The sequence below is a fragment of the Bradyrhizobium sp. JR4.1 genome, from assembly GCF_040548605.1.
Taxonomy (GTDB): Bacteria; Pseudomonadota; Alphaproteobacteria; order Rhizobiales; family Xanthobacteraceae; genus Bradyrhizobium; species Bradyrhizobium canariense.
The window spans coordinates 55,992-113,662 of the sequence record NZ_JBEPRY010000022.1; the positions used below are offsets into that span (position 1 = coordinate 55,992).

The following is a 57,671-nucleotide window of genomic DNA, read 5'->3' on the forward strand; positions in this document are numbered from 1 at the left end:
TAGCACCCGATGCTACCAAGTGCGGGCTTTCGAGGAGCCCGACGCATGACTGCACACATCGATCCGCCACGCAAGGCCGTCAACGCCGATCAGGATGCGGTCGAAACCGCCGATTGGCTCGCCTCGCTTGGATCGCTCCACCACAGCGCCGGTGCCGAGCGCGTGCGATACATCCTGGCTGCGCTCGATCGGCGCGCGAAGGAGCTCGGCGTTCTGCTGGACTCTCCGCCGTTCTCGCCCTATCGAAATTCGATTCCGCTTGAGCAGCAGAAGCCCTACCCCGGCGACATCGCGATCGAGACCCGTCTGACGGCAATCATTCGCTGGAACGCGCTCGCGATGGTGGTCCGTGCCAACAAGGCCTATGGGGAACTCGGCGGGCACGTCGCCAGCTACGCCTCGGCGGCAGAGATCTTCGAAGTCGGTTTCAATCATTTCTTTCGCGCGTCAAGCTCCGAGTCGGAGGGGGACTTGGTGTATTTCCAGCCGCATTCGTCTCCTGGAGTCTATGCACGAGCGTATCTCGAAGGCCGATTGTCGGACGAAAATTTGAAGCTGTATCGCCAGGAACTGAGTGGCCCCGGTCTGTCGTCCTATCCGCATCCCTGGCTGATGCCAGAGTTCTGGCAGGTGCCGTCGGCGTCGATGGGCCTCGGCCCGATCAGCGCGATCTACCAGGCGCGGTTCATGAAGTATCTGCAGCATCGCGGCCTGGTGCAGACGGCTGGTCGTCACGTCTGGGGTGTGTTCGGCGACGGCGAGATGGACGAGCCGGAATCGATCGCCGGGCTCGCCCTGGCGGCACGGGAAAATCTCGACAACCTCACCTTCGTCGTCAATTGCAACCTGCAGCGCCTGGATGGGCCGGTCCGCGGCAACGGGCAGGTGATTCAGGAACTCGAATCACTTTTCCAGGGCGCCGGCTGGAACGTCATCAAGGTGCTGTGGGGATCGGACTGGGACGATATCTTCGCGCGCGATATCAAGCATGCGCTGCTGCGCAAATTCGCCGACACCGTCGATGGCAAATATCAGACGCTCGGCGCCAAGGATGGGGCCTACAACCTCGCCAACTTCTTCAGCGAGGATCCCGAGGTCCGGGCGCTAGTTGCGCACATGTCGGACGCGGATATCGACGGCCTGAAGCGCGGTGGCCACGACTTCAAAAAGCTGTTCGCGGCCTTTGCCGCCGCGAAGGACATTAAGGGTTGGCCGACCGTCATTCTGGCGAAGACCAAGAAGGGCTACGGCATGGGCGGCGCCGGCGAGTCGCGCATGACGTCGCACCAGGCCAAGAAGCTCGACGTCGACGCGCTGTATGCGTTCCGCGACCGGTTCGCCCTGCCGCTCAGCAACAAACAAGTCGAGGATCTGGAATTCTTCAGGCCTGCGGAAGACAGCGCGGAAATTCAGTACCTACGCGCCCGTCGCGCGGCACTCGGTGGGTACATGCCGGCGCGGCGACGCGCTTCGGCGGCGCTGCCGGTGCCGCCGCTGCAAACCTACGCGGAGTTCGCGCTGCGCGGCGACGGCAAGGAGACGTCGACCACGATGGCGATCGTGCGGCTGTTCACCAATTTGCTGAAGGACAAAACGCTCGGCCCGCGCATCGTTCCGATCGTCGCCGACGAAGCCCGCACTTTCGGAATGGCGAACCTGTTCAGACAGGTCGGCATCTACTCGCCGGCGGGACAGCTCTACGAGCCGGAAGATGCCGGTTCGATGCTGTACTACAAGGAAGCGATCGACGGTCAATTGCTGGAGGAGGGGATCACCGAGGCGGGGGCGATTTCGTCATGGACCGCGGCGGCGACCTCCTACAGCATCCATAACTTCCCGTTGCTGCCGTTCTATATCTACTATTCGATGTTCGGCTTTCAGCGGGTCGGCGATCTGATCTGGGCGGCGGCGGACCAGCGCGCGCGTGGCTTTTTGATCGGGGCGACGGCCGGCCGGACGACGCTCGGCGGCGAAGGCTTGCAGCATCAGGACGGGTCCAGCCATCTGATGGCGGCGACCGTTCCGAACTGCCGGGCCTACGATCCGGCATTCTCCTACGAGGTGGCCGTCATCGTGGATCACGGGATGCGGTCGATGCTCGAGCAGGGCAACGACGAGTTCTATTACCTCACGGCGATGAACGAGAACTATGCGCAGCCCTCGATGCCCGACGATGCACGCGACGGCATCATCAAGGGTCTCTATCGGGTTCTGCCGAGCGCTGACGGGCCGGCGAAGATCAGGCTGGTCGGCTCGGGCGCCATTCTCCCGGAGGCGCTCGCCGCCGCAGCGATGCTGCAAAGCGAATGGAAAGTGGCCTGTGAAGTCTGGTCGGCAACGAGCTTTTCCGAGCTGGCGCGGGAGGCGCGCGATGTGGAGCGAACTAATCGGCTCTCGCCGCTGTCGACCCCGGTCGAGAGCCACGTCGTACAATGCCTCGGCGGCAAGGTGCCGATCGTCGCGGCATCGGATTATGTCCGGGCGTATCCGCAACTGATCGGTTCTTACATCGAGGCGCCCTATACGGTGCTGGGCACCGACGGCTTCGGGCGCAGCGATACACGCGCCGCGCTGAGATCGTTCTTCGAGGTCGATCGCAAGCAGATCGTCGTTGCGGCGCTGTCGGCACTGGCAAAATTGGGTCAAGTGGCGCGTGAGCAGGTCGCCGAAGCCATCGCCAGCTACGAATTGCCGACCGGCGTTGCATCGCCTTGGTCGCGCTGAGAGAGGGCGAAGCGCGCATGTCTCGTTCAATTGAAGTCGTTCTGCCAGATATTGGGGACTACAAGGATGTCCCGGTAGTCGAAATCAATGTGTCGGTCGGCGACGAGGTCACGATCGACATGCCGTTGCTGTCGATCGAGTCCGACAAGGCGACGATGGAGGTGCCATCCCCAGCCGCAGGCACGGTGGCCAAACTGATGATCGACGTCGGGGTGCGGGTTTCTCAAGGTTCGGTTCTGATGGTCCTCGAAGGTCGCGGCGAATCCACCGCGCCTCCGCCGGCGACTGCGTCGGCACCGCTGGTGGAGCAACGGATCTCGCAGCAGGAGGCGCTGTCACGGCCGGCGCCCGCGGCTCCAGTCGATGACTCGCGAGCACGTGCACAGCAGCCGCAGCCTAGCGGGGCGGCGCATGCATCGCCGTCGGTCCGCACTTTGGCGCGTGAGCTCGGCGTGACGCTGGACTCTGTCGTGCCCACAGGCCCCAAGGGCCGGATTTTGCGCGAGGATGTGGCGGCCTTCGTCAACGGACTGGGGCGATCGAGACCGGCGATGGCGCCTGAGCCCGGCGCCCCGGTCGATTGGCCCAAGGTGGATTTCGAGAGGTACGGCGCGGTCGAGCGCCTGCCGCTGACACGGATCCAGAAGCTGACCGGTACGAACCTCTCGCGCAACTGGAGCGTCATTCCCCATGTAACGAATATCGACAGAGCGGATGTGACCGACGCCGAAGCCTTTCGTCAGCTCGCCAATGCCGAGGCCGCGAAGGACACGGCGAAGCTCACCATGGTGTCGCTGCTGATCAAGGCCGCGGCCTTGGCGCTGCAGAAATACCCGCGCTTCAATTCGTCGCTCGATGGCGATGAGTTGATCCTCAAGCACTACGTCCACATCGGCGTCGCTGTCGACACGCCGAGAGGTCTGGTCGTGCCGGTGATCCGGGACTGCGATAAGAAGGGCCTTCGGCAGATTGCCGCGGAGATGCGCTCGCTCGCCGACAAGGCGCACGCGGGGCAGCTCGCGTCGGGCGACATGCAGGGCGGCTGTTTCTCGGTGTCGTCTCTCGGCGGCATCGGCGGTCAGGGATTTACGCCCATTATCAACGCGCCCGAGGTGGCGATCCTCGGCGCCGGGCGGGCCGCCACCGAGGCGGTCTGGAACGGCCGCGAGTTTGAACCGCGCCTCATCCTTCCGATGAGTCTGTCGTGGGATCACCGGGTCGTCGACGGCGTGGCTGGGGCCCGGTTCCTGGGCTTCGTCGCGTCGGTGCTCTCCGATCTGCGGCGCTTCGCATTGTGAGGACGCAGATGCGGACAGAGGAAATCCGGGTCCCCGACATCGGGGATTTCCGAGACGTCGAAGTCGTCGAGGTCCACGTCAGGGCGGGCGACGTCGTCGTGCGGGAACAGGCGTTGATCACAGTGGAATCCGACAAGGCCACGCTGGAGATTCCGTCGCCGATCGCAGGGGTGATCACGAGCATGTCGCTGCGTGTTGGAGACAAGGTGTCTCAAGGCTCCATGATTGGCACGGCGTCGGCGTCGGACGAAGCGGGCGCGCAAGGCCAGACGATCTCGGCGGATCAGGATGTTGGCCAGCGCGCAACAGATTATACGCGCTACGATCTTGTCGTGATCGGAGGCGGGCCGGGCGGCTATTCAGCAGCGTTTCGGGCCGCAGACCTTGGACTGAACACCGCGATCGTCGAACGATACGGCACCTTGGGCGGAGTTTGCCTGAACGTTGGATGTATCCCGTCGAAGGCGCTGCTTCATGTTGCGGCCGTCAAGGAGGAAGCCGAACGGATCGCGGACAAGGGCATTCGCTTCGCCGCGCCGCAGATCGATCTGCAGGAGCTGCGCGCCTTCAAGCACGGCACCGTCAAGAAGCTGACGGATGGGCTGAGCCAGATGGCGGCAGCGCGCCGCGTCACGGTGATCCGCGGCATCGCGAAATTCGCCTCCGCCATGCGGCTCGAGATTGTCGGTGAGGGGGCAGGCTCGCAGCAAATTGAATTTGGTCAATGCATCATCGCCACGGGCTCGCGCGCGGTGCAGCTGGCGGTGCTTCCCAAGGACGAGCGGGTGGTGACCTCGACCGGCGCGCTCGCGCTGCGAAGCATTCCGGGCCGCATGCTCGTGATCGGAGCGGGGATCATCGGGCTGGAGATGGCGACCGTCTACAGCTCGCTCGGCGCCAAGATCAATCTTGTCGAAAGGCTTCCCGATATCCTGGCGGGCGTGGATGCCGACGCGGTGAAGATCTGGCGTTCGCGCAACGCGCATCGCTTCGAGCATATCGACGTCGCAAGCAGCGTATCAACCGCCGAAATCACGCCGGACGGCGTGAGGGTCGGTACCACAGGCGCATCGGTACGGACACGATCGTACGATTTGGTGTTGCAATCGGCCGGCCGTGTTCCCAACAGTAGCGAGCTCGGCCTCGAACGGATCGACGTTGCCATCGATTCGAACGGCTTCATTCAGGTCGACGAGCAGATGAGAACGACGGCGCGCAACGTCTTCGCCATCGGCGACGTCGTCGGCGGTTCGATGCTGGCGCACAAGGCCGTTCACGAGGGGCACGTCGCCGCGGAAGTAGCTGCCGGGAAGCCGGCGGCCTTTACCGCGAAGATCGTCCCCAATGTCGCCTACACCGATCCTGAGATCGCCTGGGTCGGCAAGTCCGAGCGTGATGTCGCCGAATCCGGACGGAAGATCCGTTCGGCAAAATTCCCATGGGCCGCGTCCGGCCGGGCCATCGCGTCGGGCGCGTCCTATGGCATGACGAAGCTGCTGTTCGACGCCGAAACCGGTCGCATCGTCGGGGGCGTGATCGTCGGACCGCATGCCGGCGATATGATCGGGGAAATCTGTCTCGCTATCGAAATGGGGGCTGACGCGATCGATATCGGAAAGACCATTCACCCGCATCCGACCCTCGGCGAGACGATCGGCATGGCTGCCGAAGTCCATGAGGGCATTTGCACCGACCTGCCTCCAATCGCCAGAAAGCGGTAGATCAGTTGGCCCAATCGATGTCCGTTATCGAGGCCCTTGAACAACGTCGCGCCGGCGCCAAGCTCGGCGGCGGCGAGAAGCGCATCGACGCGCAGCATGCGCGCGGCCGCCTCACCGCGCGGGAGCGGATCGATCTACTGCTCGACAAGCATTCGTTCGAGGAGATGGACATGTTCGTCCAGCACCGCTCGACCGAATTCGGGATGGAGAAGACCAAGATTCCGGGAGACGGCGTGGTCACCGGCTGGGGCACCGTCAACGGCCGCAAAACCTTTGTCTTCGCCAAAGACTTCACGGTGTTCGGCGGTTCGCTGTCGGAGACCCACGCTCTGAAAATTACAAAATTGCAGGACATGGCGATGAAGGCGCGCGCGCCCATCATCGGCCTCTACGACGCGGGCGGCGCCCGCATCCAGGAGGGCGTCGCCGCGCTCGCCGGCTATTCCTACGTGTTTCGCCGCAACGTGCTCGCCTCGGGCGTGATCCCGCAGATCTCCGTCATCATGGGCCCCTGCGCCGGCGGCGACGTCTATTCGCCGGCGATGACCGACTTCATCTTCATGGTGAAGAACACCAGCTACATGTTCGTCACCGGCCCCGACGTGGTGAAGACGGTGACCAACGAGGTCGTCACCGCCGAAGAGCTCGGCGGCGCTTCCGTGCATGCCACGCGCTCCTCGATTGCGGACGGCGCTTTCGAGAACGACGTCGAGACGCTGTTGCAGATGCGGCGCCTGATCGACTTCCTGCCGTCCAACAATACCGACGGCGTGCCGGAATGGCCGAGTTTTGACGACATCGGCCGCGTCGACATGTCGCTCGACACGCTGATCCCCGACAATCCGAACAAGCCCTACGACATGAAGGAGCTGATCCTGAAGGTCGTGGACGAGGGTGACTTCTTCGAGATCGCGGATGCCTTCGCCAAGAACATCGTCACCGGCTTCGGTCGCATTGCGGGCCGCACCGTCGGCTTCGTCGCCAACCAGCCGATGGTGCTGGCCGGCGTGCTCGACAGCGATGCATCGCGGAAAGCGGCGCGCTTCGTTCGTTTTTGCGATGCCTTCAACATCCCGATCGTCACCTTCGTCGACGTGCCGGGCTTCCTGCCGGGCACCGCGCAGGAATATGGCGGCCTGATCAAGCACGGCGCAAAACTGCTGTTCGCCTATTCGCAGTGCACCGTGCCGCTGGTCACCATCATCACCCGCAAGGCCTATGGCGGCGCCTTCGACGTCATGGCCTCCAAGGAGATCGGAGCCGACATGAACTACGCCTGGCCGACCGCGCAGATCGCGGTGATGGGCGCCAAGGGCGCGGTCGAGATCATCTTCCGCGGCGACATCGGCGATGCCGACAAGATCGCCGCCCGCACCAAGGAATACGAAGACCGCTTCCTGTCTCCCTTCATCGCCGCCGAGCGCGGCTATATCGACGACGTCATCATGCCGCATGCAACGAGGCGCCGCATCGCACGGGCGCTGGCCATGCTGGGTGACAAGAAGATGGAAATTCCGGCCAAGAAGCACGACAACATTCCGTTGTAGGAAGAGCTGTGTTCAAGAAGATTCTGATCGCCAATCGCGGCGAAATCGCCTGCCGGGTCATCAAGACCGCGCGCCGCATGGGAATTGAGACGGTTGCGGTCTATTCCGAAGCCGACCGCGACGCCCTCCATGTCGAGATGGCCGACGAGGCCGTGCTGATCGGTCCGCCGGCCGCGGCGGAGAGCTACCTGGTCATCGAGAAGATCGTCGAGGCCTGCCGCAAGACGGGCGCGCAGGCCGTGCATCCCGGCTACGGCTTCCTGTCCGAGCGCGAGGCGTTTCCGCGCGCGCTGGAGGCGGCCGGCATCGTCTTCATCGGCCCGAACCCGGGCGCGATCGCGGCGATGGGCGACAAGATCGAGTCGAAGAAGGCGGCAGCCAAGGCCAAGGTCTCGACCGTGCCGGGCTATCTCGGCGTCATCGAGGACGACAAGCACGCGGTCAAGATCGCCGACGAGATCGGCTATCCCGTGATGATCAAGGCATCCGCCGGCGGTGGCGGCAAGGGCATGCGCATCGCGCATTCGACCTCGGAGGTCGCGGAAGGTTTCAACCTCGCCAAGGCCGAGGCCAAGGCCTCGTTCGGCGACGACCGCGTCTTCATCGAGAAGTTCATCGTCGATCCCCGTCACATCGAGATCCAGGTGCTGGGCGACAAGCACGGCAATGTCGTCTATCTCGGCGAGCGCGAATGCTCGATCCAGCGCCGCAACCAGAAGGTCATTGAGGAGGCGCCGTCGCCGCTGCTCGACGAAGCCACCCGGCGAAAGATGGGCGAGCAGGCGGTCGCGCTGGCCAAGGCCGTGAACTACGATTCCGCCGGCACCGTCGAGTTCGTCGCGGGCCAGGACAAGAGCTTCTACTTCCTGGAGATGAACACGCGTCTCCAGGTCGAGCATCCCGTCACCGAGCTCGTCACCGGCGTCGACCTCGTCGAGCAGATGATCCGCGTCGCCGCCGGCGAAAAGCTCGCGCTGACGCAGAAGGACGTCACGCTGACCGGCTGGGCGGTGGAATCGCGCCTCTATGCCGAAGACCCGTTCCGTAACTTCCTGCCCTCGATCGGGCGGCTGGTGAAGTATCGGCCGCCGGCGGAAGTGAGCAAGGACGGCATCACCGTGCGCAACGACACCGGCGTGCAGGAGGGCGGCGAGATCTCGATCCATTACGATCCGATGATCGCAAAGCTCGTCACCCATGCGCCGTCGCGCGCGGCCGCGATCGAGGCGCAGGCCACCGCGCTGGACTCGTTCTACGTGGACGGTATCCGTCACAACATCCCGTTCCTGTCGGCGCTGATGCATCATCCGCGCTGGCGCGAAGGCCGGCTCTCCACCGGCTTCATCGCCGAGGAATTCCCCAAGGGCTTTGCCGTGCGCGTGCCGGAAGGCGAGGTCGCACGGCGGCTTGCCGCGGTCGGCGCCGCCATCGATCACGTGCTCGGCGAGCGCAAGCGGCAGATCTCGGGTCAGATGGGCGGCCGCATCGTGCAGCGCGAGCGTCGCCGTGCGGTCTGGCTCGACCGTCAGGAGATCCTGCTGGAGATCGCGCGCGAGGGCGAGGCGGTCGCGGTGCGCTTCGTCGACGCCGAGGGTAAGGCCGGCAATTCGCATCTGTTGGCCTCGCCGTGGAAACCGGGCGATCCGGTCTGGCAGGGCACCATCGATGGCCACTTCGTCGCGGTGCAGGCGCGCCCGATCGCCAACGGCATCCGCCTCGCGCATCAGGGCGTCGAGGTGCCGGTCTATGTCTGGACCGAAGCGGAAGCGACCTCGGCGCGGCTGATGCCGGTGGCGACGGCCGCCGATACCGGCAAGAAGCTGCTTTGTCCGATGCCCGGGCTGATCGTCTCGATCGCGGTAACGGAGGGGCAGGAGGTCAAGGCCGGCGAGACGCTCGCGGTGGTCGAAGCCATGAAGATGCAGAACGTGCTCCGCGCCGAGCAGGACGGCACCGTGAAGAAGATCCACGCCAGTGCCGGTGCGACGCTCGCGGTCGACGCGCTGATTTTGGAGTTTTCCTGAATACCGCAAGAGGCGACCTGAGATGGGCAGCCTGACTGCAGGAATTCCGGTTACTTCCAGGCAGAAGTGATGTTGGGCAGCTCGGCGTCACTTGGGATTAGGTGGACTTGATGAAAACCGAACGGTTGGCATTGGCATCGGGCTTTGCGCCTGCTTCACGCCAGGACTGGCACAAGCTGGTTGATGGCGTGCTAAAGGGAGCGCCGTTCGAAAAGCTGATTGGTAGGACGTACGACGACTTGAGAATCGAGCCGATTTATCTCCGCGCGAAAGACATTGCACTAGTCGACGGGCGGGCACCCGCGGCGCCTTGGCAGATCATGCAGCGCATCGATCATCCAGACGCGGTGACGGCCAATAGGCAGGCCCTTCACGATCTGGAGAATGGGGCGACGGGCCTGGCGCTCGTCTTTGCCGGCGCCAACAGCAGCCGCGGGTTCGGTCTCGATCAAACGGCAGGTACCGTCGCCAAAGCTTTAAAGGACGTCCACCTTGATGCCGGCATCGGGATTGAACTCCAAATTGGTACAGACGGGCGTAAGACCGCGATCCATGTTGCGGAATATGTGAAGTCGGTCGGTCTCGATCCTGCCGTCTGCGACATTCGATTTGGGCTCGATCCGCTGGGCGCGTGCGCCCTAAGCGGACGCAGTCCATACACTTGGGAAGAAATCGCACGGAACGTTGCCAGCACGATCAAAGGGCTTGTAACGCTGGGGTTCAAGGGGCCGTTTGCCGCGAGCGACGGGCGTATCGTTCATGACGCCGGCGGCTCAGAAGTGCAGGAGCTTGCCTTTGTGCTCGCCTGCGGCGTGGCATATCTGCACGCTATGGAGGCAGCGCGCATTCCGCTGGATCAAGCGCGAAGTATGATCTATGCGCGACTCACTGCTGACGCCGACCAGTTTTTGACTATGGCTAAATTCCGCGCGTTGCGACTCCTCTGGGCGCGCATCGAATCGGTGTGCGATGTGGCGCCGAGGCCGCTGTTCATTGCGGCTGACACGTCCTGGCGCATGTTGACCCGGCGCGATCCCTACGTAAACATGTTGCGCGCTACCTTGGCTACATTCTCTGCGGGAATCGCCGGTGCCAATGCGATCACAGTCCTGCCGCACACGTTGGCGCTCGGCCTTCCAGACTCGTTTGCCCGGCGCGTGGCCCGCAACACGCAGCTTCTGCTGCTGGAGGAAAGCAATCTTGCCAAGGTTAGCGATCCTGCCGCAGGTGCTGGCGGCATTGAGGCGCTAACAACGGAGCTTTGCGAGGCGGCCTGGAGGAGTTTTCAAGAGACTGAAAATGCGGGCGGCATTTTTGCCGCTCTACAGCAAGGAACGCTTCAGGCGAAGATCACAGCTACACGCACAGCGCGCTGTGCAAATCTCGCGAAACGCAGCGACCCGCTGACCGGAGTGAGCGAGTTCGCAAACCTTGGCGAAGGCGCAGCGGCGGTACTAAGCGTAAGACCGATGGCTCTTCCGCTTAGCTTTGATCAGAAGTTCGTATTCGACCCACTGCCGCCGATCCGGCTTGCGGAACCGTTCGAATCGCTCCGCGATAAGTCCGATGCGATATTGAAGCTACTCGGCGCGCGGCCGCGAGTGTTTCTTGCTAATCTCGGCACACCGACCGACTTTACGGCCCGCGCGACATTCGCCAAGAGCTTCTTCGAAGCGGGAGGAATTGAGGCTATCGACGGCGCCGGCTTCGCCGACCCAGCCGAGCTTGCCCTCGCATTCACGGGCTCTGGTGCCGAACTTGCCTGCCTTTGCTCCAGCGATAAGATTTATGCGGAGTGCGCCGAAATCTCCGCCCACGCGCTTCAGCAAGTCGGAGCTAGGCACATCTATTTGGCGGGACTTCCCTCTCTATCCGAGCCCGCGTTTCGGCGGGCTGGCATCTGCAGCTTTATTCACGTCAGTTGCGACGCCTTGGCAACGCTAAATGCCGCTTACAACCGGATCCAAAACCCGAAGGTTTCCGGATAATCGACAATCGAACGCGAACACTCAGATGTCATCCATCAGCGTTATCCCGAATTTTGCAAGTATTGCTTTCGAAAGGTGCTCGGTCGCCGCTTCTTCCGTTTCCGTCGATCCGTGGGTGACTCCGGAGGGCATTCCGGTCAAGTCGGCATACGGAGAAGCAGATATCGCCGGGCTCGATTTCCTTGAGACCTGGCCAGGCATCGCGCCGTTCCTGCGCGGTCCCTACCCGACCATGTATGTCAACCAGCCCTGGACGGTCCGGCAATATGCCGGCTTCTCCACGGCGGAGGATTCCAACGCGTTTTACCGCCGTAACCTCGTGGCCGGACAGAAGGGCCTCTCGGTCGCCTTCGATCTCGCCACCCACCGCGGCTATGACTCCGATCATCCGCGCGTCGGCGGCGACGTCGGCATGGCCGGCGTCGCCATCGATTCCGTCTACGACATGCGCACGCTGTTCGCAGGGATTCCGCTCGACCAGATGAGCGTGTCCATGACCATGAACGGCGCAGTGCTGCCGATCCTCGCGCTCTATGTCGCCGCCGCCGAGGAACAGGGCGTGCCGCCGGAGAAGCTGTCGGGCACCATTCAGAACGACATTCTGAAAGAGTTCATGGTGCGCAACACCTATATCTATCCGCCGGCGCCCTCGATGCGGATCATTTCGGACATCTTTGCCTACACCTCACAAAGGATGCCGAAATACAATTCGATCTCGATCTCCGGCTATCACATGCAGGAGGCCGGCGCGACGCAGGACCTCGAGCTAGCCTATACGCTCGCCGACGGCGTCGAATATCTGCGCGCCGGCCTCGCCGCCGGTCTCGACGTCGACCGCTTCGCGCCGCGGCTGTCGTTCTTCTGGGCGATCGGCATGAACTTCTTCATGGAGGTCGCCAAGCTGCGCGCCGCGCGCCTGCTCTGGGCCAAGCTGCTGAAGCCGTTCAATCCCAAAGATCCTCGCTCGCTATCGCTGCGCACGCATAGCCAGACCTCGGGCTGGTCGTTGACCGCACAGGATGTCTTCAACAACGTGATGCGCACCACCGTGGAGGCGATGGCGGCGACCCAAGGCCACACCCAGTCGCTGCACACCAACGCGCTCGACGAGGCTTTGGCGCTGCCGACCGATTTCTCGGCGCGCATCGCCCGCAACACCCAGCTGTTCCTGCAACAGGAGAGCGGCACCACCCGCATCATCGATCCCTGGGGCGGCTCGTATTACGTCGAGCGGCTGACGCGCGACCTCGCGGCCAAGGCGTGGGGCCACATCCAGGAGGTTGAGGAACTCGGCGGCATGGCCAAGGCGATCGAGGCCGGCCTGCCGAAGCTGCGCATCGAGGAAGCCTCGGCCAAAACCCAGGCCCGCATCGATGCCGGCAAGCAGGCGGTGATTGGCGTCAACAAGTACAAGCCGACCGACGAGACGCCGATCGACATTCTCAAGGTCGACAACACCAATGTCCGCCGCCTGCAGATCGACAAGCTGACGCGACTGAAATCCGAGCGCAACCAGAAGGACGTCGAAGCCGCGCTCGCCGCGATCACGCGTTCGGCCGGGGAAGGCAACGGCAACCTGCTGGCGCTGGCGATCGACGCGGCGCGTGCGAAGGCAACCGTCGGCGAAATTTCGGACGCGATGGAGAAAGTGTTCGGGCGGCACCGCGCCGAGATCAAATCCATCACCGGCGTCTACAAGCGGGAGGCGTCCAGCATGGGCAACCAGGTCGAGAAGGTTCAGGCGCTGATCGACGCGTTCGAGGAAGCGGAAGGCCGCCGTCCGCGCATCCTGGTCGCCAAGATCGGCCAGGACGGCCACGACCGCGGCCAGAAGGTGATTGCGTCGGCGTTCGCCGATATCGGCTTCGACGTCGACATCGGGCCGCTGTTTGCGACAGCCGACGAGGCCGCGCGGCAGGCGGTCGAGAACGACGTCCACATCCTCGGCGTCTCCTCGCTCGCGGCCGCGCACCTCACCGCGGTGCCGGAGCTGAAGGCCGCGCTGAAGAAGCAAGGCCGCGAGGACATCATGATCATCATCGGCGGCGTGGTGCCGCCGCAGGACTATGATGAGCTCTACGCCGCCGGTGCCGAAGCCATCTTCCCGCCCGGTACCGTGATCGTAGACGCCGCGGATCAGCTGATCCAGAAGCTCAATGCTCGGCTCGGGCACAGTGAGGCGGCATATAGTAAGCGCCACGGCAGATAGTAACGGCGTATCGGTCCAGATTGAAAGCTCAAAGCCGGGGCGTCGAACGTACGATTTGATCCTGCAGTCCGCAGGCAAAGTGCCTAACAGCGCAAATCTGGGCTTGGAGAAGATTGGTGTAAGATGCGACGCAAAGGTTTCGTTGCAGTCAATAGGCAAATGCGGACGAATTTGCCTCATATTTTCGCGATCGGCGATGTCGCGGGTAACCCGATGCTCGCCCATAAGGCGGTTCACGAGGGGCATGTCGCGGCAGAAGCGGCTGCCGGGCTCAAGAGCTTCTTTGACGCGAAGATCGTCCCGAACGTCGCCTACACTGATCCTGAGGTGGCCTGGGTTGGCATCATGGAACATGAAGCGGCCTCCTCAGGCAGGCACGTTAGATCCGCGAAGTTTCCGTGGGCTGCCTCGGGCAGAGCGATCGCCTCGGGCGCGTCTTATGGCATGAACAAGCTGATCATCGACCAAGAGACGCACCGCATCATCGGCGGTGTGAACGTTGGCCCGCACGCTGGCGACATGATTGGAGAAATCTGCCTGGCGATCGAGATGGGCGCCGATGCAATTGATCTCAGCAAGACCATCCATCCGCATCCGACGTTCGGAGAGACAATAGGCCTGGCTGGCGAAGTGTATGAAGGTGTTTGCACGGATGTGTTGCCGGGTCCGAAGAGATCGACCAAGCGCGCGAGCCACTAGAAATCCAAAAACCTGAGCCGGCATCAGGTGCCTCGCTGCCGTTCGTTCATAGGGGACCCGAATATGGCGGGGAGTTCTCGCAGGGAAGTAAAGGTACCTTTGAGCGTTCAAGAGGAGGAATTTGCCGCGGCATGTCGAGACTTCGTTCTGGAGACGAAACCTGATCTCGCGGCATCCATCGTCATTGTAGACAACCAGCTCAGGATTGTGAACGATCCGCATGTTCGGCTCGCGTTTGTAGAACTTGGTCTTGCCAGATTGGTACGAGTTCTACATCTCGCAATCGAGGGCAAGGCGATTGCGCTCAAAAGAGTGCCAAGACTCCTGTTCGACCTGGCGAGCTATAGAAGGAAGATACTCCGCGCGCTAGGTAGGGACGATTGAGGACAGCCCCTCGGGTCACTAGCACGATTCATTCAGCGCGCAGAGTCATGGAATAGATACTCATCGACGCAACGGGGACCGGCAGTCATCCCTTGGCAGGAGATTCGGATCTCTGAATTGCAAAGGCGGGTACGGCGGTGCGGGCATTGCGAGATCGGAGCCGGGCGATGAAATGAACCGGACGCGTGGAGCCTGGTGATCGGGACCTTCCAAGTCTCGCGCGCGCTCTTTGTCGTGCTGTCGAAATCGTACGACCCGTCAAATGCCGGAAACGGTGCGGAGAGATGCCGACTTCAGCACAAAATGCGGTCTGACATGTACGATAGTATTGCTGCCGGAGGTCGTTCGTTGGGTTTCTACGATCGAATTCCGCATTCGGCGTCTGCGAAAGATTTGCGATCTCTCGTTTTCCTCCCTCTACTCGGCCCGGCGCGATCGCCGGGCCCTTTTTCTCGGCTGCTGACGATATCTAGTGCCGCTCGAAGCCGGTTGATCAGCGTCGTATGATCTTCTTCAAGATTTCGGTGAGCGCTCGAAATTCATCTTGGGTCAGCGGAGCGAATGTCTCGCCGGAAATCTCGCCAATAGTTTCAATCGCTGCGTCCGCTATCCGTCTTCCCTTCTCGGTCAAATCTATCTCGCGTCGCCGCGGATCCAGAGGGTCTTTGGAGCTCTTGATGAGGCCGCGAGATTTCAGGCGATTGATAACGCCGGTGATGGTCGCCGAATCATAATGAATTAGCCGTCCTAAGTGGTTTTGCGAGCAAGGGCCTACCTCCTTCAATTTCGCTAGCGTCGAGAATTGGGGCCCCGTTAATTCTTCAACCATCTTAGCGGCAAAGATGGACGTGTGAGTACGGAGCGCGACTCGCAACAAAAAGCCCGGTGCGTCATCCAGCCGGTACGAATCTATAGCTTCTTTCACTTTCCCGGCCGCGCGCGGCTTTGTCTTGGGTTGCACCACTTTTTGCTTCCTTGCCGTAGGTTGCCTCAGTTCAAAAAATACAGGCCTCAAGCTCCGAAGGTCTCCGGTGCCGGCCGATTGTCTACATTTCCCGACCTAGGAAATCCATCTTTGTTCGACTTCATTCTGTTTAATGCGATTTGCTTCGTTGAGAGCCCCGGAAGTGGCTCGCTTCGATGCGTCCGTCGTTCGCATATCGAAATCCGCTCCGCCTAAGAGGCAAACCCATTCTCGCACGCGCTGGGCTAGACCGATTCGCTCCGGCTTGCCTCCGATCACGGGAAGAGAACATCTAATACTTGCAAGCAAGTGCAGCACTTGCATACAAGTGATAAATGTTGTAGTGTCCTAAGATTGCTCCCCGGACCTTGGCTTCACGCCTTACGGACCGGCGCACCAAAGTACCATCGGATTTGCGTATGTCGGCGATTGACAACATGAGTTCCGTTCGGCCCGACCTGATCGAAAAGGTTACGGGCCGCGCCGAGTACGTTACCGACCTGACGGTTCCGGGGATGCTGCATGGGTTTGTGGTTCGCTCGCCAGCCATTCATGCCCGCATCGCTTCTATCGATTCGAGCGTTGCACGGGCCATGGACGGCGTGGTGGACGTGCTGATCGGCGAAGACGTCGCCTCGTTCGGTAACTGGGGCGTTGTGCTTAAAGACCGGCCGATCATTGCGACCGACCGCGTGAGATATGTGGGCGAACCCGTCGCCGTGGTGATCGCGGAGACAATCGAGATTGCAGAAAACGCCGCAGAACTAGTCGATGTGGGATACGATGACCTTCCGCGCGCAACGACCATCCAGGAAGCCCTGGCGGAAGAAGCGCCGCTCATCCACGAGCGCCATGAAAATCTGGAAGACTTTTATTTCAAGGGCGGCGCCCGGCCGACCCAGAACACCAACATTTTCCACACTTACCGGAACAACGTCGGAGACGTTGACGCGGCGGAGGCGACCGCAGCGTATATCCACGAAGATCGCTTCACTTTCCCGGCCATTTCTCACTTCGCAATGGAGCCGCATGCGGTCATTGCGGATTTCCAGCGGGACTCTCTGACGGTTTGGGCAGGTGCACAAACGCCGACCGCTGTTCAGAAAGTGCTATCGCGCCTCTTCGGGCTGCAACTGGCCAAGGTCCGGGTGGTCGTTCCGTTTGTCGGCGGAGGGTTTGGCGGCAAGGCCTCGGTGAAGATTGAGCCTTTGGTCGCCGCTGCTTCGTGGAAGGTGCAACGCCCGGTCCGGATTGCCCAATCCATAGCTGAATCGATGCTCACGTGCAGAAGGTTGGGCGCCGACATCACGATTCGAACGGCTGTGGACGCCAACGGACGGATCCTCGCCAAGAGCGCCAAACTGCTGCTCGATGGCGGGGCATATTCCGACACAGGCTCGGCCGTCGCCACTAAAGCGGCAAATCGCATCATGGGCCCCTACGCGGTGCCCAATCTGCGTCTTGAGGCCTGCGCGGTCTACACGAACACCGTTCCAGGTGCGGCGTTCCGCTCGATCGGGGGGCCGCAAGCTGTTTGGGCCAAAGAATCGCACATGGATAATGTCGCGGCGGCAATCGGCATGGATCCGTCCGAGTTTCGGTTGCGGAATTTGGCGTCCCGCGGTGAGCGCATCCGCCCCGATTTGCGGGCGTTCGATATGGATATGAGTGAGCTGATGGGCCGAGTGACCCAGTCGTTCGCATCGGAGGTGAAGGCCTCCAACCGGCAAGCGCGCGGATTGGCAGTCGCCGCGACCGATCCGGCCAATACGCCGATTAGTAACGCGATCGTACGTCTCAAGATCGACGGGTCGATCCTCGTTTCGGTCTCCAGCATTGAAGTCGGCCAGGGCGCGCACGCGACCATGGCGCGCATCGCATCGCAGACCTTGAAGCAGCCAGCCTCCGCGGTAACCGTCTTGCGCACCGATACGGCCGTCGCCCCTTACGACTGGGGCACAGGCGCAAGCCGATCGACCGTGGTCGTCGGCCTTTCCGTCGAGAATGCCGCACTCGACGCAGCCGATCAGATACTCGAAATGGTTGCTGATGTTTGGGAGCTTCCCCGGGAGAACCTCTCGCTTGTTGAGGGCGGTGTCACGACCGGATCCGAGGTTCTCACTTTCCACCAGATTTTTCACCGCACGCTGGGTGTCGATTCGGGAGAGGTCATCGGCCGCGGCGCGATTACGCCACGCTCGAAGAAGGGCGCCCTGGTTGAGTCCCCTCTGTTCTGGGAGACTTCCGCGGGCCTCGCTGAAATCATTGTCGATGAAGACACCGGCGAGATCCATGTCACCCGATATGCCAGCGCCGCTGACGTCGGCCGCGTGATCAATCGCGTTGCGGCGGAAGGGCAGGACGAGGGGGCTGCAATCATGGGCCTCGGACACGCACTTTATGAAGTGCTGGAGTTCGAGGATGGCCAGCCGGTCAATGCGACGCCGATCGATTATTCGATACCGCGCATCTCCGACGTTCCCCCCGTGTTTGACACCATCCTTGTCGAAAACGGCGACGGTCCCGGTCCAGGCGGCGCCAAGGGAATGGGCGAGGGAGCGATCCTTCCGGTCGCGCCCGCGATCGCCAATGCGCTGTTCTCCGCCTACGGCATTCGGATCACCGAGCTGCCAATGACGCCCGAAAAGGTATGGCGCGCCCTGCAGAAGAGGAACTGAATTCATGGAATTCAATATGTCGATGGTGGTGCCCGCGACGCCGGCGGAGCTTTGGAGCACGCTGATCGACGTCCCTCGCATATCGGGTTGCATCCCCGGCTGCGAAAATGTCGAGGAAATCGAGCGGCTTGCAACTTACAAAGCGACCGTCAAACAGAAGATCGGCCCGTTCAAGGTCGAGGTCCCGGCCGACATCATCGTTGAATCGATAACGGAGCCGTTTCACGTCCGCACGCGCGCCACGGGCCGCGACAAGATCACCGGGACGAGGCTGGCGGTTGTTCTCGACGTGACTGTGACGCCGGAAGGGGCGGGGTCCACATTCGCCGTGGACGCGAAGGTCGACGTGCAAGGTCGCCTCGCGACTATGGGGTTCGGCGTCATCAAGCGTCGCGTCGATCAGAACTTCGAGGAGTTCGAGAAGCGGCTCAAAGAAATGTTGGGCGCGACCTGATCATGCTGCCTTCACCCTTCGCATTCGAGAGGCCTTCGACGATTGCCGGCGCCGTACGTGCGGTCGGAAAGTCCGGTGACGGCATGTTCTACTCCGGCGGAACTGAATTGCTACTGGCGTTGAAGTTGCGCGTCATCCATACGGACCGGCTCATCGACATTAAGGGAATCAACGGACTTGACCGCATTGCTCTGAACGATGCGAATGACATCGAACTCGGTGCGCGCTGTACGCACAACAAGATCGCCAATGATCCTGTTATTCGCGCGCATGTGCCGGCGCTGTCCTCGCTCTGTGCCAACGTTGCGAACATCAGGATCCGCAGCGTTGGAACGATCGGAGGCAATCTGTGCTTCGGAGAGCCCCACGCCGATCCGCTGACTATGCTCGCGGCCTTGGACGCACGGCTGGTGCTTATTGGCCCCAGCGGTACGCGTGTCGTTCACGCTGACGATTTCATCCGAAGTGAGCTGGAAACGGTGCGGGAGCCGGATGAGCTTCTGACAGTCATTGCGTTTTCGCGCCCTACCGGACCGGTGACCTATCGGCGGTTCAAGCATGGTGAGAGGCCCTCGGTGAATGTCGCGATGGCTTGGTCGCTGGGCCCCAGCGGAAGGACGATCAGAAGCGCCCGCGTGCGGGTCGGAGCGCTCGGTTCGCGACCTCAGCCTTTGAAGGCCATCGAAGATGTCCTCCAAGGCATATCCGTCGCTGAAGTCCGCCCGGCGATCGAGGCGGTGCTCCCGACGGCGCTGGGCGAGTTGGAAGTCAACGAGGATCGGCATGGCGGCGCCGAATATAAGCGGCACCTTGCAGGTGTCTTGCTTCTGCGAAACGCGGACGAGGCGATCGCCGCAGCCGGGAGCGCGTGAAATGACACATGTGCTGCCCATTTCGTTCTCGCTGAACGGCCAGGCGATCGCGATCGACGTTCCTGCCCATACGCTATTGATCGACCTGATCCGGGATCGCCTTGGCCTGAAGGGGACGAAGCGCTCCTGTGACATGGAGGTGTGCGGCGCCTGCACCGTTCTGCTCGACGGTGAGCCGATCTCGAGTTGCACCACGCTCGCCGTCGATGTCGATCAGCGGGAGGTCACGACGATCGAGGGCGTAACGCCGCCCGAGGGCCTATCGCGGATTCAGAAGGCGTTCGTGCTTCACGGCGGCCTTCAGTGCGGCTTCTGCACGCCGGGCTTCATTATGGCTGTCACAGCGTTGCTGAAGGCGACGCCGCACCCGACTGACGAAGAAATCCGTCACTACCTGCACGGCAACCTCTGCCGCTGCACCGGATACACCAAGATTGTCGAGGCCGTAAGGAGCCTTGCCGCCGAGCAAGTCTCCGAAGACGCCGCCGAGCCCGTCGCAAGATAGCGCAATGTCGTTTGGAGATATCATGATTCTTGAACAGGTCAGTAAATCGAGTGTCCTCATTGCCGGCGCCGGCATCGGCGGCTTGGCGATGGCGCTTTCGCTGCTTCGTCGCGGCATCGATTGTGACGTATTTGAGCAAGCGTCCGAGTTGCGCGAGGTCGGAGCCGGCCTTTGGATCTCCATGAACGGCGTGCGCGTTCTTCGGGATCTCGGCCTCACCGAACAGGTCGAGCAGAACTGCATCGCGGCCGAGCGACGCTCGATCCGGCTCTGGAACACCGGTGATAGGTGGCCCCTCTACAACCGCAGCTCCGACGCGGCGCGCAATCAGCCCTATCTGCTGCTCCGTGCTCACCTGCTGAAGATTCTCGTCGACGGCGTGCGCGAGTTGAAGCCGGGCGCCATTCATCTGAGCGCCCACGTTGTCGGGTTCAGTCAAGACGACGAAGGGGTTCGGGCCAAGCTTGCTGATGGCTCCGAAGTCGAAGGACGCGCGCTGATCGGCGCTGACGGTGCGCATTCGAAGGTCCGCCTTGGCCTCATCGGCAACATCGAGAGCGAGTACACGAAGGCCATCGCCTGGCGTGGTCTCGTGCCCGTCGACCGCCTTGCGCGGCATCAGCGCGAACCCGAGGTGGCAACCTGGATCGGACCCACCGCTCATGTCACTGCCTATCCGGTCCGTTGGCAGAACACCGTCATGATGACCTTTTCGGGCCAGGTCGACCATGACCACTGGCTCCTCGAATCCTGGTCGGAGAAGGGTTCTGTCGAGGAATGCCTGAAGGACTTCAAGGGCTGGCATCCGGACATCATCGAACTGGTCGGGAATGTGGATACCCTGAACAAGTGGGGACTGTTCGTGCGGCCGTCGCTGGGTACGTGGTCGAAGGGGTGCGTCACCCTGCTCGGCGACGCCTGCCATTCGATGCTGCCGTACCTCGGGCAGGGCGTGAACATGGCCCTGGAGGATGCATCCGTCCTCGCCCGTTGCTTCGAGGAGAATCCCGATGACATCGCGGCGGTATTCAAGACGTATCAGGGCCTGCGGCTCGATCGCACCACCAAGGTCGCAAAGTCGGCGGCCGGCATGCTGCCGATCTTTCATAACCAGGCGCTGTGCAAGCCGGAGACAGCGGGTGACTACATCAAGACCCAGTGGGCACCGGACGCGACGGCTGCGCGATACGATTGGATCTACCAGTACGACGCGGCCACCGCGCCGCTTCACTGACATGCTCACGATTGTGACCTCTGGAGCGCAACAGTGACTGGCACCAGGCACCCCTGGGACGACGTGATACCGCTGGACGAGCGCGAAACCTATGCCCTCGCAGGGCTGGGTGGTGCGGCGGGATTCGGCAGACGACCGGCGTTGCTGGTCATCGACGTGCAGTATCGTTCGGTCGGCGACCGGCCGATGCCGATCCGCGACGCGATCAAGCAATACCCCACCAGCTGCGGCGAGGCCGGTTGGCATGCGATCGCACACATCGCCGAATTGGTGCTGCTGTTTCGCGAGAAAGAACGGCCGGTGATTTTCCCGCATGTCGCGCGGAAGGTAGGCCAGGACCAGGGCGCGTTCTCCGCGAAGATCCCGGGTATCATGCGGATCCCGTCCGAGGGCTACGACTTCGTCCGAGAGGTGGCTCCGGAGCCCGGCGAGTTGCTGCTGCCGAAAACTCAGGCAAGCGCGTTCTTCGGCACTCCGCTTGCGACTTATCTGATCGGTGCCGGCGTCGACTCGCTGGTGGTGACCGGCTGCACGACCAGCGGCTGCGTGCGGGCTTCGGTTGTGGATGCGTGCGCGCTGAACTTCAAGTCAATTGTGCCGAGCGATGCGGTCTACGACCGCTCGCCCACGTCTCACGCCGTCAACCTGTTCGATATCGCCAGCAAATACGCGGATGTCATGCCGACGCAGGTCGCCATCGAGCGGCTTCGCGCGCTGTCGGATGACCACACAAAGGATCAGCAGACGTGAGCGGCGCCGCGGCATCCGGATTGCTTTACGGCGCCAATGTGCACGCCAACGGCATTCGGCAGCATTATTTGCGGTTCGGCGGGACCGGGCCGGAGATCATCATTGTCCCTGGCATCTCGACGACTGCGGCGCAATGGGCCTTCATCGCAGAACGCCTGTGCTCCGGACACGACGTTTTCGTGCTCGATCTCCGCGGTCGCGGCCTTTCCGAAAGCGGCCCGCATCTCAATTATTCGCTCGACGCATGCGCATCCGACCTCATCGGGTTCGCTGAAGCGCTTGGAATGGGCCCTTATACGCTGCTGGGCCACTCGATGGGCGGCCGCATCGGAATCCGCGCCGCGCGTTGGCGGCCATCGTCCATGGACCAACTGATACTGGTCGATCCGCCGGTCTCCGGTCCCGGACGCCGCGCCTATCCGATTCCGGTCGAACCGCTTCTCAAATTGCTTCAAAGCGCGAAGCGCGGAGAAGCCGACGCGGCGCTGCGAAGCCCCTCTGCTCCGCGGTGGCCCGAGCTGCACATCCGCACTCGGGCCGAGTGGATGCATACCTGCGACGAGCGTGCTCTCATCGAGAGTCATAAAGGCTTTCATGACGATGATATCCACCGCGACCTCGCCCATCTCGGCGTTCCCACCGCATTGATCGTCGCCGGGCGGGGAGGGGTCATTCGACCCGAAGATGAAGCGGAAATTCGCGGATTGCTGCCGCCGATCGCGATCAGGACGCTGGAAAGCGCGGGTCACCAAATGCAGATCGACGATACCGAGGGCTTCCTTTCGATCGTCGAAGAGCTTCTAGCGCGACCACGCGATCGGTTCGACGGCCGCGTGTCTACGTTCGGCAAACAGGAGATCAGTGAAGATGTCCCGACAAATCGTTGATGTTGAAATGCTCGAGCTCTTCAAGGCCGAGCTGACACTCTGCAAGGTGAAGAAGGGCGAAGTCGTTGCGGTCCTGAGCGGCGGCGAGGATCAGCAGGAATACGCCCAGGCCTTCATGCTGGCCGCGCAGAGCCTCGGCGCAACGACCTTTCATCTCAACGTGCCCAAATACGGCCAGGGCAAGGTCGCAGGCCTGCAGGGCCGGCATGCGCTCACGGGCAACCAGCCGGCGATCGATACGCTCAAGCGCGTGGACATGGTGATCGATCTCCTGGGGTTGCTGTTCTCTCGCGAGCAAGCCGAAATTCAGGAAGCGGGCACGCGCATCTTGCGCGTGATGGAGCCGTTCCACATCCTCAAGAAGATGTTCCCGACCGAAGATCTGCGCCGGCGAACGGAGCTTTCTCGAACCCTCCTCCAGTCGGCCAGCAAAATGCGGATCACGTCGCCCGGCGGAACGGACGTAACTTATGGCCTGAAGCAATACCCGGTCATTTCCGAATACGGATACACGGATGAGCCCGGGCGCTGGGATCATTTCCCGTCAGGCTTTGCCTTCACTCAGGCGACCGATGGCGACGTCAACGGTACGGTCGTGCTGATGCCCGGTGACATCCTCTGCGCGTTCAAGCGTTACATCCAGTCGCCGGTCACGCTGACCGTGAAGGGCGGTTATATCGTCGACCTCAAGGGCGAGGGCACCGACGCGCTCCTCATCAAAAACTATATCGACAGTTTCGGCGATCCGCGCGGCTGGGCGATCTCGCATATCGGCTGGGGATCGAACGAGCGTGCTACCTGGCACCACATCGCGGCCTCCCAGGTAGTCGCGTCGGAGCACATCATGAATGCGCTTTCCTTCTACGGGAACGTCCTGTTTTCGACGGGTCCGAACACAGAGCTCGGCGGTACGAATGACACGCCGTGTCATTTGGACATCCCGCTTCGCGGCTGCAGCCTGTGGCTCGACGATATCCACATCCTCGACAAGGGCGACTTTGCTTATCCGGAATTGAGAGCGCCGGGCCGCTAGGCCCCCGCGCATCAAAATCGGTGCCCGGAGCCGCATTTGCGACTCCCAACGACGCGGAAAGCGTTTCGATAACGACCATCAATTGTCCAGTTCTCTCAACGGGAAGCGCACCACATGTCTACGGCGATCGGAACTTCGGAAGATTACACGGCGAGGCAACGGTATTCGATTATGATCTCGGCGATGCTGGGCTACATTCTCGACTTCTACGACGTTCTGATCTTTCCGTTTCTTTTGCCCGCGATCCAACGGTCGATGTCGCTATCGTTGGCCGAGGTCGGTTCACTGCAAGCTCTGACATTGTTCGGATCGGCCATTGGCGGCGCGCTGTTTGGCATCGTTGGTGATCGACTTGGCCGAAAGACCTCGCTTCAACTCACAATCGCGCTGTTCTCGGTTGCCGCGATCATTTCGGCCTTCGCATGGAATTACTGGTCGCTTGCCGTGCTGCGGTTGATCACCGGCATCGGTCTTGGCGGCGAGTATGGCGTAGGCATGGTGCTCTTCAACGAGGCCTGGAAAAAAGGCAGCCGAGGTTTGGGGGCGGCCGCGCTTCAAGGCTGTGCCGTGATCGCGTCATCCACGGCTTCAATCGTTGGCATTTGGCTTATTGCGACGTTCAGCGACGAATGGAGCTGGCGCATCGGCCTGCTGAGTGGCGGCGTACCCATTCTGCTGATTATCTTCATTCGTTTCTTCATGCCTGAATCCAAGATTTGGCTGGAGTATGAGGCCCAACGCAAGGTCGGTCAGGTCACCGGAGAAGCTCGCACACTTCCCCTTGCGGACCTTTTCCGCAATGGGCTAGCACGGCAGACCGTCATCGCGTTCGTATGGCTGATGAGCTACATGCTCTGCTATTACAGCGTCGTCTCCTTTATTCCGACGCTGCTGCTGCGGGATATGCATACACCGGGTGATATCGTTCGCACGACAGCCGTTCTGCTCTCGGTGGTCAGCGGCATTTGCTACCTCGCGAACGGATATTTCAACGACAGGGCTGGCCGCCGCTTCGGAGCCCTCGTGCCCGCGCTTTTTTGGGTCGGGTCTTTGGTCGGTATGGCCATGTGGGGCAGCCAGCTCTACGCCGGATCGAAAGCCGAATGGCCGATGTTCTGGCTCTACATTTGCTTCGGCATTGGCAACGTAGCGCTGGGTGTGACCGGCGTCTGGATCTCTGAACTCTATCCGGTCAACCTGCGGGCGACGGCGGTGTCTACATTCTATATGGGAGGGCGCGGGCTCGGCAGCATAGCCCCTGTGATTGTGCCTCTCGCGGCCGCCCATTTCGGCGGAAGCTTGCTCAACGGCATGGTTGCGGTGGCCCTTCCCGCTGCAGCGATCTTCATTCTCGCCTCTCTTCTGCTTCCCGAAACCCTTGGTCGGGATTTATCCGCGAAGGGTTTTAAAGTCGGCACGGAAACGGAGGCCACGATGAAGGCAGCTTCGGTGTCGAGCGTTTGACGCTGGTGGAAGGACATTGACCGGCGAGATGAGGGCTGTCGCCGTGCTCATCTCGTCGATGCATGCGTAGGTAAAGGAGTTGGCACTCCGTCGTCCGAGCTTGGTCAAAGATGCCTGCCAGACTCTCTGACATCGACGTCCTCGTCGTACCGTAACGTTGATCGGGCGACGCGCGAGCGTTCGACAGCCATTGTGAGAGATAATCTAGCACCGCTTTTGAACGCGGTAAGCCGCCGGCCCGTCGGGGCGCAAGTGTTGTCCGATCTGTGGGGGTAACGAAACCTAAACATATCACTTGTACACGAGCGATAATCTCTGTGCCCGTGCCTGCCGGCAATTGCCTTGGAGACGTTCCTTGAAACCACTCAATAATCTGCCGATCACTCCCAAGATCAGCATTCTGGTTGCGGTCTCTATGCTGGGCCTCTTCTCGGCTGGACTGCTTGCGGGCTATTTGATGCAGAAGGAAATGATCAATTCTCGGGTCGAGCAGACCCGCGCGATCGTCGATATCGCCAAGAACGTTGCGTTGGGCTTGCAGAAGCAGGTTGACGCGGGCCAACTCACCAAAGAGGCCGCAATCGCGGAATTCTCACATCGGGTTCAGACGATGACGTATGACAAGGGTGCGGGATATATTTTCGCAAATACGATGGATGGTGTCGCGGTTGCCTCCCAGGATCCGAAGACAATCGGGGTCAATCGTCTCGACGGTAAGACAAACGGTCGTGCGCTGATCCGGGAACTGCGCGACGGCGTGGCAGCGAACGGTGATGTTGTGCTGCGTTACGAATTTATGCGGCCCGGTGAAAAGGAGCCGATCAGGAAGTTGTCCTACGCAGTAGGCATTCCTGGATGGGACATGTTTGTCGGTTCCGGCGCGTATCTGGATGATCTTGATGCCAAGCTACAACCGATCATGTGGTCGCTTGGCGGGGCTATCATCGTAATCGGATTGGTCTCGGGTGTCATTGCCTGGTTCCTAGGCCGCACCATCACTAAACCATTGGCAGCGCTTGGCACTTGCATGAAGCGGCTCGCTGACGGCGAGCTCGAACAAGACATTCCAGGCGTGGGTCGGAAAGATGAGATTGGCGCAATGGCCGCTACCGTCCAAGTGTTCAAAGACAACGCAATTCGTATTCGGGGGCTAGAGCAAGTCGAGGCCGAAACTCAACGGCGCGCCGCTGCTGAGCGCCGTGCCACATTAGAGAGCATTGCGAATGATTTTGAGCAAAGCGTCGATGGCATTGTTCGTGTGGTCGCCGCCTCGACCGCCGATATGCAGGGCACGGCGGGTATGATGACGATGACCGCCAGCGATGCCAGTATGCGCGCGGCCACCGTCGACGCTGCGTCAGAAAAAGCGTCTGGGAACGTTGAAATGGTAGCCGCCGCCGCCGAAGAATTATCTGCGTCGGTAAGAGAGATATCGCAACAGGTGTTGCAGTCGACTGAGGTCGCACGCCAAGCCGTTGGTGACGCTGACCGCACAAACGATACGGTGCAGGTCCTATCAAGTGGGGCCGAAAAGATCGGTGAAGTTGTCCAACTCATCCATAGTATCGCCACGCAGACCAATCTCCTGGCCCTCAACGCAACTATCGAAGCGGCACGTGCGGGCGACGCCGGACGCGGATTTGCAGTGGTGGCCGCGGAAGTTAAGGCGCTTGCTAATCAGACAGCAAAGGCAACGGAAGAAATCGCCGGGCAAGTTGAGACTATGCAAGCAACTACGAATGACGCGGTTCTCGCCATTAACGGAATTTCGCAGACGATCGCTAGGATGAGTGATATCACGTTAAGCATTTCCTCGGCGATCGAGGAGCAAAGTGCTGCGACGAGCGAAATTGCGCGCAATATCCAGTCCGTCGCCGCGAGCTCCAGCGAAATCAGAGTACATATAGGCAGCGTCAGCACCGCGGCGGCCGCCACAGGTACAGCAGCGGGCGAGGTTCTCACTAACGTGCGTGGGTTGGAGAATCAGTCGAATAACCTGCGTGTGGCGGTAGACCAATTTCTGACCAAAATGCGGGCGGCCTGACCGGACGTTCCTGCCGGCGGCGCATCGCTCGTGGCCGTGCTGACGTCACTGTCCCGAGTGCGCAGCGTCTCGGAAGTTGACGAGGCTGCCTGTGTGGTTTTCGAGAGAAGGACACGGCTTATGATGAATGCTGCTTGGCGATCTATACGGGCTTTCAAATGGCTGTCGATGCGCAGTGTGCCTTAACTCCACCTTCCATGGGACGAGGTAGGAAGTTCTTGCGCGATGATCGCGCGAGCATTGGAAGAATTCATGCGTTTGACCGCTATTTCTGAGAAAGGCGTTTCTTTTTCTCGCTCGCGGTTGACAGTTTTATCTTGCGCTCAACCTATGCCGCTTCGATCGGCGGAATCGAACTAGGGCTGGCTGACGAGATAGGAGCGGGAATGAGCCACACTTCGGAAGCCACGGGCGAGCGGGTCACGCTTCCAAGGCTGCAACGGTGCAAAGAGGAGGGGCGGCGGCTCGTGATGACGACCGCCTATGATGCAGTCACCGCCCGTATTGCGGATTCCATCGTGGATATGATCCTTGTCGGAGACAGCGTCGGCAACGTCTGCCTCGGATTCGACAATACGCTTCCGGTCAGCGTGGCGATGATGAATCACCATCTCGAGGCGGTTGCGCGCACAAAACCTCGGGCCTTGCTCGTGGCCGATATGCCATTTCTGAGCTTTCACTTAAGTCCGGAGAACACGATACGCAACGCCGGCGGCTTCTTGCAGCGTGGCGCTGACGCCATCAAGCTCGAGGGCGGATCCAAACGGGTCGAAATGATACGGGCTCTGGTCGAGTGCGAGATTCCGGTGATGGGTCATCTCGGCCTGACCCCGCAGAGCGTGAATGTCATGGGTGGATTCAAAGTGCAGGGGCGCAAGGCCGATGACGCCTTGCGCCTGCTCGACGACGCCCATCGTTTGCAGGAGGCCGGCTGTTTCGCGCTGGTTCTCGAAGGTATTCCGGCCGAGCTCGCCGCGCGAGCGACAGAAACGCTGACGATACCGACGATCGGGATTGGCGCAGGTCCCGGTTGTTCGGGACAGGTGTTGGTGTTCCACGACGTGCTTGGCTTGATAGAAGGCCGTGTCCCAACATTCGTTCGGACCTACACCGACGGCTTTCGGGTGTTGCAGGAGGCGCTGTCGCATTGGGTTGCCGATGTTCGAAACGGTACATTCCCGGCAGCGCAAGAGTCGTATGGGCTTCCCGAAGGCATAAGTGAGACAATCGCAAATTGGACGCCTTCCAATCCAACCTGATGTAAAGTAAAGATGCAGACAATCACGACGGTCGCTGAGCTTCGCCGGGCTCTAGCAAAGGATCGCTTGATCGGAAAGCGAATCGGTTTCGTACCGACAATGGGCTATCTACACAACGGCCATATGGCGTTGGTTGAGGCCAGCCGGGCGCAATGCGACATCACCGTGCTTAGCATCTTCGTCAACCCTGCTCAGTTTGGGCCAAACGAGGATCTCACCACCTATCCGCGCGACTTCGCTCGCGACGAGAAACTGTGCCGCGATGCGGATGTTGCGATCGTCTTCGCGCCGGGGGCTGAGGAAATCTATCCAGCTCAATTTGAGTCCTACATTGAACCGGGCGAGCTCGCGAAGCCGCTCTGCGGAGCTTTCAGGCCAGGACATTTTCGCGGGGTCGCGACTGTTGTATGCAAGCTGTTCAATATGGTGCGGCCGGACGTCGCGTTCGTCGGCCAAAAGGACTTCCAGCAGTGCGCGGTCGTGCGTCGCATGGCCACTGATCTCAATCTTCCGATCGAGATCGTCACTGTGCCAACGGTTCGGGACGCGGACGGTCTTGCAATGAGCAGCCGCAACCGGTATCTCAGCGAGGAAGACCGAGGGCGGGCCCTCGCCATCAGCTGTGGGCTACTCGCCGCAGCAGAGGAGTTCCGCTTGGGAGAGCGGAACGTAGACAGGCTGATGGCAATTGCCAAGAAGCATTTGGAAGCGGTCGATCGGCTGCAGTACGTTGCGCTCGTCGACAGCGATACGCTTAAGCCCGGCGTCAGTCCGCTGCGCCGGCCAGCGGCGCTATGCGTGGCAGCCTATGTCGGCTCGACGAGGCTTATCGACAACGTGATACTTGCGTAGCGCGACGGAGGCGAAAGAATCGGCTTGAGTGAAGCTGTCCGACGCGAAGCGCCTCCCGCAAGCCGTCGTCCCCCTTGCGGGGCGGCTGAAGAAATCATCTTCGAACAAGTGCAGCTTCGGCGCGCGGACTGTCAGGTCCTTGCCATTCCCGGGCTTTGCTTGGCTGAGCGCCGGATCGGCCTGATTGGTGACAATGGTTCAGGCAAGAGCACGATGCTGCGGCTTATGAACGGGTTGCTCCCGCCAACACGCGGCCGCGTAGAGGTGGCGGGCCTCGATACGGTACGGCATCGCAAGCACCTTCCAGCAAAGGTCGGCTTCTTGTTTCAAAATCCCGACCACCAGCTCATCTTCCCCACGGTTGTCGAGGAGGTCGCTTTTGGGCCTGCGGAGCGGGGAATGCCAGCGCCACAGGCGCGCCAACAGGCGATGGCACTGCTGGAGCGGCACGGCTGCGCGCAATGGGCGGAACGCAACGTCAATGAGCTATCCGGCGGTCAGAAGCAGCTTGTCTGCATCCTGGCGCTGCTCGCAACGGACCCGTCGATCCTGCTGATGGACGAGCCGTTCTCCAGTCTCGACTTGCCGACACGATTGCGGATGTATCGCAGGATCACGGCGCTTCCGCAGCGGGTCGTGATGGCGTCTCATGATTTCGAACTGCTCGCGGAGTTCGATCGCATAATCTGGCTGGATGCGGGCCACATTCGCCTCGATGGCCGACCCGACGAGGTGCTGCCTGCCTACCGGGCCCATGCAACGATCGTTGGTCAGGGGACGGCCTAACGTCATGATGACCGGCGGCCTCGCGCCACAGACCTGGTTGCACCGCGTACCAGCCGGCGTCAAGCTTGCGGGGCTTGCTCTGCTCAGCGTACTTCTGCTCCCGGTCGGCGACTGGCGAATTCTGGCGGGCGCCTTGGCGATGATTGCCGTGGTCTATGCTGGCTTCGGCCGCGTCGGCATGGCGCGCCTCAGCTTGCTGCGCCCATTGCTGCCGCTGCTTGTCGTCGTTGGCGGCGTGCAGACCGCATCGGTTAGCTGGAATGCCGGCGCCGTCGTCACCATGCGGCTCCTAGCGATGCTTCTGCTTGCTGATCTCGTCAGCATGACCACCGCGATGAGCGCTCTGATCGAGGCGTTGGCGCCAGTGCTCCGCTTGCTGCGCCCGCTTGGGGTCAATCCTCGCAAGATGGCGCTCGCAGTCGCTCTTGTCCTGCGTTTCGTCCCCGTCCTGATGACGCGGTGGCGCGCCCGCGAGGAGGCCTGGAAGGCACGCACACACCGGCGTATTCCGCCGCGACTGGTGGCCGCTTTCGTCGCCGACATTCTGCAGCTTGCCGACCGTGTCGCGGAAGCGCTCGATGCGCGCGGTTTCGACCGGTCGACCGTCGATCGTCACTCATCCCCGTTGTAGGAGACATCCCGTGGAGTCCCGCGCTATCGTTCGTATCGCCCTGCTGGCGGCCGTCATCGCAGCGCTTGGCATGGTGCCCAGCATCGTCTTGCCGATCGCCGTGGGGGTGCCGATCACGGCCCAGACGCTCGGCGTCATGCTGGCCGGGATCGTTCTCGGCCCTCGCCACGGCGCACTGGCGGTGCTGCTGTTCCTGTTCGTAGTTCTGCTCGGAGCGCCACTGCTGTCAGGCGGACGCGGCGGGCTCGGCGTACTTTTCGGACCGTCCGTTGGCTTCCTGCTGGGCTGGGCTCCCGCTGCTTTTGTGTCGGGTCTCATAATGGCGCGGCTGAAGGCTTTGCCGGTGTTCGCGGCGGCGCTCGTTGCCGCGATCACGGGCGGTATCGTCGTGGAGTATGCTTGCGGTATTCTCGGCCTGATGGCGATGGCAAGGATGAGCTTGCCGCAGGCCTTGGCCGCAACCGCCGTGTTCGTGCCGGGCGATCTTTTGAAGACGCTGGCCACCGCCTCTGTCGCGGAGGCGTCGCACCGGAGCTATCCGGCCGCAATCGTCAGCCGTTCATGACCGTGGCCTCCACCATCACTGCAACGCTGTCGCGGCATGCGCGCAAAACGCCGGACCGATTGGCCGTCGTTTGCGACAATCATGCAGTGAGTTGGAAAGATCTCGATCAGGCGGTGAATCGTTTAGCCGGACATCTGGCGAAGGTGGTGCCGGCCGGCCGCGGGGTCGCCTTGCACCTGCCGAGCGGGCCGGCACTCGTGCTGCTGTTTCTCGCAGCCTGCCGCGCAGGTCGGGAAGCGCAAATTCTTGATCCCTCCTGGCTGACGGAGACGGCGCGGCTTGCGATCACGGCGCTGACGCCGGGGATCGTCGTGAGTGGCGATGCAACATTGGCCGGGGACACAGAGGTGTTCGCGGTTGTCGATCCTTACGGCCCGTTCGAGTCCGTCGCGGACGCCATTGGCGCCGGTCCGTCGCCCGAGGCGATGGTCGAGCCAGATCCGCTGACGCCGTTCTATGTCGGCTTCACCTCGGGATCGACCGGAACGCCGAAAGGATATCGCCGCCACCATCAATCGTGGATCGAGAGTTTTCGGGCGGGGGACCGCGAGTTCGATATCGGCGCCCGCGACATCGTTCTCGCACCGGGCGCGCTGACGCATTCCTTATTCCTCTACGGTCTTGCCCATGGGCTCTATGTCGGTGCGACCGTCATCCTCTGTCGGCATTTCCGGCCCAATCTCGTCAACCGCCTGATCGTTTCGCACCGTGTGAGTGTTATTTACGGCGTACCAACCCAACTCGAAATGATGATCGAGGCCGCCGTGCGCGATGGCCTGCCGCCATTCGTAAGCGTGCGGTGGACGCTGTCATCTGGTGCGAAATGGCAGGGTCGCGCGCTTGCCGAGTTACGGCAGCAATTTCCGTCAGCGCGCTTTGCCGAATTCTACGGCGCCTCAGAGTTGAGCTTCGTGACCGTGGCGAAGGACGACGAGGATGTCCCACCGGACTCCGTGGGGCGTCCATTCGCAGACGTCAGTCTCACCATCCGTGACCATCTCGGGCGACGCCTACCGTCTGGAGAGGCCGGTCAGGTATTCGTGGCAAGTCCGTTCCTCTTCATGGAGTATGCCTGCGGAAGCGAAACGCTGCTGCCACGTCATGGCGACGCGGTGTCAGTCGGCGACATCGGCATGGTCGACGAGCGCGGTTTCCTGCGGCTTGCCGGCCGTGCCAGCCGCATGATCATCACGGCCGGCAAGAATGTGCATCCGGAGGAGATCGAGCGTGTGATCGAGGGACATCCTGCCGTGGTTGCGGCGGGAGTCCTGGGTGCCATCGACGAGCGTCGGGGCGAGCGGCTGGTGGCACTGCTCAGGCTCGGTCCGGATGGGCGCCTGGGGTCTTCCGATCTGATCAGCCATGCTCGCATGAGCTTGCCGCTCTACAAGATCCCGCGACGCTTTGCCGTGCCATCGCGCTGGCCGATGACCTCCTCCGGCAAAACCGATTTCCACGCGCTGCGCCAAATCTGGGAATCCGGTGCCTACGAGTTGTTGCGATGAGGGCCGCATATCTCGTCGCCGCACGCCGCACGGCGGTCGCTCCTCGGGGTGGCGCCTTCAGGGCGGCGGAGGCCGACGAACTTGGCGCGGCGCCGATCCGGGCTGTGCTGGCCGATACCGGCATCGCGGCGGAGGCGATCGACGACGTGATCTTCGGCAACGCGCTGTACGGCGGCGGAAACCCGGCGCGGCTAGCCGCGCTGCGGGCGGGTCTCCCCGATTACGTTCCGGCGCTGACCATCGACAGCCAGTGCTGCGGTGGCCTCGACGCGATTATGCTCGCCGCCGAGCGCATCGCGAGCGGAGGTGCGGACGCGGTCATCGCCGGCGGTCTTGAGAGTTTCAGCCGCGCGCCGCTGCGCGCGCGGCCGCCGCATCACGCCGGCGAAGTGCCGCAACCCTATGACCGTCCTCCGTTCGCCCCGTGGCCGGAGCGGGACCCCGACATGATCGCTGCCGCCGTGACGTTGGCTGAGAGGCTTGGCATTTCGCGTGCACGGCAAGATGAATTTGCGATCGAAAGCCATCGCAAGGCGCTGCAAAATCCCTCCTTGGCGGCCGAGATCGTGCCGCTCGCCCAGCTTTCGCACGATGCCTTTACCCGGGCCCTGACGGGGGCCACCTGCGCACGCCTTCCGCCGCTTGCAGGCAATGCTGCGTTTGGCGTGACGCGCGCGACGGTGGCGGTCGAAGCCGATGCGGCGGCAGCCCTCCTCGTCGTGTCGGAGAGGTTGATCCGACGCCTCAACGCGAGGCGGCCTGTGCGGATAATATCGGCGGTCCGCCGCGGTGGGGATCCGGCTGTGCCGGGTGCGGCACCTATTGCAGCGGCCGAGAGCCTCCTGGCAGCGGAACGGATCGCGCCGACACGGATAGCGGTTAGCGAGGTCATGGAGGCCTTCGCCGTTCAGGCTATCGCATGTGTCGACGGAATCGGGCTGCCGTTGTCGTCGCTTAATCGTAGGGGCGGTGGGCTAGCACGAGGGCATCCGATCGGCGCATCGGGCGCGATCCTGGCGGTACGCCTCTGGCATGAGATGCAATCAGAAACATCCGGAGCGGTCGGGCTGGCGGCTATTGCGGCTGCGGGCGGGCTCGGCAGCGCGCTACTTGCGACGATCTAAGAGAGGGACGGGCCAGGATGATCCAAATGCCAGGGGGCCCCGAACCGCTGACACAGGCGAAGGTGTTTCGTGTCGCGCGGGCAATCGATCTTGCTGCCTTCGTGGGCACGGAACTCGCTCCTGGGCGCTGGCGTTCGGTGACCCAGGAAGAGGTCGATCAGTTCGTCGTGCTGACGGGTGATCGGAACTGGGTTCATACCGATGTTGACCGCGCCATGCACGAACTCGACGGAGGAACGACGATTGTGCCCGGCCAATTGCTCCTGGCGCTCGTACCAGCGCTCTTGCAGGAGGCGTATGTCGTCGTGGGTGCCGCGCAAAGCCGTGCGGCGACTCTCCGCGCAGTTCGATTCCGTTTCCCGGTACGTCCCGGCGATGTGTTCCGGCTACGGGCGCGATTGATCCTCGTGGAGCAACGGCCGCGTTTCGTCCAGGTGGACGCATCGTGTGACCTCGAACTGAAGTCCGGACAACGGGCACTGACGTCTCAACGTACGGACGTCTTTTTCGACTGAGGCAGGCGCCATCCCGCCCTACGGGCGGTCTCGTTCAGACCCTCGCAACGAATTGGGTGAAATGACCGTGAACAAAGCGTGACGGAAACGCCCGTCGTTATCAGTAAAATCAATAGTTTAGAAGGTGGTCACTGCGTTCGAGTGGCAGGGGCGCGCCTCGGTCAGATCGCAACCTGAACCGAATGTCGGTATCGGTGGTTGCGCCTCCGGGATTTGAACCTGTGGGCGCACAGCGTGCCCTGCGAACTGGGCGAGCGACGCATACCGAGCCCGTTGGAACGTCTCCCATTTAGACCAAGGCTGCTGCTATCGTTCTCCCTGAGAACGCCGCAACGAAATCGCAACGAATTGGGTGAAACGACCGTGAACAAAAGGAGACGAAAACACCTGTCACTGCGAGAAAAATCAACAACTTAGAAGATATTCACTGCGTTCGGGACGCCGGGTTCGTAGGACGATCCCGATTCACCATCCATATCCTTCGCAACCTTGACCAGCATCACGTAGCGCGAATGACGCTCGACAAGTGTTGCGACATAACTATTCTATTCCCCGATCCACCGATCAGGTCGCCCAACTTTCTTTCACTTCATTCCCCACGACACGACCGACGCGGACCCGAACAAGCCTCCGCCGCCACCCAAATGGCTGTTGAACGTCACTTACAGCTGGTACCGCGATTTCTACAGCGGCCGAACGTTCGAGCATTTCAACATTGGCCTTACTCTCGGTTACGAGAGCGGCAGGATTGAACAGACTGGGAAGAAGGTGGACCTGACCACGATCAGCCTGAGCGTCAAGAATTAAGATGCGGAAAAACAGAAATTTGACTTGCGCCGTCGGGCAAAACGGTGGTTCATAGGGTGCTGGTGCAATAAAGCCGGAACCAGCCCATGTCAGACGTTGAACCTTCTTCAGAGCTATCGAAAATCGCCAGGTTGAACGGCGACTTTCGCAAGAACTACGGGACGTTCTTAGGCGCGTTCCTGTATTTGCGGTCGATCAGTGCCGCGCGCGGCCGTTCCTGGTTCTTATTTTAAGAGCGGCCACCCGGCGCGGGCCGCGGATCGTCGCGCCGAATGTGCCGTAGGGTTCAAAAGCTGAGGTGAGCACGTCCATCAGCGAGGGTCGCCCTCCGTAAACCGACATCTCGATCGCCGTGCGCTGTCAACTCAGGCGTCAACAGGCAACAAGCATTTCGAAATGAAGGAAGACGCTGTCATTGCGTTCTCTGGCCCGAGCAAATCTGATGCAAACAAAGATCGCTGAAAGAAGAGGGCACCTGAAGCGCCTAGTACTCGTTCCCGTCGCTGTGATGAAGATCAAAAGCTCGATCGTACCTGTCGCGGGCTTCGGTACCTACGCTGTATCGGCCGGGCCACCATGAATGCGGTGGATTGTAGTTGTCGTTCTCAGCGTCTTCCTTGGCCTTTCTGCTTAAATCCTCGGGCGTCCAGAGCGACATTGATTTATCTTTACTCATGCCCAGGTCCTCCGAGTGTGCTGCGGCCTATCGCACCGGCAGCAATTTGAAACGAAGTGCCAGTCGCCCAACAGCATCCCACCAGAACTCTGAATCCATCGCCTACGGTCTCATCGAGGACAATCATGCTGACGGACAGAAAAAAAGCGAGCGCCGCAAAGAAAGTTCCGGCCGCGCTGGCGAGCGCCGCCGCGTCGTCGGCACCGAAGCTCAATTCTTCCGGCCGTTGGAATCTTATTGTGTGTGCAATACGGCTTGGCAGATCGATGCCCATATAGAAACCAAAAGCCCCGTAAAGCACAATCAAAAGGACCATCCATTCATTTCGAAACAACTCGGTTTCCATGCGCATCAGTCCTACGCCCACGTACAGGCCGCCTGCGCCGCCAACCATGGCCAGTCCGGTCCTTTCAAAGATGTGTGCCACCTTAACGACAACGGAACGGCCCAGCCACGTTGCGAGGGTGACGTAAGCGTACTTCGCCAACTGTTTCTCCCTAGTGACAAAGCGCACGGCTCTTGGGGCGAGACTTCGAGACCGCCTCCAATAGAGCCCTGACCAGCTATTGATTTGGTGGCTAGTTCAGCCTGAAATCGGAGTGGCAACTAGGCCGTTATGAGCGGCAGAAGAACGATCGGTTTCTTTGAATCTGATGCGGTTTCGGCAAGGGTGAGATTTGTTGAGGTCCCTTCTGGTGCAAGGGTTGCGGCCCTCTGGCTAGCGCACGGCTACGGGCTGGCCGAGCTGGAAGCGACGACATGTCGGATATGGGACGATCTTTCAGAGCAGCTCTGGTCTTTGGGAAGTGTCCGCACCGACGTGTCAACAGCTATACTACGACTGTAGAACCGTGCGGTTGCATTGTTGGCCACCATGGTTGCAGTCGCCGGCGACGCTGCGATGACATCTGCCTTGAGCGCTACCAATTCGTCTGCGACGCGAAGCACCCCGTGGGATTGCCTCTCCCCGAACCGGCAACCGATGATGACATTCTGGCTGGCGGCCCATGCGAGCTCGCGCGGTCCTCGTCGAAACGCTTCCAGGGGGCGCCAGCCAACAGTGTCGCGCACACCCATAGGCGGGACAGCGGTCGGCTGCGGCCTGGGTTTGATCTTGATCAAGTTCAGCAGCGTCGCCGCCACGATCATCGTTAGGACGCCACCAACGCTGAGCGTGATGTGCATCGCAAGCCCCTCAGATATGTCGAGCAGCGCCAGGAGGCTGACGAGCGTGAGCAGAACGCCGAGGCAGAAGATTGGCAATGAGTGCTTGCCACAGAGGATGGCGCCGCGCATCACCGCAGTCGTCAATGCTTGTCGATTGGGTGGCACGAACCATACCGCTACAACCGCAAGAGCCAAGAAATGCAACAGACGCAACGGATCGAGATTCGATTTGTCCATCGGGTAAGCCAAGTTCGTCAGGCCCTTCGGTATCAACGCTTCCAGCGGCTTGATTCTCCAGCTCAATACGATGGCGAGGCTGAAGACCAGATAAAGAACAGCAGGCACAAGCACCATGCGCGACGTTAGCCAGGGGCGCACTCTTTCGCCCTCGATTATCACCCACGCGCCAAGGACCACGAGCAGTTGCCAGGCCAGTGGATTGAAAGCCCAGTGGCCGTTCGGCCACGCCGGCAAGGACCAGCCGAATATATGCACCAGCGTATAAAGCGCCAGCGAGGCGCCAAGCGTCACGTTCGGCAGTCGCAGCAGCAACCACAGCAACGGCGCGAACAAAAGGTGGAGAAGCACGAAGATCGGCAATACGTCTGTATTGACCGGACGATACTGCAGGATCGCCGCGTGCGCGAGCGTCGCGCCGGGCTGATCCAACAGAATGCGCGTATTGCTCTCGTCAGCAAGGCGTTCCACGCCAGCGATGTGGACTAGAAGGGCGCAGGCGAGCGTGAGCAGCAGAAATGCGATATAGATGTCCCAGCTTCGCCGCAGCGTTCGGCGGATCACGAGACTCCATCCCTCGCACCTCAATACCTTTCCGTAGGCCAGTGCGCAGGTGACGCCCGAGACGAACATGAACAGTTCCGCCGCATCGCTGAAGCCGTAGTTTCGCGGCGTCAGCCAGCTTCCAATGTTATTGGGGACATGATCAAGAAAGATGCACCAGAGCGCGATGCCGCGGCAGGCGTCAATCCGCAGGTCGCGGCCGTTGGCTTTCAGCTCCGGCAGTGCGGCCGCTGATGGCTTCGGGGTGGCGGTTAGCATTGGCTTGCCTCGTCTAGCGTGCGCGCACGCTTAAAGAGGAACGATCGAAAGCGACCGATTTGACCAAAAGCGCGGCCCTGCTCCGGTCGTGACAGCGCCGCAGTCCAGCGTTGCTTCACGTCGACCTGGCCACGACACCAATCGCGACAATGATCATATGGCCGCGCTTGAGTAAAACGCTGGTGGAGAGGGTGACCGTCGACATCATCGTTTAAGTTGCGCAGTGTGTAAATTGGCCGCAGGTCGGTACGAAGAGGTGCCTAGGTCCTATGACGAAGGTACTGTCGGGGCGGCGGCATCTATTTGATACCTTCAACCACGCGATGAGCAATTCATCGCGCGCGTGGACGGTGGGGCAGCGAGGACCGCGCTTCATGTAGTCCTTGCTCATTACGATTGTGTGTCGGTTGCAACCATAACGCACAGCAGCACTCGGCTCCTACTTTGAGTGCCTGACGGCGAACCACTGGACCAGAGATAGAAGGTGAACGGTTTCCAAGGTGGGTGTATGATTTTTTCATTGATCTCCGGGCGGTCATTGGACGGAGAGCATTTTTATGAAGGTTCTTGTTGTTGACGATCACACATTGATCCGCGAGGCGTTGCACGGCGTCCTGAAGCAATTGAAGCGAGAAGCCGTGATATTCGAGGCTTCGAGCAGTCGAGAGGCCATGCGCATCGTCGAGGAGCATCCCGATATCAGCCTCATTTTGCTCGATATCAATTTGCCTGACCGCGACGGCTTCTCTGTCCTTTGCGAACTGCGCCATCGCTATACGACGATTGCTATCATCATTCTCTCGTCCTCCGATGATCAGGACACGGTCAGGCGCGCTTTCAAACTTGGCGCGCTGGGTTTCATTCCGAAAACCACGGAACGTGAAGTGATGCTCAATGCTATTGAGTTGGTGTTCTCCGGCGGAGTTTACATTCCCTCGGAGATGCTGGAGGAAACGGCAGGTCCGCGGTTTGCGGATAAACCATTGGCTCGCGACTCACTCAAGGGGCGAGGATTGACCGATCGTCAGATCGACGTACTTGCGCTCCTGATGAAGGGAAAAAGCAACAAGGTCATTGCCAGGACGCTCAATATGGCAGTGCCGACAGTGAAGAATCACATGACGGTCGTTCTCAAGGCGCTCGGCGTAGCGACCCGCACGGAGGCCGTCATAAAAGTCGGAAAAATGGGCTGGGAATGGCCGCCGAAGTCTGAATCATGACACTGCCCCGGTGCCTCCTCCACCATCATGATCCCTGAGGAGCTCATGCATGACAGCGCGGAGCCGCATCGGGTCGACCGGCTTGTGCAGCAAAATGTAGCCTCTGTCCCTAGCGTCCCGCAGAGGTTCAGCTGCGGTATCGCCGCTGATGAGAATGGCGGGAATTGACGAGCCAAACGCCGCATTGATTTGTTCAATTGCCCGGATGCCGGTCTTCCCGCTTGCGAGATGATAGTCCGAGATTATGAGATCTGGGCGCTGTTCGCGCTCGGCAAGTTGGACAAGTGCAGGTTCGTCGGATCCGGAGGCAAGAACCGAGTATCCCCATTTGCTAAGCAATCCGCCCGTTCCCTCCTGCACGATCGGAGTATCGGCAACAACGAGAATTGCCTTGCCGTCGATTGCGAAGGCACCGGGGTATGGTAAGTCGGCGGGCGCCGCGGACCTGACGCATTGATCGATTTTCGGAACCAGGATCGCAAATCGCGAACCTCGGCCCATAGTCGAAGCCAGGTCGATTTGATGGTGGAGAAGCACGCGAAGCTTGTCGACGATAGCGAGGCCGAGGCCCAGTCCGCCGGACCGGTTCTGTTCGGCGGTGGGGATCTGAAAAAACTCACCAAAGATATTGTGCTTTTGGTCCTCGGGAATGCCAGGACCGGTATCCCATACTTCGATACGCAACATTTCACCACGCCGACGACATCCGACCAGGATACCGCCCCGCAAGGTATAGCGTACCGCATTTGATACAAGATTCAGCATGATGCGTTCGAGCAGCATCGAGTCGCTTCGCACCCATGCGTCACTCGGCCTGACGCGTAGCCGCAGACCCTTTTTTTGCGTCGCCTGGTCAAACGCCGTCTCGATTTTTTGCAACAGGCGCCCGAGCGGGAACTCGGTGATTTGGGGGATAAGCATCCCGGCATCCAGCCTGGAAATGTCCAGGAGCGAATTGAACATTTCGTCCATTTCCTTGCGGGTGGCGTCGATTCGTTCGACCGTTTTTGTCCTTTCTTCCGGTTTGAGCGGCGTGCGCAGCTGGGCGACGAACAACCCCAACGCATGTAAGGGCTGCCGCAAATCATGGCTTGCCATGGCGAGAAAGCGCGATTTCGCTGCGTTGGCGAGCTCCAGTTCCTGCGTACGCTCTGCGACTTTCTGCTCGAGTTCGACGTGCGCGCGGCGCAGGCTTCGTTCCGCTTTCTTGCGGACCTCGACATCAGCGCTCAGCAGCAAGCTTGGAACGGTAATACTGATCAAGAACATCAACACGAGCAGGAATGACGCATTGGGATCTGGCGTCGCGAATGGGCCGCCGCCCGTGTGCGTTCCCCAAATCGTGATACCCGCAAGCACGAGGGCAACCGTTGCGGTATCGCGTGGCCCGCCACGCAGCGCCGCCCATAACATGGGCAGGATGGCGAGAAAACCGAGTGGATCTCGGCCGGGCGTCTGCTCGATCAGGGGGCTGAATGCAATCAGCCCAACAACCGACGCTGTCGTGAGCACGCCGACCGTCTCCAGAAGTTCACGGGAATTGAAGGCATGATAGCGGCTCGATGTCCAAAGCACGATCGCGGGGGCAATGACCAGCGCGCCAGTCACGTCGCCCAGCCACCAGGTGATCCACGCGTCCGCGAAATTCTGCCGTTCGATGTACCCGAAGATTGCCAGACTGGTCAGTCCAATGCTGGCACTGATCGGTGTCGCGATCACGACGCAAATCACAGCAAACTTCGCGACAGAGTCGGGCTTTGAAAACGTGTTACACCCACCCGACCATCGATTAATAAGATAAGCGCCAGTAACTGCTTCGAGAGAGTTACCGGCCGCAATCGCAATTGCGGTGGCAACGGAGCCTGCCGTCGTAACATTAGCGATCATCGCGGCCGCAAAAATTGCTGGCCAGGTCCGATATCCCCGCAACAGCACCGCCGCCAGCGCGACACCCGTCGGTGGCCAAATTGGCGTTGCACTGGGATGAATGGAGGCGAGAGTAAGCCCGCCTTTTGCCAAGACGAGATAGATGGCTCCAATTGCGACCAGATCGATGACGTAGCTGATAGCTCGGCTAGAATTTGTCCTGAGAGCTAATGATCGTGGATCGGACATTGTCGACGCCTGGACCAGGCAATTGGCTCGTCCATCGAGACTGACTTTTGATCGCTGGTCGAAGATCAAAGATCACAAGGTCGATACGGCAGATGCGCTCCGATCGAATTGATCACCGCGGTCTGCTGGCGGACTAAGAGACGGCGCGTGCGATGGAGCATTTGGCCGACTTGCTGTTTAATCCCGCGAATTGCCTCAGAACCAGTGGGACGTTGCGCCCCCGAATTCGCGTCGTCTCCCCCCGAGCTTTGGGGGGACGCATCGTACGACGAAGATAGGCTCTCCGAAAGTCCGGATTGGGATCGGGATCAGGTCGGTCTCTACGTCGAGAGCCCTATCTCTCGTTGGAGTCTCGGGACTGAACTACTTGCACGATAAGTCTGCGTACGGCGCGACGAGGGCGCGCAAGCTTCACTCAAAAATGGAAGCATCGGAGGCGTAGCATGACGCTGCCGCCCCGGTCCGCTTGTAGTTCAGCCCCAGCGGGGCGCCTGTCAGGAACCTTCGCATTAAAGGTGCGAGCGTCTCGAGTGATTCCGTTGGCAAGGAGAGGAATAATCGGCCGGGTCACGGCAGAAATCTTCGAAATTGAATGTGCTTAAGTTCGAGAGGCGTTGTGGCCACGGATCGTCGCACCACTGAAGCGCCTGCGCGGCGGTCGAGAATACGGGATGGCGTGTCCGTGGCTCCATTGCCAGCAGGGCACGAACGCGGTTTGTAATGCTATCGCTGCGGAGTAAATCTAGATGCTTCTTGAGCGCCTCGTGATCGCCAATCAATGCGGAAATCGCGGCGTGGGATCCTTCGTGACGAGTGCGATCCTTTGCGCGGTAACGATCACGTCGGCGGCACGTTTCGGTAATAGGCGCTTTCAGCACTCGTAGCTCTGCGCAGCAAGCATCTTCCTCGAGCACAATAAGCACTTTGCGCGCCTGCCGGTTGGCCCGGGGCCAGGCCATGATGGTCGACAGATAAAGTTCAGTAAGGGAAGGCGCCAATCGCCGGCGACTTGCAGACCGTCGTGACGAGATCGATCTCCGACATCCTCAGCCTAAGAGCCGCCACCAGAGGCAGGCGGACCGCGATGCGATCTTCGAGGGCAGGCCGCTTCGGTTCGTGACGGCGCCAGGAGACGTGGGAAGACAAGCGCGCGATGAAGTCGTTCACGCGCGACGAGAGGCGCCGGCCGATGACGCGGTTCACGTGAATCGGCTGATCCAAGAACTTCGGAACGAGGGAGTATTGGTTGTACAAAGAGGGATGGTCACGCTGAACGATGCGGCGCGGGTGGAGGAGATCAGCGGCTTCGACAAACTACCTTCACCCGCTCGAATGAAATGGAGATGCGCGGATCCAGCCGAGGCCATTACTTGTTCCCGCCATATGGGCCGGCACTCAGCTTAACGCCATTCCACGCTGGTGATCCTGTAGGCCTTCGCCCCGCGAGGCGAAAGAACCTCTACAGTGGCTTCTTTCGTCTTTCCGATGAGCGCGCGAGCAAGCGACGAGAAGACAGAGATCTTGCCCTGTTCTGCATCGGCCTCGGGCTCGCCGGTCGACGTGCTGGGGAAGCTCGATGCCGTGACGCTGGGCGTCGTTGGCGTATGGGGAGCTGGTCCGCGAAATGCGTCGCCATCGCCGGTCTGTCGATGGCACGCTCATCGACTGGGTCGTGCTGCGCAACCGGTTTTCCCCCGATCCGGTCTCAGCTAAAGCGGTGCTCTCTGAAAGCTTGAACGAACTGGGGTTGACGCTGGGCTTTCGAACCAGCGCCGGGCTGCCTGAGCGTCCGGTTTACCGGAATCTCTTTCCCCGCGGCCTTTCGGGGCTGGACGGCAATACGCCCGGTATCGACGCCGATGCGGCGCATCCGGTCGCTGAGCGCGAGGTGCAGAGCGTCGTAGATGCATTGAGATCAGCGTTTCGTGATCAGGCGAGGGATCGACCAGACGGTCTTGCATCTCTTGCAAGGTGTCCGCCTCCGTCGTAGGCACGTTGAGCGAAACAGGTCCGTTCGCTTTTATGGGATCATTAGGGATCCTTGAAGGCCCTGACGCTCACACTTGGCATGGTGCCGGCAGCTGCCCAGGGACGCAGCGCGAACGCGAGTCGGTACGCTCACCTGTAGCCTGTCGCCCGGAGTCGGAATGATTGTCGCAGGACAGCGGCAACTGAGCTGCAAGTACAAGTCGGCGAAAGGCAGGGCCCGCGAGGCTTATGTCGGGACCGTTACTGCACTGGGCCTCGATATCAGCGCCACGTCCGGTGGCCAGCTCACTTGGGCCGTTTTTGCGCCGACCACGCTGGGCCGGGCGGCATTAGCCGGAACCTATACTGGTGCGACCGCCGGTAGCACCGTGGGGGTCGGAGTTGGTGCCAACATCCTGATGGGAGGCTCGAATCCTACAATCGCCCTGCAGCCGATGTCCTTGCAGGCGCAGACCGGTATGAACATTGCCGCGGGTGTATCCACGATGGAGCTGCAGCCGACCACTGCCCCTCCAAGTCGCGGAGCTCAGTGAGTTGCGCAGATCGGATCGGCGAACGGGCTTCTGCATCACGCAGCCCGTGCACTTTCTCCGGGTCTTGCAAAGGAAGCCGTGCCGCCGTCAAGATCGATCAGCGCATCAATGGCTTCATTGAGCTCCGAGGCCGCACCCGACTGCATGCCTTGCTTTGCGGGCGCTACGAGGCGGTATGCGTCTAACGCCCACCGGCGGAGCAGATCTCGCTTCTGCTCCTCGCATGATGTCGGGGCACGCAGAACCTCGCCTGGTCGGGGTAGCCAAAGCGCGCCAGCGTTATCGATCTTGCGGTCAAATGTTCAAGGCGAATTTCGGAAGCCGCGGTCAGCGGCGCTTCTTTTCCTGCTTTCGCTTGGCCTTCAGCACGTCCGCTTGACTGCGATACGCCCCTGCCAGGTTCAAGAAGTTTTCCGAGATTTCCGGGTCGGCGGTTGCTTTCGCCATTCGCTCGGCCTGGTCAGCGTGCTTTCGCAAAGGTTTGGTTTCCTTTGCCATAGTGCACCCCGCATCGTGATGAACCCTCAAGCTCTGATATGGTTCAACATTCATGATCGCACCAGAAAGATCGGCGAGCCGCTTCCCGTAACCGGCCCGAGCCGATCCAAGCCAGCCCACCACCCGGCTCGAATTGTGCGAAGTGCTTTCGGTGGCCCGCTATCGATTGGTCAGCCGTCAGAAGGTTTCGGTAATCTTGCTCAGGCGAGGGGGATGATCTGGGTCAAACCCGCAGGCCCGCGCCGTCTGCTCGATCATCCGATAGGCCGGAACCAGCATGGTGATCGGGTCGGTGGCGGGGTCATCCTCGGCCAACCAGGGTAGGGAGCCATGCGGTCCGCCGCATAGATGTAGCGCGATGTTTTGTTCGCGCAATTCGTCTGCCAGCGCGTCCACTGTGGCCGCCGTTTCATCCAAGAGGCGCATCATGATAACCGGCGTGCGCGACGATAACGCAGCGCGTGGCCCATGCTGCAGCTCGGCGGCGCTCAGACCAATGGAAGGAAGGCGCAAGATTTCCGACAGTTTGAGCGCGATCTCTCGCGCCGAGCCCAGGCCCAGGCCCCGCGCCGCCACAAACACAGCTGACGCCTTGGCGAGACCATCGGCAATCCCGGACCAGTCGAGTGCCAGCGCGCGGTGCAGGCGCTCGGGCAGTCTGTCGAGGCTTGACCGCAGCGCTTGATCTCCCGCCAGCTCAGCAACAAGTCCGGCGCCGGCGGCCATCGAGCCGATCACGGTCTTGGTCGCCGCTACGGAGTGCTCCTGGCCGGCCTCGATCGGAACGACGAATTCCGCTTCGTCAGCCACCGGCGACGACGTCGCATTGACGATGGCGATGGTGCGGGCGCCCGCGGCGCGCGCCGACCTGGTCGCCGCGACAAGATCCGGGCTGCGCCCGGATTGCGAGATCACGATGAACAGCGCATGGCGCAGCATCAACGGCGTGCGAAAAGCCGTGATCACCGAAGGAGCGCTGGCTGAAACGGGAAGGCGAAGCCGCGTCTCGACAAGGTATCTCAAGTAAACCCCGGCATGCCCCGAGCTGCCCCGGCCGCACACGACGCACAGGGGCGCACAGCCAATCCCAATTCGCCGCGCGATGTCGCGCGTGGCCGGGCGATTACCAAGGCTTTTGGCAACAACATCCGCGCTTTCCCCTATTTCGCTCGCCATCGCGGATGTCGTCACGGCTCGCGCGCTCCGCCTTGCTTCCGCGCCGCTTGCTTGGGATGCCGGTCAGGATGCGAGTCACGATCCCCGGCGAGCTCGGCAAACACGCGCCGAAGATTGCCGTCACATTTTTTCAGGATGGTCTCGGCATCGACCCTGTCGACACCCAACGCCAGCAGGCCAGCCGTCTTGATGTCTCCCTCGGCCTGCTCAAGCCAGTGTGCCGCGTGCGACGGATCACAGTGCGCGATTTGCGCCACCATGGCCTCGGCGCGCCGCTTCAGCTTGGCATTCGTCGGCTGCATGTTCACCATCATGCCGCGGTACACCCGGCCAAGGCGCAGCATGATTCCTGAGGAGATCAGGTTCAGCACGACCTTTTGCGCGGTGCCCGCCTTCATCCGCGTGGAGCCGGCGATCAGTTCGCGGCCGGTCGCGATCAGCACCGGAAACGTTGCCGACGCCAGCAGTACGGTGCCAGGATTGTTTGCAACGCCGATCGTCACTGTACCAAAAGAGCCTGCCTGCTGCAGCGCCGCGACCGTGAATGGCGTTGTTCCGCTGGCGGCAACGGCGATCACAACGTCGTGCGGGGTGAGCCGCGCGGCATTGATCTGTGTGACCGCGTCATCGATATCGTCCTCAGCACCTTCGATGCTCGTGACGAACGCGCTGTCTCCGCCGGCGACGATGAAGTGAACGCGCTGGCTGGGCCATGCGAAGGTCGGCATCAACTCGGCGCCGTCCTGGACCGCCACGCGGGCCGAGGTGCCGGCGCCGACATACACAATGCGTCCATGATCACCCAGCGCCGCTTTGGCGGCCTCGGTCGCTGCAGTAATCGCGGGAAGGGCATGGCCGATCGCCGCGACTGCCGCAAGCTGGCCCTCCCACATCGCTTCCATCGCTGACGCGAGCTGCCATGCATCAAGATCGGCAAAGCGGAGATCGACTTCTTCGGTGGCCATATAATTGATCCATGCTCCATCAAACGCGGAACTTTGAAGCCTGCTCCTGGTCAGCTTCTCTCTTGGGCAGGTCTTTGTTGGGCACCTCAAGCCGCCCTCGCGCCACCAGTAATGCGCCGGCCGCCGCGTCGGCATCAGGACACCTCAGGCGCGCGCGCAGGCCTGGCGTCAGCCACGGCGTAATGGCATCCGCGAGCCCGCCTACGAGCGAAAGCTGGTCAATTCCTCTCGCCAGGAAAAGATCAAGCAGATCGCCAATGGCATCGGCCGCGCGTTCGACAATGCGACGGCCGACCGGATCGCCCTGATTAGCGTGCCGCATCACGATCGGCGCGAACGCTGCGTAGTCTGTGGCCCTGGCTTCTTCAGACCAGGCCACCGCCTGATAGGGATCATGATCGAAGGCGCCCAGCACCTCTGAAAGCAATGGGGTCAGCTCGCCGCGGCGATCCGCGGCCCGCAGCGCCAGTCGAACAACCTGCAGGCCGATGTCGGCACCGCTGCCTTCGTCCGACACGGGAAAGCCGTAACCGGCGAGACGGACTTCGCGGCCGTCGATCAGGCCGACACCCACCGAGCCCGTGCCGGCTACCACGATGGCCCCGTCCGCACCGCTATGGGCGCCGAGACAGGCCGCCAGGCCGTCGCTGATGAAGATGACCGATGCAAAGGGATGCGCGATCTTGTTGAGCGCCGCTTCCGCACCGCGGCGACCGAGACCGGCAAGGCCAATTCCGGCGTGCATCCGCGCGAAATCCTCGCGCGTCAGTCCGGCCTGTGCGGCTGCCGCTTCAGTGGCTTCCATGATGGACCGCCAAGCATTGTCAAAGCCAATCCGCGTCGTGGCAGGCCCCGCGCTTGCTCCACCGAGTACCCTGCTGCTTTCGTCCTCGATCCGGGCGCGGCAGCGGGTTCCGCCGCCATCAATGCCGAGATACGTGGTACCTTTTGTTCCCATGGAAAGTTAACGCGGAGGTTTCTTTCCAGGTCCCGCCGAAGCTGCCTGGTGTACATTTGAGGGCCTTCTACGGGACTCGCCTCACGAGTCCGTGACTGCCCTTCTCGGGTCAATACAGATGGGCAACGCTGGTTATTCCGCTCCCACGATTTCCGCGCAGCACATCTTTGATGGTGCCGACATGCGCGGGCCGGGGTCGGTCAGAATCTCGCAGGGGCGGATTGAAAGCATCACCTTCGGCGAGCCGGAGGCGCGCGCCTCAATCCAACTTCCCGCAGACGCGATCCTTGCACCCGGATTCATCGACATCCAGGTCAACGGAGGCGGCGGCGTTCTTCTCAACGACCAGCCTACGGAGGCTGGCGTTCGACGCATCGTGGAGGCGCACCGCAAGGCGGGGACCACGGGCTGCTTGCCGACCTTCATCACCGATCGCAGCGAGGTCATCGAGCGATTGGCTGCAGTCGGCCAGGCTTGCCTGACGATTCCCGGCGTTCTCGGCTTTCATCTGGAAGGACCGGCCCTCAACAGGTCTCGCAAGGGCATTCATCCGGAAGCCGAGATACGCGTGCCGGACCGGCGCGATCTCGCGGCAATCAAAAGTTTTGGGGGGTGCGGCCGCTCCATGGTGACCTTGGCCCCGGAATGCGTGCCCGCATCCATTATTGATGAATTGATCGACGCCGGATTGCGTATCGCGGCCGGCCACAGCGACGCCACCGCAGCCGAAATCGGGCAGGCGGTCGATCGCGGTGTCTCGGGGGCGACCCATCTGTTCAACGCCATGTCGCAGTTGAACCCCCGGGAGCCGGGCCTGGTCGGCGCCGCGCTTGACGATGACCGGCTGTTTGCAGGGATCATCTGCGACGGCATCCACGTTGATCCGGCCTGCTTGCGCGTTGCGTTCCGCTGCAAGGGGCGTGATCGATTGATGCTGGTCACCGATGCCATGTCATTGGCGGGCACCGACGACCGGCAATTCATGCTGCAAGGAAGGCAGGTCACGTTGCACGAAAATCGCCTGACGGGCCCCGATGGCACACTCGCTGGCGCTCACCTCACCATGATCGAGGCGCTGCGCAACGCTGTTAAGCTGCTCGAAATCTCCCTTGTCGATGCCCTCATCATGGCTTCTCGGACTCCCGCGGTATTTCTGGGCCTTGAGTCCGCGCTTGGACGGATCGCGCCCGGATACCGCGCGGACCTTGTCGCCTTCAATCCGAACTTTGAAATCGTCGGCACATGGATAGGCGGTGTCGGTTCGACGGGCAGAGAACTTCACGCTGAAGATTGAAGGAGAGGACGCAAGTCGGCGGCCCGGTTCATAGCGGACCACCGACTCGCAACCGCGACACTGAAGCGGGCGATGTCGGCATCTCTTCCGCTGGTGCTTGGGAGAGCCTCCAAGAGACCTGTCAGGCAACAGTGGCGGCCGTTCTCTCTCAGAACTCCGCAACGAAATCGCAACGAATTGGGTGAAACAACCGTGAACAAAACGGCATGGAAACGCCTGCCACAGCGAGAAAGATCAATTACTTTGAAGAGGTGCACTGCGTTCGGGGCGCAATGGTCCAGTCTGCGGAGTTTCTCCGAGAAGCTTTCAATGCTATCAATTCTGATAGCGCGACATGAGACGGATCCAGTAGACAGCCCCTAACAGCATTTCGGTGAGCGCTAAGTGGAACCGCGGGCCGTACCGCCACATCATCGAGATTAACTTCCACACGCAAGCTTATTCCATGATTTAGAGAGCGCGGGCGTGGTGACGTCTTTGCAGCGGAGCCGCCAGCCTACGCGATCAAGGTCATACAATTGTTTTTAGATATAGGGTGGAGTCAAAATATTTACTTGCTGGCGTAGAGTCCTTGATGCCGGCATTAGCCATGAAAAAATCTGTCGATTGCTGCAGCCAGTTGGTGACCGTCCCGTCTGAATACATGCGTTTCCAATCCTTGGACGTGAACATCTTCTGGGCCTTGAATGACTCGTTGATGTCGGCCAGCGGTGTTTGGCTATAGTGGCCCTTCTGTAGTTTATCCATCGCTTCGGTGCTGTTCGCGACGATGTAGTCGTTGGCATCCGCCCAACCACGGATGAGCTTCGCCAGCGTTTCCTTGTTTGGTTCGTAGTAATCGTTGGCCGCCGCCCAGCCGCCGATGATGGCGGCCTTTGGATAGTAGGCTGATGCATCGGCGAGCTTGACCGCGCCTGGCACCTTGTCGCGAACCGTGACGTTGAAGGGTACCCAGAGAGCGACGGCCGGGACCGCGCCAGAGATAAAGGCGGTCACGGCGGCCGGCATGGTCTGGTTGACGAGTTCGACCTCCTTTGGATCGACCTTGTTGGCGCGAAGCGCGGTATCCAGGAACACATGCGCGGTGGTACCGGTCGCGGTGGCGATCCGCTTGCCCTTCAGGTCCTCGAACGACTTGATGCCCTGGTCGCCGCGAACCCAGAGCTGTGCGGTCGCGACCTCAATGTCGTTGATCAGGAACACTTTGCCCTGGCCCCGAGCCGGGAAGTTCGAGAGCACGGCGCCGGTGGCCAGCACGTCGAGGCTGCCGCCGATCAGCGCCTGGAAGATCTCCAGGCCGGTGTTGAACTGCCGCAGCTCAAGGTCGAGCCCCTGTTTCTCGAAGGAGCCGCGATCCATGCCTGTCCAGATCTGGCCATCGACGGCGACGGTGTGGAGATAGCCGACCCGTACCTTGGTTTTCGCCTGCGCGATCGCGGGCGCTGCGAGCGTGAGAGATCCCAGAGCAAGGCCCGCGGTGGTTGTCAGAAATTGTCTGCGATCCATGGTGTATCCTCCGTTTTGCTTGTTATTCCGAGAATGATGCTGGACGCATTTGCGCCTGCTGGGCGCGGTACTCGTCCATGACGAGTTGCCTGATGTAGCTTCGCAGCTCGCCGAATTCGGGCCGCTCCTGGATCGATTCATCGCGCGGATAAGCGAACGGCACGTCGATGATCTCCCTGATCCGTGCCGGCCGCGCGGTCACCACCACGATGCGGGAGGCGAGATAGATCGCCTCTTCCACGGAGTGGGTGATGAGCATGACCGTCTTGCCTTCGGTCTCCAGCACCTTGAGCAGCAGGTTCTGCATGTTGGAGCGTGTCTGGGCGTCGAGCGCGCCGAACGGCTCATCCATCAGCAGGAATTGCGGCTTGACCGCATAGGCCCGTGCAATCGCGAGCCGTTGCCGCATGCCGCCGGACAGATGTTTCGGATAGGAGTTGGCGAAGTCGGACAGGCCCATCAAGCCAAGATAGTGATCGCAGATCGCGTCGCGCTCGGCGGTCGGAACACGGTTGGCGTTGAGCGTCAGGCCGAAGGCGATGTTCTGCTTCACGGTCAACCACGGGAATACGCCATATTCCTGGAAGATGACACCGCGCTCGGGGCCGGGGCCGGCGACGGGACTTCCGTCGAACAGGACCTTGCCAGTCGTCGGCTTCTGGAAGCCCGCGAGCATGCTCATCATCGTGGTCTTGCCGCAGCCGGACGGGCCGATCACGGCAATGAAGTCGCCGTCGTTGATGTCGTAGCTGATGTCCTCGACGACGTTGAGGCGGCCCTTCGCAGTCTCGAAGGACAGGCAAACGTTTTCGAACTGCGCACGCTTCGTCATGCGATGGCCCGATCCTGCCACACCAGCAATCGCGCCGTGATCTTGCGCAGGATCATGTCCATGATCAGGGCGATCAGGCCGATGCAGATGATGCCGACATAGATGACGTCGAGCAGGAAATAGGTCGAGGCATTCTGGATCATCGCACCAAGTCCGCGCTGGGCCGCGATCAGTTCGGACGCCACCAGAGTCGCCCAGGCCACACCCAATGCCACCCGCAACGCGGTGAGGATATGCGGGACGGTGAGGGGAATGATGACCTTGCGGAAGATTTCCGCCTGATTGGCGCCGAGCGTCTGCGCTACGCGGATGTAGAGAGGCGTGATTTGCGAGACCCCCTCATACATCACGATCACGCCGGAGAAGAATGATGCGTAGACCAGGATGACGAGTTTCGCGACCTCGTCCACGCCGAAATAGACGATCACCAGCGGGATCAGCGCGATTGGTGGCAGCGCGCGGAAGAAGTTGATCATTGGATCGGCGAAGGTGCGGGCCGGGCGATACCAGCCGAGCAGGAAACCCACCGGCACCGCGGCGAGAATCCCGAGCGCGACGCCGAAGAAGACGCGTCTGGTCGAGACGAAGATGTCGACGAGGAGGCCTTCTTTCGTGAGAAGCTCGAAGAACTTGGCGGCGACCTGGTGCGGGGCGGGGATCAGCGAGACATTGACGAAGCCGCTCCAGCGCACCGTGTACCAGAGCAGGATTGCACCGATCCACGGTATCAATCCGAGACCAAAGCGTCTCACGCCAGCTCCGTTCATTCGACGCGTCCACCCAGATTGCGGTTGATGTTTTTCGAACTCATATTATAAATAGGATGACCAGACAAGAGCGCCTTTGGTCATAGGCATCGCAGGCCTTCCGCGCATGACATCGCCGCCCTTCACCATTCGCAGCGTCCAGGCTTTCGGCTATCGCTATCCGTTGACGACACACGTCATCACCTCGTTCGGGCGGATGGCGGATCGGCCAGCCGTTTTCGTTCGAGTCGAGGATACGGATGGTCACCTGGGTTGGGGCGAAGTGTGGTGCAATTTTCCAGCGCCGGGCGCCGAGCATCGTGTCCGGCTGGTCAACGAGGTGCTCGCGCCGGCCCTTGTCGGATTTAAGGCGCAGGAGCCGCCGGCCGCTTTCGAGCGCCTGACGCAGGGAACCTCGGTGCTCGCACTGCAATCCGGCGAAGCGGGTCCGTTCGCGCAGGCGATCGCCGGCATCGATCTTGCTATCTGGGATCTCCACGCGCGCCGCCAGAACGTTGCGCTGTGGAAGCTGCTCGGCGGATCCGGGAGCAAGATCAAGGTGTACGCCAGCGGCATCAACCCAGCCGGCTCAGAGCGAGCCGCAGAGGCAGCCCTCGCGCGCGGCTACCGCGCCTTGAAGCTGAAGATAGGATTTGATCCGTTGGCCGACCGTGCCAATCTGGCGGCCCTACGGCGGCTTGTTGGCGAAGGCCTGCTCGCCGCTGACGTTAACCAAGGCTGGACCATCGCGCAGGCGCTTGAGCTTGCTCCGCAGCTGGAGGCGTTCGGCCTTGGCTGGCTCGAGGAGCCGATCCGCGCCGACCGCCCGCGGCAGGAGTGGAAGCAGCTCCGCCAGATAATCAGCTTTCCGCTCGCGGCCGGCGAGAACATCGCCAGCCACGCCGGATTTGCCGAGGTGCTGAGTGAGCCGGTTCTCGGCGTTGTCCAGCCGGACATCGCAAAATGGGGTGGACTCTCGGCTTGCTCGGGCATCGCCCGCGATATCCTGCAGTCAGGCAAGATGTTCTGTCCACATTATCTTGGTGCCGGCATCGGACTTCTCGCATCGGCCCATCTTCTGGCTGGCATCGGTGGCGACGGGCTGCTGGAAGTCGATTGCAATGAGAACCCGCTGCGCGATCGCTTCTGTGGCCCCGTGCTTGATGTCCGGGACGGTGCGATCGAACTCGGCGACGGGCCAGGTCTTGGGCTCACGCCTGATCTTGCGTCGATCGAACAGTACCGGGCCGCGTGATGTCATCGCAGGGCTACGATTACATTATCGTCGGCGCGGGCTCGGCGGGCTGCGTGGTCGCAAACCGGCTGTCGGCCGATCCCGCCTGCCGCGTGCTGCTGCTGGAAGCCGGTGGATCGGACCGGAATTTTTGGCTCAGGCTTCCGGTCGGGTACTATCGGACCATCTACAACGAACGTTTCTCGCGCCTGTTCAGGACGGAGCCGTCGGAAGGCAGCGGCGGCCGCGCGATCGTGTGGCCGCGCGGCCGTGTGCTCGGCGGATCCTCGTCGATTAATGGCCTGATCTTCATCCGCGGCCAGCACGCGGATTTCGACGACTGGGAACGCCTTGGCGCCGATGGCTGGAGCTATCGTGACGTCCTGCCGTATTTTCGCCGCTACGAACGCTACCGCGGCGGCGAGAGCCAGTTTCACGGCGGCCTCGGCGAGTTCGAGGTCTCCGATCTCCGCAATGACAATCCGGCATCCAGGGCCTGGGTCGAGGCGGGCGCGCAGTTCGGCCTGCCACGCAATCCGGACTTCAATGGCGCAACCACGCTTGGCGTCGGCACTTACCAGCTCGGAATCGGGCGCCACTGGCGGACCAGCTCCGCCTCTGCGTTTCTGCAACCGGTTGCCGGCCGTCGGAACCTCTCCGTCATTACCCATGCGCACGTCAGCAAGGTCGTTTTTAACGGTAACGTCGCGACCGGCGTCGAATGGGTCAGCAAGGGACAGGTGCACCGCGCGACAGCCGATCGCGAGGTGATCCTGTCGGGCGGGGCGCTGCAGTCGCCGCAGATCCTCCAGCTCTCCGGCGTCGGTCCGGCTGATCTACTGCGCAAGCTAGGCATTCCCGTCGTTGCCGATGCTCCGGAAGTCGGCGCCAATCTTCAGGACCATTATCAGGCCCGGCTGATCGTCCGACTGAAGGAGCGGATCTCGCTCAACGATCAGGTCCGAAATCCGGTCGAGCTTGCGAGGATGGGCCTGCAATGGATGCTGGCAGGCAGCGGCCCGTTAACTGTTGGCGCAGGGCAGGTGGGCGGCGCAGCCTGCACCGAATACGCGGTCGGCGACCGACCGGATGTGCAGTTCAACGTGATGCCGCTGTCGGTCGACAAGCCTGGTGAGCCCCTTCACACCTATTCCGGATTCACGGCTTCGGTCTGGCAATGCCACGGAAAGTCGCGCGGCCGGCTTGCGATCAGCTCAACCGATCCATTCGAGCAGCCGCGGATCGCGCCGAACTACTTCGCCGAGGAAATCGATCGCAAGACCATCGTTGCGGGCCTGAAGATTTTGCGCGAAATCTATCAACAGAAGGCGTTTCGTCCGCTGTGGGACGTCGAGGTGGTACCAGGAGACGCAGCAAGAGATGATGCCGGGCTGTGGGATTTTGCGCGCACCACGGGTGGCACGGTGTTCCACTGTGTCGGGACCTGTCGTATGGGCCGGGACGAGCGAGCGGTGCTCGATCCGCAGCTGCGCGTGCGCGGCGTCGAGCGGCTCCGCGTGATCGACGCCTCGGTGATGCCGCAGATCACTTCGGCCAACACCAATGCAGCCAGCTTGATGATCGGCGAACGTGGCGCTGCGCTGGTCATGGCCTGATGGCGCGGCTCTGAATCGGGAGGACGAGATGGAATTGAGTTCCGACAGTCACGTCCCCAAATACGCGCAGATCGCCGACATCTTCCGCCAGCGGATCGCGCGCGGCGCCTGGACCCATGGCTTTCGCCTGCCAGCCAACGAAGACCTTGCGGCCGAGTTCGGCGTGTCGCGTGTCACGATCCGTCAGGCGGTCGAGCTGCTTGCCCGCGACGGCGTCATCGAGGCCCAGCAGGGACGAGGCACGTTTGTCACGGGCACCGTGCGGCAGGATCGCTGGCTCAAGGTCGAGACTACGCTGTCCGATCTTGCGGACATGTACCGCGACACCTCGCCGGAGATCATCAACATCTCGGAGAGCCGCAGTAATGCGCCGCTGCTTCCCGAAGACGGCAAGCCGGCCGAGAAATACGTCTTCATGCGCCGCCTGCACTCACGCCGGAAGCTGCCTTACTGCGTCATTTCCATCTATCTCGACGAGAAGATCTTTCGCAGGTCGCCAAAGCGTTTCCGCAATGAGACCGTGATCCCGATCCTCAACGATCTCAGGGATCCCGCGATCGCCAGCGCCCGTCAGACGCTGACGATCGGCACCGCGGATCTCGAGGCGGCGCGGCTGCTGCGCGTGCCGCTGAACTCGCCCGTGGCCGAAGTCCGTCGTGTCTTCACAACGAGCGACCGCACCGTGATCTATCTCGGCGAGGTCACCTATCGCGGTGATTTCGTGCGTATCGACATGGACCTGCGGCCGTAGAGCCTAATCCGCAAGAGCGCGGAGCGGCTTTCGGGCAAAGTCATGCTCAAACCCGGACTTTGACCGTCTACCGGGAAAACAATTCCTGGTTCCGACGTTCAAGTTCTTCGCCATAGGTCCGCAGCACGTGGGATTCGCTTAGCGTTCCGATCGCTGTCCGACTGTCAGCGCGGTCAACGACTGCAAGGACATCTGCCTCGCTGCGTTCGAAGGCTTTCAGGATCTCGCGAACCGACGTAGTCGGAAACAGGCATTCATCCTGTTGCTGCGCCAGCAATCCGAGCGGCTCGTCATCTCTGTTGGCGGCCGAATGCAGCGTGGCGGCCGGAACGATGCCGGCATAAGTCTCGTTGGGATCACGCAGCACGATCTGGCGTACCAGTGCCGGAGAAAACAGCCTTTGTGCCTCGCCGATCGGCATTGTCGTCGGGGCGTTCTCGAAGTCCGTCCGCATCAAGGAGGCAGCGCTCATTTGCCTGGCCCAGCCGATGTCTTGGGGGCCACGGATGACCTCGCCCCGCAAATGGAAGCGCCACGTCGCAAAGCTGTAGCCGAAAAGCTCGCGGACAATGAGCGCGCAGACGGATGATGCGACTACCGCACCAACGGTGACGGAGAAGTCGCCGGTGATTTCGAGCGCGAGACAGACCATGCTGAACGGCGCGCCCAGTACGCCGGTGCCCAGTGCAGCCAGCGCGGCAATGGCAGCGGTACCCGGTTGCAGGGCGAGCGTAGGAAAGAGGCCAGTCAGCACGATGCTGTAGAGTTGCCCGATCAACGCGCCGAGCAGCAGCGAAGCGAAGAAAAGTCCGCCACGAAACCCAGAACCGAGCGAGATGGCTGAGGCCAGGATCTTGAACACGATGGTCGTGGTGAGCAGGAGCCAGGTCGGATTGCTGACAAGCAGGATCTGCATCGCGCCGTGGCCGGCGCCCAGCACGGTCGGCGTCAGCAGAGCAAAACCGCCGAGCAGCAAGCCTCCGAGGATCGGCCGCATAAACCCCTTGAATGCCGCGATGCGCTGAAAGCACCGCTCTGAGAACGCGACTGCGAGCATGACGAGGATGCTGGCAAAAGCGCAGATGACGCCGATCAGCACGGTTTGCCCAATCATCTCGACGGACACCGGCGAGGGGAAGCCGGGCACCATCAGGAACGATTGGTGCGTCAATTGCCGCGCGACCAGCCACGCAGTAACAGCGCTTGCGGTAACGGGAACGAGTGCGGCGGAGGTATACGCGCCCAGCACGACCTCGAAGGCGTAGAAGGCGCCAGCCAGAGGTGCAGAGAATGCGGCGCTGATCGCGCCGGCGGCGCCGCAGGCGACCAGGAGCCGCATGTCGTTACGCCGGGCGGCCAGGCGCTGGCCGATATGAGAGCCGAACATCGCGCAGATCTGGGTATAGCCAGCTTCCAGTCCGACCGACCCGCCGAAGCCGTTGGAGAGCAGGGTCTGGACCGAGATTAGCAAGCTGCCGCGAAACGATACCCGGCCGCCATAGAGCGCGTTCGCCTCGATCGCGTCGGCGAGCTGCTGGCCCTTCACGCGCCGGGCGAAGTACAGCCCGATCAGCGCGAGCACCAGGCCGCCGAGCATTGGGATCAGCAGCGTTCGCTGCCAGGAAATCACACCGGTGGCGCTGAGATGTGCGTCGAAGGGAATATCGAACAGCAGCGCATGTGAAACCTGGCTGAGGCCCGAGATTGTGGCGACGAGAACGCCGCTGAGCAGTCCGACGACAATGGCGACCAGCACAAGGCCGGTCTCGCGATTGCGCACGAAGTTGCGCAGAAAGAGCGGCAGCAAACGGGT

46 protein-coding genes and 1 pseudogene (1 of these 47 only partly in view) are annotated in these 57,671 nt (G+C 61.4%); 33 read left to right on the forward strand and 14 right to left on the reverse strand.

Annotated elements, in window-relative coordinates:
• The first annotated feature begins 45 nt into the window (after nucleotides 1–45).
• The 8 genes from mdeB to ABIB90_RS31805 all read left to right on the forward strand — a co-directional run bounded on the left by mdeB (nucleotide 46) and on the right by ABIB90_RS31805 (nucleotide 14,210).
• On the forward strand, nucleotides 46–2,724 hold the full coding sequence (gene mdeB / locus ABIB90_RS31770) for an alpha-ketoglutarate dehydrogenase (protein WP_354202068.1): 2,679 nt from the start codon (nucleotides 46–48) through the stop codon (nucleotides 2,722–2,724).
• A gap of 17 nt (nucleotides 2,725–2,741) precedes the next feature.
• Nucleotides 2,742–4,022, forward strand: coding sequence for a 2-oxo acid dehydrogenase subunit E2 (locus ABIB90_RS31775; RefSeq protein ID WP_354164995.1), 1,281 nt, complete (start codon nucleotides 2,742–2,744; stop codon nucleotides 4,020–4,022).
• 8 nt (nucleotides 4,023–4,030) lie between these two features.
• On the forward strand, nucleotides 4,031–5,743 hold the full coding sequence (gene lpdA, locus ABIB90_RS31780) for a dihydrolipoyl dehydrogenase (protein WP_354164998.1): 1,713 nt from the start codon (nucleotides 4,031–4,033) through the stop codon (nucleotides 5,741–5,743).
• A gap of 17 nt (nucleotides 5,744–5,760) precedes the next feature.
• Nucleotides 5,761–7,290, forward strand: a complete 1,530-nt coding sequence (locus ABIB90_RS31785; RefSeq protein WP_354165001.1) for an acyl-CoA carboxylase subunit beta — start codon at nucleotides 5,761–5,763, stop codon at nucleotides 7,288–7,290.
• Between the two features lie 8 nt (nucleotides 7,291–7,298).
• On the forward strand, nucleotides 7,299–9,314 hold the full coding sequence (locus tag ABIB90_RS31790) for an acetyl-CoA carboxylase biotin carboxylase subunit (RefSeq protein ID WP_354202069.1): 2,016 nt from the start codon (nucleotides 7,299–7,301) through the stop codon (nucleotides 9,312–9,314).
• A gap of 110 nt (nucleotides 9,315–9,424) precedes the next feature.
• On the forward strand, nucleotides 9,425–11,302 hold the full coding sequence (locus tag ABIB90_RS31795) for a methylmalonyl-CoA mutase family protein (protein WP_219679303.1): 1,878 nt from the start codon (nucleotides 9,425–9,427) through the stop codon (nucleotides 11,300–11,302).
• A gap of 34 nt (nucleotides 11,303–11,336) precedes the next feature.
• Nucleotides 11,337–13,511, forward strand: a complete 2,175-nt coding sequence (gene scpA, locus ABIB90_RS31800) for a methylmalonyl-CoA mutase (RefSeq protein ID WP_354202089.1) — start codon at nucleotides 11,337–11,339, stop codon at nucleotides 13,509–13,511.
• Nucleotides 13,512–13,634: 123 nt separating this feature from the next.
• Nucleotides 13,635–14,210, forward strand: a complete 576-nt coding sequence (locus ABIB90_RS31805; RefSeq protein ID WP_354165010.1) for an oxidoreductase dimerization domain-containing protein — start codon at nucleotides 13,635–13,637, stop codon at nucleotides 14,208–14,210.
• Between the two features lie 877 nt (nucleotides 14,211–15,087).
• Here ABIB90_RS31805 and ABIB90_RS31810 read toward each other — a convergent pair.
• Nucleotides 15,088–15,558, reverse strand: a complete 471-nt coding sequence (locus tag ABIB90_RS31810; protein ID WP_354165013.1) for a MarR family winged helix-turn-helix transcriptional regulator — start codon at nucleotides 15,556–15,558, stop codon at nucleotides 15,088–15,090.
• A 419-nt stretch (nucleotides 15,559–15,977) separates the two neighbouring features.
• Here ABIB90_RS31810 and ABIB90_RS31815 point away from each other — a divergent pair, with 419 nt between their 5' ends.
• The 18 genes from ABIB90_RS31815 (at nucleotide 15,978) to ABIB90_RS31900 (ending at nucleotide 34,716) form a co-directional block, all read left to right on the forward strand.
• Nucleotides 15,978–18,236, forward strand: coding sequence for a xanthine dehydrogenase family protein molybdopterin-binding subunit (locus ABIB90_RS31815; protein WP_354202070.1), 2,259 nt, complete (start codon nucleotides 15,978–15,980; stop codon nucleotides 18,234–18,236).
• Between the two features lie 16 nt (nucleotides 18,237–18,252).
• On the forward strand, nucleotides 18,253–18,690 hold the full coding sequence (locus tag ABIB90_RS31820) for an SRPBCC family protein (protein ID WP_354165019.1): 438 nt from the start codon (nucleotides 18,253–18,255) through the stop codon (nucleotides 18,688–18,690).
• A 2-nt stretch (nucleotides 18,691–18,692) separates the two neighbouring features.
• Nucleotides 18,693–19,562, forward strand: coding sequence for an FAD binding domain-containing protein (locus ABIB90_RS31825; RefSeq protein ID WP_007594422.1), 870 nt, complete (start codon nucleotides 18,693–18,695; stop codon nucleotides 19,560–19,562).
• Between the two features lies 1 nt (nucleotide 19,563).
• The gene (locus ABIB90_RS31830; protein ID WP_007594419.1) at nucleotides 19,564–20,067 is read left to right on the forward strand and encodes a (2Fe-2S)-binding protein; all 504 of its coding nucleotides are present in this window, start codon (nucleotides 19,564–19,566) and stop codon (nucleotides 20,065–20,067) included.
• 22 nt (nucleotides 20,068–20,089) lie between these two features.
• The gene (locus ABIB90_RS31835; protein ID WP_354165023.1) at nucleotides 20,090–21,301 is read left to right on the forward strand and encodes an FAD-dependent monooxygenase; all 1,212 of its coding nucleotides are present in this window, start codon (nucleotides 20,090–20,092) and stop codon (nucleotides 21,299–21,301) included.
• A 33-nt stretch (nucleotides 21,302–21,334) separates the two neighbouring features.
• Nucleotides 21,335–22,051, forward strand: a complete 717-nt coding sequence (locus ABIB90_RS31840; RefSeq protein ID WP_247385000.1) for an isochorismatase family protein — start codon at nucleotides 21,335–21,337, stop codon at nucleotides 22,049–22,051.
• Nucleotides 22,048–22,938: an alpha/beta fold hydrolase gene (locus tag ABIB90_RS31845; RefSeq protein WP_354165026.1), complete on the forward strand. Its 891-nt coding sequence runs from the start codon at nucleotides 22,048–22,050 to the stop codon at nucleotides 22,936–22,938. Before ABIB90_RS31840 ends, ABIB90_RS31845 begins: the two co-directional genes overlap by 4 nt.
• The gene (locus tag ABIB90_RS31850) at nucleotides 22,919–23,971 is read left to right on the forward strand and encodes a 2,5-dihydroxypyridine 5,6-dioxygenase NicX family protein (RefSeq protein ID WP_247495137.1); all 1,053 of its coding nucleotides are present in this window, start codon (nucleotides 22,919–22,921) and stop codon (nucleotides 23,969–23,971) included. The genes ABIB90_RS31845 and ABIB90_RS31850 overlap by 20 nt, the downstream gene beginning before the upstream one ends.
• A gap of 114 nt (nucleotides 23,972–24,085) precedes the next feature.
• Nucleotides 24,086–25,435: an MFS transporter gene (locus tag ABIB90_RS31855; protein WP_354165030.1), complete on the forward strand. Its 1,350-nt coding sequence runs from the start codon at nucleotides 24,086–24,088 to the stop codon at nucleotides 25,433–25,435.
• Between the two features lie 355 nt (nucleotides 25,436–25,790).
• Nucleotides 25,791–27,479, forward strand: a complete 1,689-nt coding sequence (locus tag ABIB90_RS31860; RefSeq protein WP_354165033.1) for a methyl-accepting chemotaxis protein — start codon at nucleotides 25,791–25,793, stop codon at nucleotides 27,477–27,479.
• A gap of 386 nt (nucleotides 27,480–27,865) precedes the next feature.
• On the forward strand, nucleotides 27,866–28,738 hold the full coding sequence (gene panB, locus ABIB90_RS31865; protein WP_354165036.1) for a 3-methyl-2-oxobutanoate hydroxymethyltransferase: 873 nt from the start codon (nucleotides 27,866–27,868) through the stop codon (nucleotides 28,736–28,738).
• Nucleotides 28,739–28,750: 12 nt separating this feature from the next.
• Nucleotides 28,751–29,590, forward strand: a complete 840-nt coding sequence (gene panC / locus ABIB90_RS31870) for a pantoate--beta-alanine ligase (protein ID WP_354202071.1) — start codon at nucleotides 28,751–28,753, stop codon at nucleotides 29,588–29,590.
• A 24-nt stretch (nucleotides 29,591–29,614) separates the two neighbouring features.
• On the forward strand, nucleotides 29,615–30,376 hold the full coding sequence (locus ABIB90_RS31875) for an energy-coupling factor ABC transporter ATP-binding protein (RefSeq protein ID WP_354202072.1): 762 nt from the start codon (nucleotides 29,615–29,617) through the stop codon (nucleotides 30,374–30,376).
• Nucleotides 30,377–30,380: 4 nt separating this feature from the next.
• The gene (locus ABIB90_RS31880; protein WP_354165045.1) at nucleotides 30,381–31,007 is read left to right on the forward strand and encodes a CbiQ family ECF transporter T component; all 627 of its coding nucleotides are present in this window, start codon (nucleotides 30,381–30,383) and stop codon (nucleotides 31,005–31,007) included.
• Nucleotides 31,008–31,017: 10 nt separating this feature from the next.
• Entirely contained in the window at nucleotides 31,018–31,572 is a 555-nt protein-coding gene (locus tag ABIB90_RS31885; protein ID WP_354165048.1) for a biotin transporter BioY, read from the forward strand.
• Nucleotides 31,569–33,077 carry an AMP-binding protein gene (locus ABIB90_RS31890; RefSeq protein ID WP_354165051.1) on the forward strand — a complete coding sequence of 503 codons (1,509 nt, stop codon included), beginning with the start codon at nucleotides 31,569–31,571 and terminating at the stop codon, nucleotides 33,075–33,077. The genes ABIB90_RS31885 and ABIB90_RS31890 overlap by 4 nt, the downstream gene beginning before the upstream one ends.
• Nucleotides 33,074–34,201: a thiolase family protein gene (locus ABIB90_RS31895; RefSeq protein ID WP_354165054.1), complete on the forward strand. Its 1,128-nt coding sequence runs from the start codon at nucleotides 33,074–33,076 to the stop codon at nucleotides 34,199–34,201. The genes ABIB90_RS31890 and ABIB90_RS31895 overlap by 4 nt, the downstream gene beginning before the upstream one ends.
• A gap of 26 nt (nucleotides 34,202–34,227) precedes the next feature.
• Complete coding sequence (locus tag ABIB90_RS31900; RefSeq protein WP_354165057.1) at nucleotides 34,228–34,716, forward strand: MaoC/PaaZ C-terminal domain-containing protein; 489 nt, start codon at nucleotides 34,228–34,230, stop codon at nucleotides 34,714–34,716.
• 1,475 nt (nucleotides 34,717–36,191) lie between these two features.
• Here ABIB90_RS31900 and ABIB90_RS31905 read toward each other — a convergent pair.
• A complete protein-coding gene (locus ABIB90_RS31905; RefSeq protein WP_354165063.1) occupies nucleotides 36,192–36,686 on the reverse strand; it encodes a hypothetical protein in 495 nt (164 codons plus the stop codon).
• A gap of 242 nt (nucleotides 36,687–36,928) precedes the next feature.
• Complete coding sequence (locus ABIB90_RS31910; protein ID WP_354165067.1) at nucleotides 36,929–38,425, reverse strand: OpgC domain-containing protein; 1,497 nt, start codon at nucleotides 38,423–38,425, stop codon at nucleotides 36,929–36,931.
• A 557-nt stretch (nucleotides 38,426–38,982) separates the two neighbouring features.
• Here ABIB90_RS31910 and ABIB90_RS31915 point away from each other — a divergent pair.
• Nucleotides 38,983–39,645: a response regulator gene (locus ABIB90_RS31915; protein WP_354165070.1), complete on the forward strand. Its 663-nt coding sequence runs from the start codon at nucleotides 38,983–38,985 to the stop codon at nucleotides 39,643–39,645.
• Here ABIB90_RS31915 and ABIB90_RS31920 read toward each other — a convergent pair.
• The 3 genes and pseudogenes from ABIB90_RS31920 to ABIB90_RS31930 all read right to left on the reverse strand — a co-directional run.
• Nucleotides 39,640–41,760: an MASE1 domain-containing protein gene (locus ABIB90_RS31920; protein ID WP_354165073.1), complete on the reverse strand. Its 2,121-nt coding sequence runs from the start codon at nucleotides 41,758–41,760 to the stop codon at nucleotides 39,640–39,642. The two genes, ABIB90_RS31915 and ABIB90_RS31920, sit on opposite strands and share 6 nt — an antisense overlap.
• 978 nt (nucleotides 41,761–42,738) lie before the next feature.
• Nucleotides 42,739–42,963, reverse strand: a complete 225-nt coding sequence (locus tag ABIB90_RS31925) for a hypothetical protein (protein WP_354165076.1) — start codon at nucleotides 42,961–42,963, stop codon at nucleotides 42,739–42,741.
• Nucleotides 42,964–43,160: 197 nt separating this feature from the next.
• Nucleotides 43,161–43,313, reverse strand: a pseudogene (locus ABIB90_RS31930) (GreA/GreB family elongation factor); the annotation flags it as partial.
• Nucleotides 43,314–43,384: 71 nt separating this feature from the next.
• On the opposite strand from ABIB90_RS31930, the gene ABIB90_RS31935 reads away from it, so the two are divergent.
• Both ABIB90_RS31935 and ABIB90_RS31940 read left to right on the forward strand, forming a co-directional pair.
• Nucleotides 43,385–43,750, forward strand: coding sequence for a division plane positioning ATPase MipZ (locus tag ABIB90_RS31935; protein ID WP_354165079.1), 366 nt, complete (start codon nucleotides 43,385–43,387; stop codon nucleotides 43,748–43,750).
• A 73-nt stretch (nucleotides 43,751–43,823) separates the two neighbouring features.
• A complete protein-coding gene (locus tag ABIB90_RS31940; protein ID WP_354165081.1) occupies nucleotides 43,824–44,282 on the forward strand; it encodes a DUF992 domain-containing protein in 459 nt (152 codons plus the stop codon).
• Nucleotides 44,283–44,609: 327 nt separating this feature from the next.
• Here ABIB90_RS31940 and ABIB90_RS31945 read toward each other — a convergent pair whose 3' ends face one another.
• The 4 genes from ABIB90_RS31945 to ABIB90_RS31960 all read right to left on the reverse strand — a co-directional run bounded on the left by ABIB90_RS31945 (nucleotide 44,610) and on the right by ABIB90_RS31960 (nucleotide 47,879).
• A complete protein-coding gene (locus tag ABIB90_RS31945) occupies nucleotides 44,610–44,780 on the reverse strand; it encodes a hypothetical protein (protein ID WP_354165084.1) in 171 nt (56 codons plus the stop codon).
• Between the two features lie 177 nt (nucleotides 44,781–44,957).
• Complete coding sequence (locus ABIB90_RS31950) at nucleotides 44,958–45,971, reverse strand: SIS domain-containing protein (RefSeq protein WP_354202073.1); 1,014 nt, start codon at nucleotides 45,969–45,971, stop codon at nucleotides 44,958–44,960.
• On the reverse strand, nucleotides 45,968–46,921 hold the full coding sequence (locus tag ABIB90_RS31955; RefSeq protein WP_354202074.1) for an N-acetylmuramic acid 6-phosphate etherase: 954 nt from the start codon (nucleotides 46,919–46,921) through the stop codon (nucleotides 45,968–45,970). Before ABIB90_RS31955 ends, ABIB90_RS31950 begins: the two co-directional genes overlap by 4 nt.
• Nucleotides 46,922–46,940: 19 nt before the next feature.
• Nucleotides 46,941–47,879, reverse strand: a complete 939-nt coding sequence (locus ABIB90_RS31960) for a glucosamine kinase nucleotide-binding domain-containing protein (protein ID WP_354202075.1) — start codon at nucleotides 47,877–47,879, stop codon at nucleotides 46,941–46,943.
• 118 nt (nucleotides 47,880–47,997) lie between these two features.
• Between ABIB90_RS31960 and nagA the strand changes: the two genes are divergently transcribed.
• Nucleotides 47,998–49,173 (forward strand): N-acetylglucosamine-6-phosphate deacetylase, encoded by a 1,176-nt coding sequence (gene nagA, locus ABIB90_RS31965; protein WP_354165095.1) that lies wholly within the window; start codon nucleotides 47,998–48,000, stop codon nucleotides 49,171–49,173.
• A gap of 510 nt (nucleotides 49,174–49,683) precedes the next feature.
• Here nagA and ABIB90_RS31970 read toward each other — a convergent pair.
• From ABIB90_RS31970 to ABIB90_RS31980, 3 genes are read right to left on the reverse strand one after another with little or no spacing between them, the layout of a single operon-like run.
• A complete protein-coding gene (locus ABIB90_RS31970) occupies nucleotides 49,684–50,679 on the reverse strand; it encodes an ABC transporter substrate-binding protein (RefSeq protein WP_354165097.1) in 996 nt (331 codons plus the stop codon).
• Between the two features lie 22 nt (nucleotides 50,680–50,701).
• Nucleotides 50,702–51,511, reverse strand: coding sequence for an ABC transporter ATP-binding protein (locus tag ABIB90_RS31975; protein WP_354202076.1), 810 nt, complete (start codon nucleotides 51,509–51,511; stop codon nucleotides 50,702–50,704).
• Entirely contained in the window at nucleotides 51,508–52,278 is a 771-nt protein-coding gene (locus ABIB90_RS31980) for an ABC transporter permease (RefSeq protein WP_354165103.1), read from the reverse strand. Before ABIB90_RS31980 ends, ABIB90_RS31975 begins: the two co-directional genes overlap by 4 nt.
• 106 nt (nucleotides 52,279–52,384) lie before the next feature.
• Between ABIB90_RS31980 and ABIB90_RS31985 the strand changes: the two genes are divergently transcribed.
• The 3 genes from ABIB90_RS31985 to ABIB90_RS31995 are packed head-to-tail and all read left to right on the forward strand — an operon-like array spanning nucleotide 52,385 to nucleotide 55,858.
• Entirely contained in the window at nucleotides 52,385–53,512 is a 1,128-nt protein-coding gene (locus ABIB90_RS31985; protein ID WP_354165106.1) for a mandelate racemase/muconate lactonizing enzyme family protein, read from the forward strand.
• Nucleotides 53,512–55,107 (forward strand): GMC family oxidoreductase, encoded by a 1,596-nt coding sequence (locus tag ABIB90_RS31990; protein WP_354165109.1) that lies wholly within the window; start codon nucleotides 53,512–53,514, stop codon nucleotides 55,105–55,107. The genes ABIB90_RS31985 and ABIB90_RS31990 overlap by 1 nt, the downstream gene beginning before the upstream one ends.
• Nucleotides 55,108–55,135: 28 nt before the next feature.
• Nucleotides 55,136–55,858 (forward strand): GntR family transcriptional regulator, encoded by a 723-nt coding sequence (locus ABIB90_RS31995; RefSeq protein ID WP_354165112.1) that lies wholly within the window; start codon nucleotides 55,136–55,138, stop codon nucleotides 55,856–55,858.
• Between the two features lie 67 nt (nucleotides 55,859–55,925).
• On the opposite strand, the gene ABIB90_RS32000 is transcribed toward ABIB90_RS31995, so the two are convergent.
• Nucleotides 55,926–57,671: the 3' portion of a chloride channel protein gene (locus ABIB90_RS32000; protein WP_354165115.1), read on the reverse strand. Its footprint extends 45 nt past the window's final position; only the last 1,746 of its 1,791 coding nucleotides appear in the window; its start codon lies off the right edge, out of view; the stop codon is at nucleotides 55,926–55,928.

Bases quoted from the DNA above. Each gene is read 5' to 3' on its own strand.
- mdeB (WP_354202068.1), top strand. From the start codon at position 46: ATGACTGCACACATCGATCCGCCACGCAAGGCCGTCAACGCCGATCAG.
- ABIB90_RS31775 (WP_354164995.1), top strand. From the start codon at position 2,742: ATGTCTCGTTCAATTGAAGTCGTTCTGCCAGATATTGGGGACTACAAG.
- lpdA (WP_354164998.1), top strand. From the start codon at position 4,031: ATGCGGACAGAGGAAATCCGGGTCCCCGACATCGGGGATTTCCGAGAC.
- ABIB90_RS31785 (WP_354165001.1), top strand. From the start codon at position 5,761: ATGTCCGTTATCGAGGCCCTTGAACAACGTCGCGCCGGCGCCAAGCTC.
- ABIB90_RS31795 (WP_219679303.1), top strand. From the start codon at position 9,425: ATGAAAACCGAACGGTTGGCATTGGCATCGGGCTTTGCGCCTGCTTCA.
- ABIB90_RS31805 (WP_354165010.1), top strand. From the start codon at position 13,635: ATGCGACGCAAAGGTTTCGTTGCAGTCAATAGGCAAATGCGGACGAAT.
- ABIB90_RS31815 (WP_354202070.1), top strand. From the start codon at position 15,978: ATGTCGGCGATTGACAACATGAGTTCCGTTCGGCCCGACCTGATCGAA.
- ABIB90_RS31820 (WP_354165019.1), top strand. From the start codon at position 18,253: ATGTCGATGGTGGTGCCCGCGACGCCGGCGGAGCTTTGGAGCACGCTG.
- ABIB90_RS31825 (WP_007594422.1), top strand. From the start codon at position 18,693: ATGCTGCCTTCACCCTTCGCATTCGAGAGGCCTTCGACGATTGCCGGC.
- ABIB90_RS31830 (WP_007594419.1), top strand. From the start codon at position 19,564: ATGACACATGTGCTGCCCATTTCGTTCTCGCTGAACGGCCAGGCGATC.
- ABIB90_RS31835 (WP_354165023.1), top strand. From the start codon at position 20,090: ATGATTCTTGAACAGGTCAGTAAATCGAGTGTCCTCATTGCCGGCGCC.
- ABIB90_RS31850 (WP_247495137.1), top strand. From the start codon at position 22,919: ATGTCCCGACAAATCGTTGATGTTGAAATGCTCGAGCTCTTCAAGGCC.
- ABIB90_RS31855 (WP_354165030.1), top strand. From the start codon at position 24,086: ATGTCTACGGCGATCGGAACTTCGGAAGATTACACGGCGAGGCAACGG.
- panB (WP_354165036.1), top strand. From the start codon at position 27,866: ATGAGCCACACTTCGGAAGCCACGGGCGAGCGGGTCACGCTTCCAAGG.
- panC (WP_354202071.1), top strand. From the start codon at position 28,751: ATGCAGACAATCACGACGGTCGCTGAGCTTCGCCGGGCTCTAGCAAAG.
- ABIB90_RS31880 (WP_354165045.1), top strand. From the start codon at position 30,381: ATGATGACCGGCGGCCTCGCGCCACAGACCTGGTTGCACCGCGTACCA.
- ABIB90_RS31890 (WP_354165051.1), top strand. From the start codon at position 31,569: ATGACCGTGGCCTCCACCATCACTGCAACGCTGTCGCGGCATGCGCGC.
- ABIB90_RS31895 (WP_354165054.1), top strand. From the start codon at position 33,074: ATGAGGGCCGCATATCTCGTCGCCGCACGCCGCACGGCGGTCGCTCCT.
- ABIB90_RS31900 (WP_354165057.1), top strand. From the start codon at position 34,228: ATGCCAGGGGGCCCCGAACCGCTGACACAGGCGAAGGTGTTTCGTGTC.
- ABIB90_RS31910 (WP_354165067.1), bottom strand. From the start codon at position 38,425: ATGCTAACCGCCACCCCGAAGCCATCAGCGGCCGCACTGCCGGAGCTG.
- ABIB90_RS31915 (WP_354165070.1), top strand. From the start codon at position 38,983: ATGAAGGTTCTTGTTGTTGACGATCACACATTGATCCGCGAGGCGTTG.
- ABIB90_RS31920 (WP_354165073.1), bottom strand. From the start codon at position 41,760: ATGTCCGATCCACGATCATTAGCTCTCAGGACAAATTCTAGCCGAGCT.
- ABIB90_RS31935 (WP_354165079.1), top strand. From the start codon at position 43,385: ATGCGTCGCCATCGCCGGTCTGTCGATGGCACGCTCATCGACTGGGTC.
- ABIB90_RS31945 (WP_354165084.1), bottom strand. From the start codon at position 44,780: ATGGCAAAGGAAACCAAACCTTTGCGAAAGCACGCTGACCAGGCCGAG.
- ABIB90_RS31955 (WP_354202074.1), bottom strand. From the start codon at position 46,921: ATGGCCACCGAAGAAGTCGATCTCCGCTTTGCCGATCTTGATGCATGG.
- ABIB90_RS31960 (WP_354202075.1), bottom strand. From the start codon at position 47,879: ATGGGAACAAAAGGTACCACGTATCTCGGCATTGATGGCGGCGGAACC.
- nagA (WP_354165095.1), top strand. From the start codon at position 47,998: ATGGGCAACGCTGGTTATTCCGCTCCCACGATTTCCGCGCAGCACATC.
- ABIB90_RS31970 (WP_354165097.1), bottom strand. From the start codon at position 50,679: ATGGATCGCAGACAATTTCTGACAACCACCGCGGGCCTTGCTCTGGGA.
- ABIB90_RS31975 (WP_354202076.1), bottom strand. From the start codon at position 51,511: ATGACGAAGCGTGCGCAGTTCGAAAACGTTTGCCTGTCCTTCGAGACT.
- ABIB90_RS31980 (WP_354165103.1), bottom strand. From the start codon at position 52,278: ATGAACGGAGCTGGCGTGAGACGCTTTGGTCTCGGATTGATACCGTGG.
- ABIB90_RS31985 (WP_354165106.1), top strand. From the start codon at position 52,385: ATGACATCGCCGCCCTTCACCATTCGCAGCGTCCAGGCTTTCGGCTAT.
- ABIB90_RS31990 (WP_354165109.1), top strand. From the start codon at position 53,512: ATGTCATCGCAGGGCTACGATTACATTATCGTCGGCGCGGGCTCGGCG.
- ABIB90_RS31995 (WP_354165112.1), top strand. From the start codon at position 55,136: ATGGAATTGAGTTCCGACAGTCACGTCCCCAAATACGCGCAGATCGCC.